Source organism: Variovorax sp. OK605 (assembly GCF_900115445.1).
GTDB lineage: Bacteria > Pseudomonadota > Gammaproteobacteria > Burkholderiales > Burkholderiaceae_C > Variovorax.
This window is the reverse complement of record NZ_FOWL01000006.1, coordinates 47,930-104,588: the sequence shown is the minus strand read 5'-3', so window position 1 is coordinate 104,588 and position 56,659 is coordinate 47,930. Positions and strand designations below refer to the sequence as shown.

At 69.3% G+C, this 56,659-nt stretch carries 50 protein-coding genes (1 of these 50 only partly in view); 20 read left to right on the top strand and 30 right to left on the bottom strand.

Annotated features, from left to right (window positions below):
* On the bottom strand, positions 1-197 hold the start of the coding sequence (locus tag BM013_RS17095) for a ribonuclease P protein component (RefSeq protein WP_093128831.1). Its footprint begins 232 nt before the window's first position; the window shows 197 of its 429 coding nt (coding positions 1-197); the start codon lies at positions 195-197; the stop codon falls past the left edge of the window.
* 101 nt (positions 198-298) lie between these two features.
* Positions 299-433, bottom strand: coding sequence for a 50S ribosomal protein L34 (gene rpmH / locus BM013_RS17090; protein ID WP_007834827.1), 135 nt, complete (start codon positions 431-433; stop codon positions 299-301).
* Between the two features lie 339 nt (positions 434-772).
* On the opposite strand from rpmH, the gene dnaA reads away from it, so the two are divergent.
* The 6 genes from dnaA to BM013_RS17060 all read left to right on the top strand — a co-directional run bounded on the left by dnaA (position 773) and on the right by BM013_RS17060 (position 15,120).
* Positions 773-2,152, top strand: coding sequence for a chromosomal replication initiator protein DnaA (dnaA, locus tag BM013_RS17085; protein ID WP_093128830.1), 1,380 nt, complete (start codon positions 773-775; stop codon positions 2,150-2,152).
* 96 nt (positions 2,153-2,248) lie between these two features.
* Positions 2,249-3,355, top strand: a complete 1,107-nt coding sequence (gene dnaN / locus BM013_RS17080) for a DNA polymerase III subunit beta (protein ID WP_093128829.1) — start codon at positions 2,249-2,251, stop codon at positions 3,353-3,355.
* Positions 3,356-3,490: 135 nt separating this feature from the next.
* Positions 3,491-6,112: a DNA topoisomerase (ATP-hydrolyzing) subunit B gene (gene gyrB / locus BM013_RS17075; protein ID WP_093128828.1), complete on the top strand. Its 2,622-nt coding sequence runs from the start codon at positions 3,491-3,493 to the stop codon at positions 6,110-6,112.
* Positions 6,113-6,269: 157 nt separating this feature from the next.
* Entirely contained in the window at positions 6,270-9,494 is a 3,225-nt protein-coding gene (locus tag BM013_RS17070) for an AAA family ATPase (protein ID WP_093128827.1), read from the top strand.
* Positions 9,494-12,793 (top strand): AAA family ATPase, encoded by a 3,300-nt coding sequence (locus BM013_RS17065; protein WP_093128826.1) that lies wholly within the window; start codon positions 9,494-9,496, stop codon positions 12,791-12,793. The genes BM013_RS17070 and BM013_RS17065 overlap by 1 nt, the downstream gene beginning before the upstream one ends.
* 17 nt (positions 12,794-12,810) lie before the next feature.
* A complete protein-coding gene (locus BM013_RS17060; RefSeq protein ID WP_093128825.1) occupies positions 12,811-15,120 on the top strand; it encodes an AAA family ATPase in 2,310 nt (769 codons plus the stop codon).
* A gap of 8 nt (positions 15,121-15,128) precedes the next feature.
* Here BM013_RS17060 and BM013_RS17055 read toward each other — a convergent pair whose 3' ends face one another.
* Both BM013_RS17055 and BM013_RS17050 read right to left on the bottom strand, forming a co-directional pair.
* Positions 15,129-15,587: a hypothetical protein gene (locus tag BM013_RS17055; RefSeq protein WP_093128824.1), complete on the bottom strand. Its 459-nt coding sequence runs from the start codon at positions 15,585-15,587 to the stop codon at positions 15,129-15,131.
* Complete coding sequence (locus tag BM013_RS17050) at positions 15,572-15,829, bottom strand: hypothetical protein (protein WP_093128823.1); 258 nt, start codon at positions 15,827-15,829, stop codon at positions 15,572-15,574. The genes BM013_RS17055 and BM013_RS17050 overlap by 16 nt, the downstream gene beginning before the upstream one ends.
* Before the next feature lie 310 nt (positions 15,830-16,139).
* On the opposite strand from BM013_RS17050, the gene BM013_RS17045 reads away from it, so the two are divergent.
* From BM013_RS17045 to BM013_RS17035, 3 genes are all read left to right on the top strand, one after another.
* Positions 16,140-16,658 (top strand): hypothetical protein, encoded by a 519-nt coding sequence (locus BM013_RS17045; RefSeq protein ID WP_093128822.1) that lies wholly within the window; start codon positions 16,140-16,142, stop codon positions 16,656-16,658.
* Between the two features lie 145 nt (positions 16,659-16,803).
* Positions 16,804-17,307 (top strand): hypothetical protein, encoded by a 504-nt coding sequence (locus BM013_RS17040; RefSeq protein WP_093128821.1) that lies wholly within the window; start codon positions 16,804-16,806, stop codon positions 17,305-17,307.
* Between the two features lie 163 nt (positions 17,308-17,470).
* On the top strand, positions 17,471-18,712 hold the full coding sequence (locus BM013_RS17035) for a metallophosphoesterase (RefSeq protein ID WP_093128820.1): 1,242 nt from the start codon (positions 17,471-17,473) through the stop codon (positions 18,710-18,712).
* A gap of 12 nt (positions 18,713-18,724) precedes the next feature.
* Here the strand turns inward: BM013_RS17035 and BM013_RS17030 are convergent, their stop codons facing one another.
* The 4 genes from BM013_RS17030 to BM013_RS17015 form a co-directional block, all read right to left on the bottom strand.
* Entirely contained in the window at positions 18,725-19,222 is a 498-nt protein-coding gene (locus BM013_RS17030) for a polyhydroxyalkanoate granule-associated phasin (protein ID WP_093128819.1), read from the bottom strand.
* Between the two features lie 127 nt (positions 19,223-19,349).
* Positions 19,350-20,321: a lysylphosphatidylglycerol synthase domain-containing protein gene (locus BM013_RS17025; RefSeq protein WP_093128818.1), complete on the bottom strand. Its 972-nt coding sequence runs from the start codon at positions 20,319-20,321 to the stop codon at positions 19,350-19,352.
* Positions 20,322-20,331: 10 nt separating this feature from the next.
* Positions 20,332-21,597, bottom strand: coding sequence for a cardiolipin synthase ClsB (clsB, locus tag BM013_RS17020; RefSeq protein WP_093128817.1), 1,266 nt, complete (start codon positions 21,595-21,597; stop codon positions 20,332-20,334).
* A gap of 9 nt (positions 21,598-21,606) precedes the next feature.
* Positions 21,607-22,404 (bottom strand): endonuclease/exonuclease/phosphatase family protein, encoded by a 798-nt coding sequence (locus BM013_RS17015; RefSeq protein ID WP_093128816.1) that lies wholly within the window; start codon positions 22,402-22,404, stop codon positions 21,607-21,609.
* Between the two features lie 239 nt (positions 22,405-22,643).
* Between BM013_RS17015 and BM013_RS17010 the strand changes: the two genes are divergently transcribed.
* Positions 22,644-23,072, top strand: coding sequence for a serine/threonine protein kinase (locus BM013_RS17010; RefSeq protein WP_093128815.1), 429 nt, complete (start codon positions 22,644-22,646; stop codon positions 23,070-23,072).
* A 120-nt stretch (positions 23,073-23,192) separates the two neighbouring features.
* Here BM013_RS17010 and BM013_RS17005 read toward each other — a convergent pair whose 3' ends face one another.
* The 4 genes from BM013_RS17005 to BM013_RS16990 form a co-directional block, all read right to left on the bottom strand.
* Entirely contained in the window at positions 23,193-23,768 is a 576-nt protein-coding gene (locus BM013_RS17005) for a Spy/CpxP family protein refolding chaperone (protein ID WP_093128814.1), read from the bottom strand.
* 187 nt (positions 23,769-23,955) lie between these two features.
* Positions 23,956-25,029, bottom strand: coding sequence for a flavodoxin family protein (locus tag BM013_RS17000; RefSeq protein WP_093128813.1), 1,074 nt, complete (start codon positions 25,027-25,029; stop codon positions 23,956-23,958).
* A 106-nt stretch (positions 25,030-25,135) separates the two neighbouring features.
* Entirely contained in the window at positions 25,136-26,032 is an 897-nt protein-coding gene (locus tag BM013_RS16995; RefSeq protein ID WP_093128812.1) for a pirin family protein, read from the bottom strand.
* Between the two features lie 89 nt (positions 26,033-26,121).
* Entirely contained in the window at positions 26,122-27,546 is a 1,425-nt protein-coding gene (locus BM013_RS16990; RefSeq protein WP_093128811.1) for a carotenoid oxygenase family protein, read from the bottom strand.
* A 148-nt stretch (positions 27,547-27,694) separates the two neighbouring features.
* On the opposite strand from BM013_RS16990, the gene BM013_RS16985 reads away from it, so the two are divergent.
* Positions 27,695-28,363 carry a TetR/AcrR family transcriptional regulator gene (locus BM013_RS16985; RefSeq protein WP_093128810.1) on the top strand — a complete coding sequence of 223 codons (669 nt, stop codon included), beginning with the start codon at positions 27,695-27,697 and terminating at the stop codon, positions 28,361-28,363.
* 42 nt (positions 28,364-28,405) lie between these two features.
* Here the strand turns inward: BM013_RS16985 and BM013_RS16980 are convergent, their stop codons facing one another.
* The 5 genes from BM013_RS16980 to BM013_RS16960 all read right to left on the bottom strand — a co-directional run bounded on the left by BM013_RS16980 (position 28,406) and on the right by BM013_RS16960 (position 34,071).
* Entirely contained in the window at positions 28,406-29,179 is a 774-nt protein-coding gene (locus BM013_RS16980; RefSeq protein WP_093128809.1) for a GNAT family N-acetyltransferase, read from the bottom strand.
* A 25-nt stretch (positions 29,180-29,204) separates the two neighbouring features.
* Positions 29,205-30,398, bottom strand: a complete 1,194-nt coding sequence (locus BM013_RS16975; protein WP_256219928.1) for a biosynthetic peptidoglycan transglycosylase — start codon at positions 30,396-30,398, stop codon at positions 29,205-29,207.
* A gap of 91 nt (positions 30,399-30,489) precedes the next feature.
* Entirely contained in the window at positions 30,490-31,059 is a 570-nt protein-coding gene (locus BM013_RS16970) for a hypothetical protein (RefSeq protein WP_093128807.1), read from the bottom strand.
* A complete protein-coding gene (xrtQ, locus tag BM013_RS16965; RefSeq protein ID WP_093128806.1) occupies positions 31,040-31,969 on the bottom strand; it encodes an exosortase Q in 930 nt (309 codons plus the stop codon). Before xrtQ ends, BM013_RS16970 begins: the two co-directional genes overlap by 20 nt.
* A 41-nt stretch (positions 31,970-32,010) precedes the next feature.
* Positions 32,011-34,071 (bottom strand): VIT and vWA domain-containing protein, encoded by a 2,061-nt coding sequence (locus BM013_RS16960; RefSeq protein WP_093128805.1) that lies wholly within the window; start codon positions 34,069-34,071, stop codon positions 32,011-32,013.
* Positions 34,072-34,275: 204 nt separating this feature from the next.
* Here BM013_RS16960 and creD point away from each other — a divergent pair, with 204 nt between their 5' ends.
* The 5 genes from creD (at position 34,276) to BM013_RS16935 (ending at position 41,175) form a co-directional block, all read left to right on the top strand.
* A complete protein-coding gene (gene creD, locus BM013_RS16955) occupies positions 34,276-35,784 on the top strand; it encodes a cell envelope integrity protein CreD (protein WP_093128804.1) in 1,509 nt (502 codons plus the stop codon).
* Positions 35,781-37,073 carry a glycoside hydrolase family 3 N-terminal domain-containing protein gene (locus BM013_RS16950; protein WP_093128803.1) on the top strand — a complete coding sequence of 431 codons (1,293 nt, stop codon included), beginning with the start codon at positions 35,781-35,783 and terminating at the stop codon, positions 37,071-37,073. Before creD ends, BM013_RS16950 begins: the two co-directional genes overlap by 4 nt.
* A 46-nt stretch (positions 37,074-37,119) precedes the next feature.
* A complete protein-coding gene (locus BM013_RS16945) occupies positions 37,120-39,528 on the top strand; it encodes a penicillin-binding protein 1A (protein WP_177225491.1) in 2,409 nt (802 codons plus the stop codon).
* Positions 39,529-39,637: 109 nt separating this feature from the next.
* Complete coding sequence (locus BM013_RS16940; RefSeq protein WP_093128802.1) at positions 39,638-40,243, top strand: hypothetical protein; 606 nt, start codon at positions 39,638-39,640, stop codon at positions 40,241-40,243.
* An 8-nt stretch (positions 40,244-40,251) separates the two neighbouring features.
* A complete protein-coding gene (locus BM013_RS16935) occupies positions 40,252-41,175 on the top strand; it encodes an acyl-CoA desaturase (RefSeq protein ID WP_093128801.1) in 924 nt (307 codons plus the stop codon).
* On the opposite strand, the gene creC is transcribed toward BM013_RS16935, so the two are convergent.
* Together creC and creB are read right to left on the bottom strand one after the other, a co-directional pair.
* Positions 41,169-42,623 (bottom strand): two-component system sensor histidine kinase CreC, encoded by a 1,455-nt coding sequence (gene creC, locus BM013_RS16930; RefSeq protein WP_093128800.1) that lies wholly within the window; start codon positions 42,621-42,623, stop codon positions 41,169-41,171. The two genes, BM013_RS16935 and creC, sit on opposite strands and share 7 nt — an antisense overlap.
* Positions 42,620-43,414 carry a two-component system response regulator CreB gene (creB, locus tag BM013_RS16925; protein ID WP_093128799.1) on the bottom strand — a complete coding sequence of 265 codons (795 nt, stop codon included), beginning with the start codon at positions 43,412-43,414 and terminating at the stop codon, positions 42,620-42,622. Before creB ends, creC begins: the two co-directional genes overlap by 4 nt.
* 566 nt (positions 43,415-43,980) lie before the next feature.
* Between creB and BM013_RS16920 the strand changes: the two genes are divergently transcribed.
* On the top strand, positions 43,981-44,946 hold the full coding sequence (locus BM013_RS16920; RefSeq protein WP_093128798.1) for a YcjF family protein: 966 nt from the start codon (positions 43,981-43,983) through the stop codon (positions 44,944-44,946).
* Between the two features lie 4 nt (positions 44,947-44,950).
* Here BM013_RS16920 and cueR read toward each other — a convergent pair whose 3' ends face one another.
* The gene (gene cueR, locus BM013_RS16915; RefSeq protein ID WP_093128797.1) at positions 44,951-45,352 is read right to left on the bottom strand and encodes a Cu(I)-responsive transcriptional regulator; all 402 of its coding nucleotides are present in this window, start codon (positions 45,350-45,352) and stop codon (positions 44,951-44,953) included.
* Entirely contained in the window at positions 45,349-45,543 is a 195-nt protein-coding gene (locus BM013_RS16910; RefSeq protein ID WP_093128796.1) for a heavy-metal-associated domain-containing protein, read from the bottom strand. Before BM013_RS16910 ends, cueR begins: the two co-directional genes overlap by 4 nt.
* Before the next feature lie 151 nt (positions 45,544-45,694).
* On the opposite strand from BM013_RS16910, the gene BM013_RS16905 reads away from it, so the two are divergent.
* On the top strand, positions 45,695-47,971 hold the full coding sequence (locus tag BM013_RS16905; protein WP_093128795.1) for a heavy metal translocating P-type ATPase: 2,277 nt from the start codon (positions 45,695-45,697) through the stop codon (positions 47,969-47,971).
* A 19-nt stretch (positions 47,972-47,990) separates the two neighbouring features.
* Here BM013_RS16905 and BM013_RS16900 read toward each other — a convergent pair whose 3' ends face one another.
* From BM013_RS16900 to BM013_RS16880, 5 genes are read right to left on the bottom strand one after another with little or no spacing between them, the layout of a single operon-like run.
* On the bottom strand, positions 47,991-48,524 hold the full coding sequence (locus tag BM013_RS16900; protein WP_256221535.1) for a GNAT family N-acetyltransferase: 534 nt from the start codon (positions 48,522-48,524) through the stop codon (positions 47,991-47,993).
* Positions 48,525-48,527: 3 nt separating this feature from the next.
* Entirely contained in the window at positions 48,528-49,655 is a 1,128-nt protein-coding gene (locus BM013_RS16895) for a sterol desaturase family protein (protein WP_093128793.1), read from the bottom strand.
* 52 nt (positions 49,656-49,707) lie between these two features.
* Positions 49,708-50,985: a beta-ketoacyl-[acyl-carrier-protein] synthase family protein gene (locus BM013_RS16890; protein WP_093128792.1), complete on the bottom strand. Its 1,278-nt coding sequence runs from the start codon at positions 50,983-50,985 to the stop codon at positions 49,708-49,710.
* Positions 50,982-51,305, bottom strand: a complete 324-nt coding sequence (locus BM013_RS16885) for a phosphopantetheine-binding protein (RefSeq protein WP_093128791.1) — start codon at positions 51,303-51,305, stop codon at positions 50,982-50,984. Before BM013_RS16885 ends, BM013_RS16890 begins: the two co-directional genes overlap by 4 nt.
* A gap of 44 nt (positions 51,306-51,349) precedes the next feature.
* Positions 51,350-52,210 (bottom strand): alpha/beta hydrolase, encoded by an 861-nt coding sequence (locus tag BM013_RS16880; RefSeq protein WP_093128790.1) that lies wholly within the window; start codon positions 52,208-52,210, stop codon positions 51,350-51,352.
* 141 nt (positions 52,211-52,351) lie between these two features.
* Between BM013_RS16880 and BM013_RS16875 the strand changes: the two genes are divergently transcribed.
* Both BM013_RS16875 and BM013_RS16870 read left to right on the top strand, forming a co-directional pair.
* Complete coding sequence (locus BM013_RS16875) at positions 52,352-53,041, top strand: response regulator transcription factor (protein WP_093128789.1); 690 nt, start codon at positions 52,352-52,354, stop codon at positions 53,039-53,041.
* Between the two features lie 130 nt (positions 53,042-53,171).
* Positions 53,172-54,503 (top strand): sensor histidine kinase, encoded by a 1,332-nt coding sequence (locus BM013_RS16870; protein ID WP_093128788.1) that lies wholly within the window; start codon positions 53,172-53,174, stop codon positions 54,501-54,503.
* 143 nt (positions 54,504-54,646) lie between these two features.
* Here the strand turns inward: BM013_RS16870 and BM013_RS16865 are convergent, their stop codons facing one another.
* The 4 genes from BM013_RS16865 to BM013_RS16850 form a co-directional block, all read right to left on the bottom strand.
* Complete coding sequence (locus BM013_RS16865; protein WP_093128787.1) at positions 54,647-55,396, bottom strand: SMU1112c/YaeR family gloxylase I-like metalloprotein; 750 nt, start codon at positions 55,394-55,396, stop codon at positions 54,647-54,649.
* Between the two features lie 11 nt (positions 55,397-55,407).
* On the bottom strand, positions 55,408-55,872 hold the full coding sequence (locus BM013_RS16860; protein ID WP_093128786.1) for a GNAT family N-acetyltransferase: 465 nt from the start codon (positions 55,870-55,872) through the stop codon (positions 55,408-55,410).
* Positions 55,869-56,351 carry a RidA family protein gene (locus tag BM013_RS16855; protein WP_093128785.1) on the bottom strand — a complete coding sequence of 161 codons (483 nt, stop codon included), beginning with the start codon at positions 56,349-56,351 and terminating at the stop codon, positions 55,869-55,871. The genes BM013_RS16860 and BM013_RS16855 overlap by 4 nt, the downstream gene beginning before the upstream one ends.
* A gap of 105 nt (positions 56,352-56,456) precedes the next feature.
* Positions 56,457-56,659 (bottom strand): hypothetical protein (locus tag BM013_RS16850; RefSeq protein WP_218153662.1); only part of this gene is annotated, 203 nt, incomplete at its 5' end.

The window sequence follows — 56,659 nt, the reverse complement described above, 5'->3', positions numbered from 1 at the left end:
GCGTTGCGCGTGACCGCGCGGCGCGCCCAGCGCTTGGGCACCATGGCACCCAGCCAGACGTCGTCGGACGCGAACAACGGCTGTGCGCTCGATGCGAGATCGAGCGCACAGCGGTGCAATGCGAAATGAGCAGTGCGCGCCACAGTGGCACCTGCGAGGACGGCCTGGAACTGCGCGCGGGTCTTGAGCCGCTGCATGGAAGCCGGGCCGTGCACGTCGGGGCCGGTCGAACCGGAAACGCTGGCTGCTGGAGCCTGCGCTGACGTGTCGGCTGCTGGCAACGGCAGGTGGGCTGCCGTCAGACGGCCAGGCGCTTGCGGCCCTTGGCGCGGCGTGCGTTGATGACGGCGCGGCCGCCACGGGTCTTCATGCGGACCAGGAAGCCGTGGGTACGGGCGCGGCGGACTTTGGATGCTTGGTAAGTGCGTTTCATGGTGATTTCCTAATTCCCTGTTCGCGCTGGCCTTCGCGCGGAAAGCGCAAAAAGACCCGCGGGGCGCCGGGGGAGCGTAATGGGATGACCCAGGGAGACCCCTGAACTCCTACTCCGGGCGCTGGTGACAACGCAAAGAGGTTTTCAGGGAAACCCGCAATTATCGCAAACATTGGCCGCCGGAACAATCTTCGACTGGATTTGCGGGCCTTTCGGCGCCGGCCGCAGCGTGTGGATAAGGTTTTGACAAGTTAGAATGCCCGGCGCCTTCCAGCAGAGAATATCCACAATACCTATACCAAAAAATGCCTGAAGGTCTCCTCACTTTTCCAAGCGCCCATGTCCACTGACGGCATCGGCGAAAGCCTCTGGCAGGCCTGCGTCGACCAGCTCGCGCAGGAGCTGTCCGAGCAGCAGTTCAACACCTGGATCAAGCCCCTGACCGCACAGGTCGCCGACGACCTGTCGCGCATGACCGTGTTCGTCGCCAACCGCTTCAAGCTCGACTGGATCCGGGCCCAGTACGCCGGCAAGATTGCCGCCATGGCCGAGAAGATGTACGGCCAGCCGGTCGCCATCGAGTTAGCGCTTGCTCCTCGCGAAACGCCCGTGCGCTCTGCGCCCGTGGCCGTCATGACCGAAACCGATGTGCCGCGCGACGTGGCCGGCCCGGGCGAGGAGCCCGCCGCCGCCGGCTTCAAGAACCGGCTGAATTCCGGCCTCACTTTCGACACCCTGGTCGAGGGCACGGCCAACCGCATGGCGCGCGCCGCGGCCATGCACGTGGCCGGCATGCCGGGGCATCTTTACAACCCGCTTTTCATCTACGGCGGCGTCGGCCTGGGCAAGACCCACCTGATGCACGCCGTGGGCAATCGGCTGCTCGCCGACAAGCCGGATTCCAAAGTTCTCTACATCCACGCCGAGCAGTTCGTCTCGGATGTGGTCAAGGCGTATCAGCGCAAGACTTTCGACGAGTTCAAGGAGCGTTACCACTCGCTCGATCTGTTGCTGATCGACGATGTGCAGTTCTTTGCCAACAAGGACCGCACGCAGGAAGAATTCTTCAACGCGTTCGAGGCCCTGCTCGCCAAGAAGTCGCACATCGTGATGACCAGCGACACCTACCCCAAGGGCCTGGCGGACATCCACGAGCGCCTGGTCTCGCGCTTCGACTCGGGCCTGACGGTGGCCATCGAGCCGCCCGAGCTCGAGATGCGCGTGGCCATCCTGATCAACAAGGCGCGCGCCGAATCGGCCGAAATGCCGGAGGAAGTGGCCTTTTTCGTCGCCAAGAACGTGCGCTCCAACGTGCGCGAGCTCGAAGGCGCGCTGCGCAAGATCCTGGCGTACTCGCGCTTCAACCAGAAGGAGATCTCGATCGCCCTGGCGCGCGAGGCGCTGCGCGACCTGCTGTCGATCCAGAATCGCCAGATCTCGGTCGAGAATATCCAGAAGACGGTGGCCGACTACTACAAGATCAAGGTCGCCGACATGTACAGCAAGAAACGCCCGGCCAGCATTGCGCGGCCGCGGCAGATCGCGATGTACCTGGCCAAGGAGCTCACGCAGAAGAGCCTGCCGGAAATCGGCGAGCTGTTCGGCGGGCGCGATCACACGACGGTGCTGCACGCGGTGCGCAAGATTTCGGGCGAGCGCCAGCAGCTCACCGAACTCAACCAGCAGCTCCACGTGCTCGAACAGACGCTCAAGGGCTGAAGAAGAAGCCGGATGTCATCGAAGGCGCCCCTCGCGACAGCGGAGAATGGCGCCCTTACAAGCTGATTCAAAGAGATAAGAGAAGAGGAAGAAGACATGATCGTTTTGAAGGCAAACCAAGACAAAGTCCTCGCCGCGCTGCAGTCGGTGGCGGGCATCGTGGAACGGCGTCACACCCTGCCCATCCTGGCGAACGTGCTGATCCGCAAGACCGGCGGCCAGCTGCAGCTGACCACCAGCGACCTCGAAATCCAGATCCGCACCACCGCCGAACTGGGCGGTGACGAAGGCAACTTCACCACCACCATCGGCGCGCGCAAGCTCATCGACATCCTGCGCACCATGCCGGCCGACCAGACCGTGAGCCTCGAGTCCAGCGCCAGCAAGCTCGTGCTCAAGGGCGGCAAGAGCCGCTTCACGCTGCAGTCGCTGCCCGCCGAAGACTTTCCGCTGGTGCAGGAAGCCGCCAATTTCGGCCCCGTGTTCAGCGTGCCGCAGAAGACGCTGAAGGACCTGCTCTCCCAAGTGTCGTTCGCCATGGCCGTGCACGACATTCGCTACTACCTGAACGGCATCCTGTTCGTGGCCGAAGGCAAGCAGCTGAGCCTGGTGGCCACCGACGGCCACCGCCTGGCGTTCTCGTCGGCCACGCTCGACGTCGAAGTGCCGCGCCAGGAAGTGATCCTGCCGCGCAAGACCGTGCTCGAAATGCAGCGCCTGCTGTCCGACGCCGAAGGCGCCATCGAGATGCAGTTCGCCAACAACCAGGCCAAGTTCAGCTTCGGCGGCATGGAATTCGTGACCAAGCTGGTCGAGGGCAAGTTCCCCGACTACAACCGCGTCATCCCGAAGAACCACAAGAATACCGTCACGCTCGGCCGCGCGCCGCTGCTGGCCAGCCTGCAGCGCACCGCCATCCTGACCAGCGAGAAGTTCAAGGGCGTGCGCCTGAACATCGAGCCGGGCACGCTGCGCATCGCGTCGAACAACGCCGAGCAGGAAGAAGCCCAGGACGAGCTCGACATCGACTACGGTGGCGACAGCATCGAGATCGGCTTCAACGTCACCTACCTGATCGACGCGCTGTCGAACATGGACCAGGACATGGTCAAGCTCGACCTGGCCGACTCCAACAGTTCGGCCTTGCTGACCATCCCCGAGAACGCATCCTTCAAGTACGTCGTGATGCCGATGCGTATCTAGCAGACAGACCCCGAAGCGCCTTGCGCACGCAGCCCGCGGCCCTCCGCGGGTTTGCGCTTTCAAGAGGCGGCGAATTGAGCTTTTGAGAGCCCGAAAAATCACGGTGAATGCCGTGAGAGACAGAGGAATACCCGAATGAGTGCTGAAGAAAACAAGCCCGAAGTGCCGCACACCGAGCCGGTCTACACGCCTGAAGTGCAGGTCGTGCCGCCCGAAGTCATTGCCGCCGACACCAGCTACGGCGAAGGCTCGATCACGATCCTCGAAGGGCTTGAAGCCGTGCGCAAGCGCCCCGGCATGTACATCGGCGACACCTCCGACGGCACCGGCCTGCACCACCTGGTGTTCGAGGTGGTGGACAACTCCATCGACGAGGCGCTGGCGGGCCACTGCGACGACATCGTCGTGACCATCCACACCGACAACTCCATCAGCGTCACCGACAACGGCCGCGGCATTCCCACCGGCGTGAAGATGGACGACAAGCACGAGCCCAAGCGCTCGGCCGCTGAAATCGCGCTCACCGAACTGCACGCCGGCGGCAAGTTCAACCAGAACAGCTACAAGGTGTCGGGCGGCCTGCACGGCGTGGGCGTGTCCTGCGTGAACGCGCTGAGCGTCATGCTGCGCCTGGTGGTGCGCCGCGAAGGCAAGATCCACGAGCTGCAGTTCAGCCGCGGCTTCGTGCAGGACCGCCTGCTGGAGACGGTGCAGGGTGTCGAAGTCTCGCCCATGAAGATCATCGGCGACACCGACAAGCGCGGCACCGAGGTGCACTTCCTGCCGGACACCGAGATCTTCAAGGAGAACAACGATTTCCACTACGAAATCCTGAGCAAGCGCCTGCGCGAGCTGAGCTTCCTGAACAACGGCGTGCGCATCCGCCTGAAGGACGAGCGCAGCGGCAAGGAAGACGACTTCTCGGGCGCCGGCGGCGTGCGCGGCTTCGTGGAGTTCATCAACAAGGGCAAGACCGTCCTGCACCCGAACTCGTTCTACGCAGAGGGCGAGAAGCCGGCCGAAACCTACGGCGGCATTCCCGGCACGCACATCGGCGTGGAAGTGGCGATGCAGTGGAACAGCGGCTACAACGAGCAGGTGCTGTGTTTCACCAACAACATCCCCCAGCGTGACGGCGGCACCCACCTGACCGGCCTGCGCGCCGCGATGACCCGCGTCATCAACAAGTACATCGAAGAGCACGAGTTCGCCAAGAAGGCGAAGGTCGAAGTCACCGGCGACGACATGCGCGAAGGCCTGTGCTGCGTGCTGAGCGTGAAGGTGCCCGAGCCCAAGTTCTCCAGCCAGACCAAGGACAAGCTGGTGTCCAGCGAAGTGCGCGCGCCGGTGGAAGACATCGTCGGACGCCTGCTGACCGACTACCTGCAGGAGCGCCCGAACGACGCCAAGATCATCTGCGGCAAGATCGTCGAGGCCGCCCGCGCCCGCGAAGCGGCCCGCAAGGCCCGCGAAATGACGCGCCGCAAGGGCGTGCTCGACGGCATGGGCCTGCCCGGCAAGCTGGCCGACTGCCAAGAGAAAGATCCGGCGCTGTGCGAGGTCTACCTGGTGGAGGGTGACTCCGCCGGCGGTTCCGCCAAGCAGGGCCGCGACCGGAAGTTCCAGGCCATCCTGCCGCTGCGCGGCAAGATCCTGAACGTGGAGAAGGCGCGCTACGAGAAGCTGCTCACCAGCAACGAAATTCTCACGATGATCACCGCGCTGGGCACCGGCATCGGCCGCGCCGGCGCCACCACCGCGGGCGGCGGCGCGGACGACTTCAACGTCGCCAAGCTGCGCTACCACCGCATCATCATCATGACCGACGCCGACGTCGACGGCGCCCACATCCGCACGCTGCTGCTGACGTTCTTCTACCGCCAGATGCCCGAGCTGGTCGAGCGCGGCCACATCTACATCGCACAGCCGCCGCTGTACAAGGTGAAGGTCGGCAAGGAAGAGCAGTACCTGAAGGACGGCCCCGCGCTCGACGCCTTCCTGCTCAAGGTGGCCCTGAAGGACGCGAGCCTGCAGACCGGCGGCGCCAACTCCACCACGCTCAGCGGCGACACGCTGGGCGAGCTGGCGCGCAAGCACCAGGTGGCCGAGGCCGTCATTGCGCGCCTGCGCAACTTCATGGACGCCGAGGCGCTGCGCGCCATTGCCGACGGCGTGGCGCTCGACCTCGACACCACACCCGCCGCCGAGGCTTCGGCCATCGCGCTGCAGGCCAAGCTGCGCGAGCTCAACACCACCGGCATTCCGGCCGAGGTGAGCCACGAGTTCGACGCGCGCACCGACAAGCCGCTGCTGCGCATCAGCCGCCGCCACCACGGCAACATCAAGAGCAGCGTGATCACGCAGGACTTCGTGCACGGCGCCGACTACGCAGCCTTGGCCGAAGCCGCCAACACCTTCCGCGGCCTGTTGAGCACCGAAGGCGCGCTGGTGAAGCGCGGCGAAGGCGAGCGCGCCAAGGAAGAAAAGGTCGACGACTTCCGCCAGGCCATGAAGTGGCTGATCGGCGAAGCCGAACGCGCCACTTCGCGCCAGCGCTACAAGGGTCTGGGCGAGATGAACCCCGCCCAGCTGTGGGAAACCACGATGGACCCGACCGTGCGCCGCCTGCTGCGCGTGCAGATCGACGACGCGATCGAAGCCGACCGCGTGTTCACCATGCTGATGGGCGACGAGGTGGAACCACGCCGTGAGTTCATCGAGCAGAACGCGCTGCGCGCGGCGAACATCGACGTGTAATTGCGCGAACCTTCGCATTCATTCAAAACGCCCGGCCCCGCCGGGCGTTTTGCATTGCGGCCATTGCAAAAACCATGAGGCAGAATCTGCGCCAATTTCGTTCGCGCACAGGACCCCTGCCATTCCCTCCAGCCTCGCCTTCTTCGAACTGACCACCGTGGCCGGCGAGAGCGTCGTCACGTCGCTGGCCTTTCCCGGGATGGCGTGGCTCGGCAGCAGCGCGCAGGCGATGGCGCGGCGCATGACGCAGGCGGTGCAGTCGCACCTGATCGACAAGGGCCGCTACCTCGAGGCCGTGCAGATCAACGATCCGCAGGCCTTCGAGCGGCACGAGATCGAGGTCGACATTCCCGGCGGCCGCGACCCGCTGCTGCAACCCGCGCGCCGCTGCCGCCACATTGCCTTCCTTTCCACCGGCCCCGCCAACACGCCCTGCATCGGCTACGTGCCCGCGCTCGGCATCGTCACCCTCGCCGAGGCCGAGCGCCTGCGCGACGCGGTGGTCGAGGCGGTGGTGCTGGAGCATCGCCGCAGCGGCCGGCAGGCCGACGTGCGGCGGCAGGTGGCGGCGCAGTGGTTCGAGCAGGTCGAGCTGGCGCAGCTGCCGCTCGACCTCGTGTTCCACAGCGCCGAGGCGCTGCGCCGCCTGAAGAACGAGCGCGCCGAGCCGTTGCTGCCCGCGGTGGCCAACGAGATGAGCACGGGGACGCGCACGGCCATCGGCCTCGCCGAGCCGCTGAAGGCCATGGGCCGCGCCGCGGAAGGGCGCTTTGCGCGCAGCGTGCTGGTCATCGGCGCCGAGAGCAGCGGCAAGACGGCGCTCATGCACCAGTACGCGCGCGAGCGCCGCGACCGCGCCGCCGGCGTGCCGTGGGAGACCAGCGCGGCGCGGCTCATCCAGGGCCTCACGCGCGACGGCAGCTGGCAGCAGGCGCTGACCGCGCTGTGCCGCGAATTGGCCGAGCGCAACGTGGCGCTGTACGTGGGCCACCTGTCGGAGCTGTTCGAGGTGGGCCAGTACCAGGGCAACAGCGTCAGCCTGGGCGACGCGCTGCGCGAGCCGCTGGCGCGCGGCCAGCTGATGCTGCTGGCCGAGGCCACGCCCGCCGAGCTGTCGACCATCGACCTGCGCAGCCCCGGCTTCTCGGCGCTGTTCCAGGCCGTGCGCCTGCCCGAGCAGCCCGAGGCGGAGCAGGAGCGCACGATGCTCGCCGCCGTGGCCGCGCTGGCGGCCGAGCACCGCGTGGCGGTGTCGCCCGAGGCGGTGTCGGAGCTCATTGCGCTGCAGCGCCGCTTCTCGCCTTACTCGGGCTTTCCGGGCAAGGGCATCCGCTTCTTCGAGGAACTGATCCTGCATGTGCGCGGCCAGCCGGGCGCGGTGATCGGCCGCGACGACGCGATCGCCGCGTTCTGCGCCGAGACCGGCATGCCGCGGCGCATGCTCGACGCGCGCCTGCCGCTGTCGCTCGACGAGGTCGACGGCTTCTTCCGCCGCCGCCTGTTCGGCCAGCCCGACGCGCTCTCGGTGGTCACCAACCTGCTGGTCGCCACCAAGGCCGGCCTGGCGCGCAGCGGCAAGCCGATTGCGTCGATGCTGCTGATCGGCCCCACGGGCGTGGGCAAGACCGAGACGGCCAAGGCGCTGGCCGAGTTCATGTTCGGCGACGCGCGCCGCATGATCCGCATCGACATGAGCGAGTACGCCGACCCGGTGGCGGTGCTGCGCCTGCTCGGCGACCTGGGCGGCGACGAGGGCGTGCTGATCGGCGCGGTGCGGCGCCAGCCGTTCTCGGTGGTGCTGTTCGACGAGCTCGAGAAGGCGCACCCCAGCTTCTTCGACCTGCTGCTGCAGGTGCTGGGCGAGGGCCGGCTGACCGGCGGCGACGGGCTCACGGCCAACTTCTGCGGCAGCTTCGTGGTGATGACCTCGAACCTCGGCGCCGAGGTGATGCAGCGCACGCCGATGGGCCTGGGCGCGCAGCGCGGCGACCCGCGCAGCCATTTCGAGCAGGCGGTGCAGCAGGCCTTCCGGCCCGAGCTTTTCAACCGCATCGACCACATCGTGCCGTTCGCCACGCTGTCGGCCGCCGAGCGCGCGCCGATCTTCGGGCGCGAGATGGCGCTGATGCGCCAGCGCGAAGGCCTGCTCGAGCGCAGCGCCGAGCTGACGCTCGACGCCGGCGTGGCCGCGCACCTGGCCACGCTGCCCGGCGACGTGCGCTACGGCGCGCGCGACGTGCAGCGCGTGCTGCGCCGCGAGCTGCTGCTGCCGCTGGCGCATGCGCTGTCGCCGCATGCGTACGTGACGCCGCTGGCGGTGAAGGTGGGCGCCGGCGCCAGCGCGGGCCAGGCGCTGGACGTGCGCACCGAGCTGCTGCAGCGCGCGGTCGACAACACGCCGCTGCTCACGGCCGACGCGCTGGCCGAGGCGCGCCGCCACTGGCAGCGCGTGACCGAAGGCCCGCTGTACGTGAACCTGGTGAACCAGCTGTTCCGCCTCGACCATGAGCGCCGCCGCCACGAGAAGAAGCGCCAGCGCGCGCCGCAGCTACCGCACTGGGACGGCACGGCGCACGCCGCCCGCGCGCGCGAACTCGCCGCCGTGCAGCAGCAGGCGCAGGGCCTGTTCGCCGAAATCATCGAGCTGGAAGGACAGGCCCTGCTGGCGCTGGTCGGCGAGGCCGACGCGCCGCCCGACCTGGCGGCATGGCGCACGCGCTTCAGCGACTTCAAGCAGCGCGCATTCCACGTGGTGCGGCCCGACAGCAGCGTGTGCACCGTCGGGCTGTACGCCGCGCCGGCGCTGGTGGCCACGCTGCATGCCGCGTGGAGCGGGCTGGCCACGCTCGCGGGTTTCGAGCTCCGTTCGCAGGTGGTGCGGCTGGGCGACGAGCCCCACAAGCCGTCGCCGCGCACGGCCGAGGCGGAAGAAGCCGCGGCCGAAAAGAAGCGTGAGGACAAACGCGAAGACAAGCGCGACGAAGAGACAGCGCCCAGCCCGTACCTGAAGTTCCCCTGGCCGCAGACCTCGAGCCGCAAGAGCCTGGTCGTCGGCTTCGAGATCGAGCTGAAAGGCCCGGCGGTGTTCGACTACTTCCGCCGCGAAAGCGGCGTGTGGCGCATCTGGGAAGGCGACCGCAAGTCGGACGCCTGGGTCTCCGTGCGCAACACCCCGCTGTCGGGCTTCGAGACGCCCGCCAACGTGCACCGCCAGCATTTCTTCGACAGCCGGCCGGTGCACCGGCTGCTCAAGCAGGGCGTGCTGAGCGACCCGCACGCCGACTGGCGCAGCCCGTTCCCCGACGAGCCCGCCTGGAAGCGCCTGCTCGACAGCCAGTTCGACGCGCTCATGGACCGCATGCTGCTCGGGGAGGACGACTGATGAGCCGCCAGGGCAGCTTGCGCGTTCCGGTCTTCGTCACGCACCGCAAGGAAGCGGGCTTCCGGCTGCGCTGCCTGTTCCTGCCCAAGATCGAGGCCACGGCCGTGCGCTACGAGGCGGCATTGAACAAGCTGCGCCAGGCCGTGGTGCGCCACTTCCAGGGCACGCGCAGTTCGCGCACCACGCTCGACGAGCGCCTGTGGCTGGGCTTTGCGCCCGAGCTGCGCTTCGAGCTCGTGCCGCTGGGCTTCGACAGCGGCCGCCGCTGGGTCGAGGGCGCGTTCGCGGCCGCGCATTTCAGCGTGGCCGGGCGGCGCTATGCCTGCCTGCCGCAGCTCGACGGCATGGTGGCCGACTTGGGCGAATCGCAGCTCGACAAGGTCCAGCGCACCGAGCGCCTGGTGGCCGCCCTGCAAGCCTGGTTCCGCGACAAGCGCAAGGACCTGGGCGATGCGTTCGACCCGCAGCGCTACCTCGCCGCGCCGAACGACGAGCTCGGCGAGCTCGAGCTCTCGCTGCACCTGGCGCACGGCCCCTTTCCGTTCGAGAGCGACCACGACCGGCGCAGCGCGCTGCGCGACGACGGCATCGGCGACGGCCCGAGCGAGATGGCGCGCGCCGCGCTCGACCTGAACGACCTGTACCCCGACGCGCTCACGCGGGCGATCCTGCGCGACGACATGGTCGAGGAACTGGGCCGCGCCATCTACCGCACCGGCAGCGGCAGCAGCGGTGACGGTGGTGCCGGGGCGATCGTGCTCGTGGGCCCGCGCGGCGCCGGCAAGACGGCGTTGGTGCACGGCGCACTGCGCCGCTACATCGACAGCGAAACCGGCCGCGACCGCGAGCGCCTGCAGAAGACCTGGCACCTCGACCCGATGCGCGTGATCTCGGGCATGAGCGTCATCGGCCAGTGGCAGCGCCGCATGGCCGTGCTGCTGCAGCACCTGCAGTTCCGCCTGCGCGACGAGTTCCGCATCGCCAAGCCCGACCACCTGTACTGCGACAACCTGGTCGCGCTGCTGTCGATCGGCAAGAGCGCGCAGAACACGCTGACGCTGGCCGACGTGCTGCGCCCGCTGCTCGAGAAGCGCGCCTTCACCATGATCGGCGAGGCCACGCCCGAGGCATGGCAGAAGGTGCAGCAGCGCGACCGCCGCTTCGCCGATCTGTTCCGCGTGATCCGGGTGGAACCGCCGCCGCGCGCCACGGCCATCCGCATCGTCAACTGGCACCGCGCCGAGCTCGAGCAGCAGCACGCGTGCCGCATCGGCGCCGGCGCCGTGGCCGAGCTGCTGAAGATGGAGCGCCGCTTCGCCGCCGACGAGGTGCTGCCCGGCTCGGCGATCCGCCTGCTCGACCGGCTGGCCGTGCGCCATGCGCGCGGCGAGGTCGGCCGCGCGGAGGTGCTGGCCGCGTACACGGCCACGTACCACTTCCGCGAGAAGCTGTTCTCGCGCCAGGTCGGCCTGGCGCCGGCCGAGGCCGCGGCGCATTTCGCGGCGCGGCTCATCGGCCAACCCGAGGCGCGCGCGCAGCTGGTCGACGTGGTGGCGCTCGTGAAGTCGGGGCTGGCGGCGCCGGGCAAGCCGCTGTCGTCGCTGCTGTTCATCGGCCCGACCGGCGTCGGCAAGAGCGAGGCCGCCAAGCTGCTGGCCGACTTCCTGTTCGAGGACGAAGGCGGGCTGGTGCGCTTCGACATGAACGAGTACGTCGACGGCGACGCCGCCGGCCGGCTCATCGGCGATGCGCACCGGCCCGACGGCCAGCTCACCGCGGCCGTGCGCCAGCGCCGCGCCTGCGTGCTGCTGCTCGACGAGATCGAGAAGGCGCACCCCTCGGTGCACGACCTGCTGCTGCAGGTGCTCGGCGAAGGCCGGCTGACCGACGCGCTGGGCCGCACCACCGACTTCTCGCAGTGCGTGGTGGTGCTCACCTCGAACCTGGGCGCCGGTGCGGCGAGCCGCCACACCGGCTTCGTGCGGCAGGCGGCCGACGTGGCGCACACCTACCGCGAGGCGGTGGAGCGCTTCTTCCGGCCCGAATTCCTGAACCGCATCGACCAGGTGGTCGGCTTCACGCCGCTGTCGGCGCAAGACATCGCGGCCATCGCGCGGCTGCAGCTGGAGCGCGTGCTCGCGCGCGACGGCTTCGTGCGGCGGCTGACCTTCCTGAACGTGTCGGCCGAAGCGCTCGACCATCTCGCGCGCCTCGGCCACGACGAGGCGCTGGGCGCGCGCGCACTGAAGCGCGGCATCGAGCGCGCGCTGACGCGGCCGATCGCGCAGCGGCTGGCCGCGTCGCACAGCGGCCAGCCGATGCTGCTCGACGTGGCCTTCGACACGGCGCTCGGCGACGGCGGCCTTGCCACGCGCGCCACGCTGCTCGACTATGCCCGCCAGCGCACGGTCTTGCTGCCCGAGGACACGGGCGCGGCGGGCTACCGGCAGCTCGCGGCCACGGCCGACGCGCTGCACGAGCGGCTGCGCGCGCAGATCGACATCGGCCCGCCCGAGGCCGATGCGCTGGCGCTGCGCGCGCTGCAGGTGCGGCTCGACCCGCTGCGCGAAGTGCTCGCGCGGCGCAGCTGGGACCTGTCGGAGCGCCGCGCCGCGCCGGTGCGCGCGGTGAAGCAGCTGCCGCCGCGTGCGCGCGACTGGCGCTTCATGGGTCGCCCGATGACCGACATGCTGGCGGCGCAGCACGACATCCACGAACTCTTCGAGCAGCTGCTGGCGGGCTCGCAGCCGCTGCGCGGCGCCGACGCCGAACTGGTGCGCTGGCAGCTGGAAATCGACCAGCTCGCGCGCCGCGCCGACAGCCTCGCGCGGCACGGCATCGAGCGTGTGGGCCTGGAGATCGTGCCGCTGCAGACGGGCGCGGGCGAGCTCGCGGTGAAAGCCGCCTGGGCCGACTACGCCGCGCTGATCGCGCAGCTGGACGTGCACGAGCTGGCGTCGCCGCGCGCCGGCATGCGCTGCTTCGAAGGCGTCGGCCTGCGCGATGCCTTCGGCGGCGAGTGCGGCATCCACCTCTGGTACGTGGGCGACGACCGGCCGCTGCCGCTCGCCGTGCGGCTGCTGCCGATGGACGGTGAAGACAGCGAAGACAACGACGACAGCGGCACGGCGCCCGTGCTGCCCACCGAGATCGTGCGCCTGCGCCTGGAGCCCGCGCGCCCCGGCGACCACCGCCGCCTGACCGACCTGCGCTCCGGCCGGGTGCGCAAGTTCAACGGCCCGCTCAGCGAGGACGACTGGCGCCTGCTGCTGTGGGACGGCCGCGCCGCGCAAGACTGAGATATCGACACCCACGCATGGCCACGCTTTCGTACCCCCTCGTGTGCTGGCAGCTCGACGACACGTCCGTCTGCGGCATCCTGCTCGGCACCGACTACCAGGTGATCGAGCGCAGCGCGCGCCGCGTGAAGGCCGCGCTGGCCGAGACGCTGCAGCGTGAACGCGAGCGCGACGGCTACGTGCCCGAGCCCGACATCGACGACGCGCGGCTCAAGCTGGTGCACGTGTCGGTGAGCCTGGCGCACCGCACGGACAAGGGCAACTTCCCCGAGCCCCGCGCCACCGACTTCCACGTGGCCGCCGTGTTCGGCCAGAACGAGGAAGACGGCTACGCCAAGTGCTACCTGCCCTGGCTGGACCAGAGCTTCTACTACTACGACGACGCGCAGCTGCAGGTGCTGATCGAGCACTACACGCGCGAATGCCTGGACGGCGTCTCGCCCGAGGCGGCGCAGCGCTACCTGATGCCCTCGGCGCCGTGGCTCGACCAGATCGACGTGCGGCGCGACGACCGCGCGAGCAGCAGGCAGCAGGTGCCGCGCCACCTGCGCGAAACCTGCGAGCAGCTCCAGGCCGTGGCCGACCGCCTGCCCGAGACCGGCGCGCGCCGCGGCCTGCACGTGTTCCCCGAGGTGGCGTGGGAGCAGGGCGCGCTGGTCGACGAGATCGCCGCGCGGCTGGCGCGCCGCGGCAACCTGCTGCTGGTGGGCGAGCCGGGCGTGGGCAAGAGCGTGGTGATCCTGGAGGCGATCCGCAAGGCGCACCGGCTCACCACCGGGCACGACGCGCCGCCCACCTTCTGGCGCAGCCACGCCGAGCGCCTGATCGGCCGCGCCAAGTACCTGGGCGAATGGCAGGCGCTGTGCGACCAGACCGTGCAATGGCTGGACCTGGCCGACGGCCTGCTGTGGGTGACCGACTTCGTCAACCTGCTGCAGATCGGCGGCCAGAGCGCCGAGGACTCGATGGCCGCCTACCTGCTGCCCGCGCTGCGCCGCGGCACGCTGCGCCTGGTGGGCGAGGCCAACCCGAGCGAGCTGGAAACCGCGCGCCAGCGGCTGCCCGGCTTCATCGACTGCTTCGAGACGCTGCGCCTGCCCGAGATGGACAACCTGCGCGCGCGCCGCGTGCTCGAGCTGTTCGCGGGCCATGCGAAGGGTGCGCTGTCGGTCGACATCGAGCGCCAGGCGCTGGACACCGGCTACCGCCTGCTGCAGCGCTACGTGCGCTACGAGCGCTTCCCGGGCAAGGCGGTGCGCTTCTTCGGCGACTGCGTGCGCGAGGCGCTGGCGGCGCAGTCGGGCGTGGTGACGGAAACCGCGGCCATCGCGCATTTCGCGAAGAGCACCGGCCTGCCCGAAACCTTCCTGCGCGACGACCAGCCGCTGGACGAGGCGCAGGTGCATGCCTTCTTCGCGCAGAAGCTGTTCGGCCAGGACACGGCGGTCGGGCACCTGAAGGACGTGGTGTACCTGTTCAAGGCCGGCCTGAACGACCCGGCCAAGCCGATTGCCACGCTGCTGTTCGCGGGGCCGACCGGCGTCGGCAAGACGGCCGCGGCGAAGGCGCTGGCGCGCTACTTCTTCGGCGCCGGCGATACCCACGGGGCCGGCGGCCCGGGCGCCGCGGCCGACCCGCTGTTCCGCATCGACATGAGCGAGTTCCAGCACGCGTTCCAGATCGCGCGGCTCATCGGCACCGGCGCGCGGCCCGGCAAGCTGGTGGAGCATGTGCGGCAGCAGCCGTTCTCGGTGGTGCTGCTCGACGAGATCGAAAAGGCCGACCCGTCGGTGTTCGACCTGCTGCTCACGGTGCTCGACGAAGGCCGCCTGCGCGACAGCCGCGGGCGCATGACCGACTTCCGCAGCACGGTGATCGTGATGACCACCAACCTGGGCGTGCGCCACGGGGCGTCGCTGGGGTTCGCGCAGGAGACGCCGGAAGGCGGCGGCGACAGCACCATTCACGACATCCGGCAGTTCTTCCGGCCGGAGTTCTTCAACCGCATCGACCGGGTGGTGCCTTTTGCGCCGCTCACGCGCACGGCCATCGAGGCGATCGCGGTGCAGGAACTGCAGGCGATCGCGCAGCGCGAAGGGCTGGTTCGGCGCGGCGTGCGGCTGGCGTTCTCGCCGGCGCTGGTCGCGTTCGTCGCGGACAAGGGCTTCAGCCCGGCGTACGGGGCGCGGCCGCTGCAGCGCGCGGTCGAGCAGCTGGTGGTGGCCGCGGTGGCGCGAACGATGTTCGGGCCGGTGGCCGACGGCGCGCTGCTGGAGGTCGACATGCAGGACGGGGCCGTGGTGGTGCGGCCCGAGCCTGCAGGCTGACAGGCCAGTTACATGCTGGTCGCGACGTTCAGGTCGCGCGGCAGGCGCAGCGTGGTCGCGCGCGAACCTTCGGGGCAGGGGCCGTCGGAATAGGCGGCTTCGCCGGTCGGCGTGGCGCACTTGGTCACCTCGACGACGGCGGGCACGGCCTTGGCGTGCACGACGGCGGGCGGCGTGCCCAGCACGGCCGGCGCCGCAGCGCGCACAGCCGTGGCCTGCACCGGCGGCAGGGGCTCGAAGCGCTCCATCGGCGCCATCGGCGCGGCCGGCGCCTCGGCGACCGGCGGCGGGGCGAGCAGGGCCGCCGCGCGCGCGGCGCTCTCGCGCACCAGGCCCTGGAGCGTCACGTAGAACAGGAACATCGCCAGCAGCGCCACCGCCAGGCACAGCGGCCAGTAGCGCTCGGGCCCGGCGGCGGGTGCGGGTGCGGGGGCGGCAGCGACCCGGGTGTTCAGCGGCGCGGCCATGCCCAGCCTCCCGCCTGCAGTGCGCCCGCCAGCTTGGCGAGACCGCCGGTGCCGCTTGCCGCGCGGCCGATCAGCGCGCCGCCGGCCGCGCCGACCACGATGCGCGCCAGGAACGAGCGGCTGCGGCCCGCCGCCAGCAGCAGCAACACGCCCGCGCCCAGCACGGCGAGGTGCTCGCCGGGGTAGTCGGCGCGCGCCGCATCGACTTTCTTGAACTCGTTGATCGTCGTTTCGAGGGTCATGGCTGAAGCTCCTTGTGTGCGTTCGACCGTTCATATCCGCCGGCGCGATGCACAGATGTAGGCGTGCGCCATGCACGCCGGCGGAATCCGTCCCGAAAACACCGCAGACCAGGGCGCATCAGGGTTTGCCTGAGGGTTGTGAACAAAAGTAGCCAACACCCACGTCACATGGACGTCATGCGCTATGAAAACAATAGCATTCAACTTGAATCCGAAGATCGTTCCTCGTAAACGCTATATCTAGCCCGACTCTTGCTAAGCAAAATCCTCGTCGGATTTCACGTCACGCAAGATCGAGGACCACACAGCAATGAACCCTTCACGTCTCCGCCGGCCGCTGGCCGCGCTGGTTTTGGGCGGCACAGCAGCATTCCTCGGGGCCTTCACGTCGGCCCATGCGTTCTCCAACCCGCCCATCCAGGTGGCGCAGGGCATCGAATACATGTGCGGCGGCGCCGCGCGCGACGAGGCCGCCTTCATGGAAATGGTCTCGCCGCGCTGGGCCGCCACCATCGCCCTCGGCGTGAGCGACGGCAAGGGCGCGCAGCAGGGCGGCTTTCCGGCCCAGGCCGCGGTCGAGGTCCGCCAGAAATACACCGGCCAGGTGGTGATGGACGTGCAGACCAGATCGCCCTACATGCTCGCGCGCCTCAACCCGGGCGCCTACGACGTGAACGTGACGCTCGGCGGCCTCACGCTGACGCAGTCGCTGGTGGTGATCGCCGGCATGCCGGCACGGGCCTCTTTCGTCTGGCCGTCGAACTTCGACATGGCCTCGGTCACGCCGCCGCTGGCGCAGACGCTGGCGCAGACCTCGCCGCTGCGCTGAGCACGGGGGGCCTTCCGGCCCTCCCTGCGCTCCCGGCCCTCCGGGTACTCCGGTTCTTCGCGCAGCAGGTCAGCCTTTCCTAAGCCACGCGCCGCACAGTGGCACCGTGGCTTCTCGCCACGACGACCAGGAAAGGACCCAGACCATGACTTCCCCGCTCCCCCGTTCCCCATCGCGCATGCGCCCGCTGGCGGCCGCGGCCTTCTGCGGCGCCGTGCTGCTCGGCGCGCTGTCGGCGGTTGCTTCGGCGCAGGCCGCGGTGAACCCGCCGATCTTCATGTCGCACGGCATCGAGTACATGAGCGGCGGCATCGGCAGCGATGAAGCCCAGCTGATGGAAACGGTGTCGCCGCGCTGGCCCGCCACGCTCGAGTTCGCGGTCAAGGACAGCAAGGGCGCCGACTTTGCCGCCAACGTGCACGTGACGGTGCGCGACGGCAGCGGCACCGCGCTGATCGACAACGTGACCTCGGGCGGCCCGTTCATGGTCGCGCGGCTCGACCCGGGCAACTACGAAGTCGAGGCGCGCCTGGGCAACCAGGTGCTCAAGCAGCCGCTGCATGTGCTGCAGGGCGCGCCGTCCAAGGTCAGCTTCGTCTGGCCGGCGGGCACCGACATGGCTTCGGCCGGCACGCGGACGGTGCAGTAAAAGCCGCGCAGGCACGGCGCTGGCGCAAGTGGGCGCCGGCATCGTGTGGCGCAAACGTTTGGCCGGCGTACACTTCGAAGGCTTTTTCGGGTCGAAACGCCCGCTATCCGGGCGCGCTGCGCTATAGAAAAAATAGCGGTGCCGGCGCCTCCGGATGCCTTGAATGCACGGCATGCGCCTTGCAGGTGGTGTATCCCGGGCAGTGCCCGAACCCATTGCCCCCATGCCGATCCGTCCCCTGAGCGCCCTGACCGCGCTGTTGCACGTCTACATCGCGCTGCGCCTGCTGCCCGCGCTGGCCGTGCTCACGCCCGCGTGGCCGCTGGCGCTGCTGGCGCTCGCGGTGTCGGCATTCACCATTCCCTTGCCTTTCCTGGCGCGAAGCGGCGGCAAGTCGCCCGGCACCGCACTGAACTGGATCGGCCTGATCAGCATGGGCTGGTTCTCGTCGATGTTCGTGCTGACGCTGGTGCGCGACGCGGCGCTGGGCCTGACCTGGCTGGCCAGCGCCGCCGGCGGCGTGCAGGTGCAGTGGGCCAGCCTGAAGCCGTGGAGCGCGCTGGCGGTGCTGGCCATTGCCACGGCCACCTCGGCCATCGGCTTCCTCAATGCGCGCCGCACGGCCGGCGTGAAGCGCGTCGACGTGCCCATTCGCGGGCTGCCGCAAGCGCTCGAGGGCTTCACGATCGCGCAGCTCAGCGACATCCACGTGGGCCCGACCATCCGCAACAGCTACATCCAGCGCATCGTCGACGCGGTCAACCGCCTGGGCGCGGACGCGATCGCGATCACCGGCGACCTGGTCGACGGCACCGTGGCCGAGCTGCGCGAGCACATCGCGCCGCTGGCCGGCCTGCGCGCGCGGCACGGCACCTTCGTGGTCACCGGCAACCACGAGTACTACGCGGGCGCGCACGCCTGGATCGACGAGCTGCGCCGGCTCGGCCTGAAGGTGCTGCTCAACGAGCACGTGGTGCTGCAGACGCGCAACGTGCGCGGCGCGCAGACCGACGAGGAGCTGTTCGACAGCGCGCTGGTGCTGGCCGGCGTGACCGACTTCACCGCCGGGCATTTCGACGCCGCGCACGCCAGCGACCCGCACCTGGCGCTGCACGACGCGCCGCCACTGGTGCACACGCGCGTGCTGCTGGCGCACCAGCCGCGCAGCGCGCCGGTGGCCGCGGCGGCCGGCTACCAGCTGCAGCTGTCGGGCCACACGCACGGCGGCCAATTCTTTCCGTGGAACCTGTTCGTGCCGATGCAGCAGCCCTTCACGGCGGGGCTGCACCGCCTGCACGACATGTGGATCTATGTGAGCCGGGGCACCGGCTACTGGGGTCCGCCGAAGCGCTTCGGCGCGCCGTCGGAGATCACGCTGCTGACGCTGGTGCCCGCGAAGGGCTGAGCCAGCCTTCTTTCAGGACGCCAGTTCGGAGAGCCGACGCTCGTTCGACGTGGCCGCGGCGTGAATGGGCTCCAGGCCGTCGTGCGCGATGCGCGCCGCGATGTCCGGAAACCGGCTCGCGGCATCGACGGTGCCGGCGGCCGATTGCACGAAGGCGTCGCTGTTGGCGGCCGCCTGTGCCGGCGTGACGCTGCCCGCGAGCGAGAAGAAGGCCGTGGTGCTCTGCACCCATTGCTGCAGCACGCGGTTGGCCAGCGAAAGGTGGCTGCTGTGCCACTGCCGGGCCATCGCAAGGCCCGATTCGCTCGCGGCCGCGAGCTTTTCCTGGCCCATCAGCTGGAACTCCGCGAGATCGTCCGCGCTGGGCACGAGCCCGGCCTTGGCGATGCGCTCGGTCCGCATGCGGATCACCGAGCCGGAGGACAACAGCATCTCGTGGGTCTTGAGCGCCAGCTCGAACCACTGCGTGAGCGGGTCGGCCGGGCGGGCGGCGGAGGTAAGGGACGACATGTGGGGGGCTTGGTGAGGGGAACGAAGGGGAAGGCGGTCGGCCCACTATAGGCCTCCGAAGCCCAAATTGCTGCGCTGCAACAATTTCGATTCCACAATTTTTGCCAAAGAAGTCATGCGTGCGCCGTCAGCGCGGCGAAGCCACGGCGCGCAGCCGCCTGGCGCGCGCCTCGGCGACGCCGTAGCCGACGGTGGCCACCACCAGCGGCAGCAGGTAATACAGCCCGCGATAGGCCAGCAGCGCGGCCAGCAGCTGCGGCTCGGCCACCTGGTGCGCGAGCAGCGCCACGAACACCGCCTCGAGCACGCCGAGCCCCGCCGGCACGTGCGTGACCACGCCGGCCACCGCGGCCACCAGCAGCACCGCGAGCACGTGCACATAGCCGACCTGGCCTTGCAGCAGGAACCAGATGACCCCGCCGATCAGCGACCAGTTGGCGCACGACATCGCCAGCTGCAGCAGCGCCATCGGCAGGGTGGGTGTCTTGAACGCATGCCCGCGCACGCGCCACACGCGACCGCGCGCCGACGCGCACAGCACCACGTAGGCCAGCGCCACCGCGAGCAGCACCGCGCCGAGGATGCGCAGCCCCTCGTTGCCGATCTTCCAGGTCGGCGGCAGCGCGAGCGGCCAGAAGCAGAAGGCCGCGCCGGCCACCACCAGGTAGCCGAGCCAGTTGGTCAGCATGCTGAAGCCCAGCACGCGCGTGATGGTCTGGTTGCCCAGCCCCAGCCTTGAATAGAGCCGGTAGCGGAAGGCCACGCCGCCCACCAGCGAGCCCAGGTTGAGGTTGAAGGCGTAGCTGATGAAGGTGACGCCCATCACCGTGCCCGTGCCGAGGCGGTGCCGCGTGAGGTGGCGCCCCAGCAGGTCGTAGGTGCTGTACAGCGCGAAGCTGCACGCCACAAGCGCGCCGGCCGCGAGCAGGGTGGCGGCGGGCAGCGCCGCGATGGCGTCCAGCACCTCGTCCCAGTCGATGGTGCGCGCCTGGCGCACCAGCAGCCATGCAATGAGCGCGAAGAAGCCCCACACCAGCACGCGCCGCGCCCAGGGCCACCAGGTGTGGCGCGAGTGGCGGGACAGCGCGCTCACGCTCATGGCAGGCCCCTCAGGCAGCTTCCGTCTGCGTGGCGCCGCCGGTCGGGTTGCTCAGGCCGGTGTCGCGGCGGGTCGCGAGGTCGGTGGCTTCGGCCGGCGTGAGGCGCGGCACGTGGCGCGGCAGGCGCCCCAGCAGCGCCGGGTACCAGCGCATGGCGTGGAACACGAAGAAGCTGCGCACCAGCCGCCAGCCGCTCCATTCGCTCGCGAGGTCGGCCGCCTGCACCTGCTTGCAGCTGTGCTGCATCAGGTGGTCCATGCGCTCCCACAGCACGCTGTTGAAGGCGGCGTCGCGCACGACCACGTTCGACTCGAGGTTCAGCGACAGGCTCAGCGGGTCGAGGTTGCTCGAGCCCACGGTGCTCCACTTGTCGTCCATCAGCGCGACCTTGCCGTGCAGCGGCCGTTCGCAGTACTCGTAGATGCGCACGCCGGCGTGCAGCAGGTGGTGGTACAGCATGCTGGCGGCCGTCTTCACGATCGGCATGTCGGGCTCGCCCTGCAGGATGAGCCGCACGTCCACGCCGCGGCGCGCCGCGCGGCGCAGTTCCTTGATGAGCCGGTAGCCCGGAAAGAAGTACGCGTTGGCGATCACGATGCGCTCCTTGGCCGAGCGGATCGCCGCGCGGTAGTGGCGCTCGATGTCGTTGGTGTGGCGCCGGTTGTCGCGCGTGACGAACATCAGCTCGGCGTCGCCTTCGTGGCTCTGCTTCACCGGGGGCGCCAGCTTCAGCCGCCGCCGGAACCAGCCCGCGCCCTTGCCGCCGAGCGCGATGGCGCGCAGCACGAACTGGTGGATCTCGCCGACGATCGGGCCCGTGAGCTCGACCGCGTAGTCCTGCTTGGCCTTGGGGCCGAAGTCCATCAGGTGGTCGGCCGAGTAGTTGATGCCACCCACGAACGCGCGCTCGCCGTCGATCACCACGATCTTGCGGTGCATGCGGCGGAACACGTTGAGCCGCTGGCCCATGAAGCGCGCGCCGGGGTCGAACACACGCACCTTCACGCCCACCGAGGTCAGCCCTTCGATGAACTCGCGCGAGAGGTCGGGCGAGCCGAAGCCGTCGATCATCAGGTCGACCTTCACGCCGCGCTGCGCGGCCTCGCGCATGGCGGCATGCAGCTGCAGGCCGACCTTGTCCTCGAACAGGATGAAGGTCTCGACGATGGCTTCGCGCCGGGCTTGCCGGATGGCTTCGAACACGCGCGGGAAGAACTGCTCGCCGTTCTCCAGCAGCTCGATGCGGTTGCCACCGATCCAGTGGTTGTTGTTCATGGGATTCGCTCAGAGATCGATGTTGGCCACCAGGGGCGCGTGGTCGGACAGGTGCGACCACGGCCGCCGCGGCAGCACCACCGGCGCATGCACGCCGGCGTTGCGCACGTAGATGCGGTCGAGCGACAGCACCGGAAAGCGCGCGGGAAAAGTCTTGGCGGCGCGCCCGGTGGCATGCACGAACACCTCGCGCAGTGCGGCGCCTTTCTCCAGGATGTCGTGCGCGCGGCCGCGCCAGTCGTTGAAGTCGCCGGCCACGATGAGGGGCGCGTCGCCCGGCACCTCGTCGCGCACGATGTGGCACAGCAGCTCCAGCTGCTGCAGCCGGTGCGCCTCGGCCAGGCCGAGGTGCGCGCAGATCACGTGCACGTCGACCGGGCGGCCCGGCAGGCGCAGCACGCAATGCAGCAGGCCGCGCTTCTCGGGGCCGCTCACCGACACGTCGTGGTTGCGGAAATGCACGATCGGGAATTTCGACAGCACCGCGTTGCCGTGGTGGCCCTTGGGGTACACCGCGTTGCGCCCGTAGGCGAACTGCGGCCACATGGTGTCGGCCAGGAATTCGTAGTGCGGCGCCTCGGGCCAGTTGTCCACGCGGCGCGAGTGGCGCGCATGCGTGCCCAGCACTTCCTGCAGGAACACCACGTCGGCGCCCACGGTGCGCACGGCATCGCGCAGCTCCGGCAGGATGAACTTTCGGTTGAGCGCGGTAAAGCCTTTATGGGTGTTCACCGTCATGACCTTGAGCGAGGTCGTTCCGGGAAGCTCGGCGGCGGCAGACATGGGCGAAGAGGGCGAGGAAGACATCGTTGTTCTCGTTGTACGGCGCCCCGCGCATGCCGACTGTAGGAACGCGCCACCTTCTAGCGCCCCCTTCAGGCTTGGGCGGCGGGCTCCTACAGGCGGGCCTGCCGCACCCCCACAACGCGGCCAAACGGCGGCTCCTACGGTGGTTTCAGGGCCTGGAGAAAGCAGCCCGCGTTTTCATCCCGATTCCATCCATTCGATCCATCGATCTCGAGACAAGGCCACAAGGAGTACCCACCATGAAGCAAGCCACTTTTCACGCAGCCGTTCTCTCTGCACTGCTGGGCGCCGCCAGCCTCGCCACCGCGCAGACCACGTCCATTCCGGCCCAGCCCGATCCCTCGGTGGGCGGCCAGGCCAGCACGATGACGCCGGCCGGCGTGGCCAACCCGCCGCAGCGCCCCGACAACTCGATGCCCAACTCGCGCGAGGCCGTGAAGGCCGAGGCCCGCGCGCACAACCGCAGCAACGCGACCAACATGGTGCCCAAGGGCGAGGCCACCACCACGGTGAACCACCAGCCCAACGCCATGCCGCAGCCGACCGGCGAGATGTCGCGCGCCGAGGTGAGCCAGACCGGCCGCAAGGTGAAGCCGCAGTTCGGCCAGAAGGGCGAGCGCCCGGACATCGTGACGAACCCGACGGACAAGACGGGCACGCCGAAGTAACCCGCACGTTCCGCGCGTCCGGCACGTCCGGCAGCCACCAATGAAAAAACCCCGCCGCGCTTTCGCGCTGCGGGGTTTTTTATCAGCCGATCAGACGATCGACTGTTCGGCAGACCGGGCTCAGCTCTTGGCGGGTGCGGCCGGTGCGCCGCCGTGCTCGCCATGCTCGCCGTGGCCACGGTGGTGACCGCGCGGGCCGCCGAAGTGGGCCGTCTCGGTGTCGAAGGTCTTCTGCTGGTCAGGCGTCAGCGTGGCGTAGAAGGTCTTCGTGGCGTCGGCGCGCTTGGCGAACATGGCGCTGCGCTCGGCCTGGCGGGTCTGCATGCGTTCCAGGCGCTGCGGCGTGGTCAGCTTGGCGTACTCGGCGCGGTCCATGCGGGGACGCGGACCGGCCGGCGGCTGCGTGGCGGTGGTGAAGGTCGACCATGCGCCTTCCTGGCCCGCGTTCAGCTTGAGCTTGTCCTTCAGCGCGGCCATGCGCTTGGCGCGGTGTTCCTGCATGCGCTCCATGCGCTTGGCGGGGTCCATGCGCTTGTGCTGCGCCTTGGGCGCCGCAGCGTTGTCGGCCTGGGCCACCGCGGCGGTGGGAGCGGCTGCGGTGGGAGCGGCCGGCGCTTGAGCGAAAGCGCCCGAAGAGGCGAGGGCGGCCGAACCGAGCAGGCTGGCCCAGACGATGCGTTGGCGAAGAGAGATCATGAGAAGTGCTTCCTTTCGAAGACTGCCGCCGATGGGCAGCAGGTGAGACGAAGTGTGGAAGACCTCTGTATCGCGCCCGTTAGCCCAGCGTGAGCTTGCGTAAAGATTGATGAACCGATTGATGAACTGATTGATGAGCCGCGCGGCGCGGGCATCGGGCACGCAGGGGCTTGCCCATCTCGATCTCCTACTTCGCCCGCGGCCGCTTCAGCCCGCGGTCGGGTGCCTGCAGCGTGCCCGCGCGCAGCTCGCCCACCGCGCGCGCGACGGCACGCGCCACGTTGCGCACTTCTTCCTGCACGTCGGCATCGGCGTCGAGTTCGTCGTGGCTGGTGGCGTAGGGCTCGTAGTAGCCGATGTAGCGGTCCAGCCGCGACTGCATGCCGGCGTCGACCAGGCCCATCCAGTCGAGCCAGTCGCACAGGTTGCGCCGCAGGCTCTCGATGCCGGCCACGTCGCCGTGCACCACCACGCCGTAGGCGCGCCCGTCCAGGTGCTTGGGGTAGCCCCAGCCTTCGAGCTCGAGCGCCTTGGCTTCCTCGGGCTTCTTGCCGTGCGTGCTGCTGGGGTCCGGGTTGCCGCCGTCGGCGCACACCAGGCGGTCGATCATCAGCTTCAGCGGGCTGGTGGCCTGGTACCAGTGCGTGGGCGTGAGCAGGATCACGCCGTGCGCGGCCACCCAGCGCTCGTAGATCTCGTTCATCCAGTCGCCGGTCTGGCGCAGCGAGTGGTTCGGGTAGCAGCTGCACGGCCAGTGGCACAGCGGCATGGCGGTGGAGACGCAGCCCTTGCACGGATGGATCTGCCGCCCGTATTCGGAGGTGACCAGGCTCAGGTCGAGCAGGTCGACCTGGATGCCGCTACCCTCGAGCACCTCGCGCGCCAGCTCGGCCAGGCGCCATGTCTTGGAGATCTCGCCGGGACAGGTGCCGTCGTTGCGCGGCGAGCCGTTCACCAGCAGCACGCGCGAGCGCGTCTGCGGCTGGCCCCAGGCGGCCTGCGCGGCGTCGATGCGCGCCTTGGCCTCGAGCCAGTCGACCGACAGGTCGTAGTCGGGGTCGGCGTAGCCCGGGCCCGCCTTGCGCGTGACCGGCGCCTTGCGGCCTTCCTGGTAGGCCTCCCACGCAATCAGCTCGATGCGATGCAGCGAGCCGGCCTCGGCCTGGAACGCCGGGTCCTGGAAGGGCTGCATGAAGCGTTCATGGAACTCGGCGCGCTGCAGCGTTTCGGGCGCCTGTCCTTTTCGGATCGTGGGGGTCATGCCGCAATCTAGGCAGCCCGCGCGGCGGGCCGCGTGCGGGGCCGATGCCGACTTGCGGTAGGCGGGCAACTACAGCGGCGCCGCCTCGGCTCGCGGACCCGCGGGTTCAGCCCAGCTTGCCGTTCTGGAAGTCGTGCACCGCCTGCTTGACCTGCTCCTGCGTGTTCATCACGAAGGGCCCGTACTGCGCGATGGGCTCGTGCAGCGGCCGGCCCGCGATGAGCAGCGCGCGCGCCGGGCTGTGGTTGGTCGCGCCGGCGCGCAGCACCACGCCGTCGCTTGCCGCGTCGTTGGCCAGGATGGCCATGCGGCGCGTCGGGATCTCGCTGCCCGCGATCCACACCGACTCGCGGAACACGTAGACCAGCACGTTGTGGTCGTCCGGCAGCGGCTGCGCGAACTCCGCACCGGGCGGCAGCGTGATGTCGAGGTACAGCGGCTCGGTGTGCTCGCGCCGCACGGCGCCCTCGATGCCGTGGCTCGCGCCCGCGATCACGCGCACGTGCGCGCCGCCGGTGGTGGTGAACTCGGGAATCTCCTCGCTCTGGATGTCGCGGTACCAGGGCTCGCGCATCTTGTCCTTGGCGGGCAGGTTGAGCCACAGCTGGAAGCCTTCCATCAGCCCTTCTTCCTGCTCGGGCAGCTCGCTGTGCACGAGGCCGCGCCCGGCCGTCATCCATTGCACGCCGCCGTTCTCCAGCAGCCCTTCGTGGCCCGCGCTGTCGCGGTGGCGCATGCGGCCCGCGATCATGTAGGTGACGGTTTCGAAGCCGCGGTGCGGATGGTTGGGAAAGCCGCCGATGTAGTCGCCCGGGTTGTCGCTGCCGAAGGCATCGAGCATCAGGTACGGGTCGAGGCGCTTCTGCAGCGGCTGCTGCAGCACGCGCGTGAGTTTGACGCCGTCACCGTCGCTGGTGGAAACACCGGCCACGATGTGGTCGATGCCGCGCGGCGTGGCGACGGGATCGGTGGGGTGGTTGGCATGGTGATTGGCGTTCGTCATGCGGCCATGGTGGCACTAACGCACGCCCGGCGCCACCCGGGGGGTGCAGCCGCGCAGGCGGCCGCGCGGCGCGAAGGCCGGCCGCAGGCTCACGACGCCGCTGCTTGCGTGCCCGCAGCGAACCAGTTGCCGTGGAAGCCGACCGGCACGCGGTGCGGCAGCGAGGCCACGCACAGCGGGCCGGCGGCCAATGCGCGCGCATCGAACACCACCAGGTCGCTGGTGTCGGTAGCGCCGCGCCACACGGTGGCCAGCAGCCAGCCGTCGCCTTCCTCGGCATCGGCGGCGCGCGGCACGAACACGCCTTCGGACACCACGTCGGGCGCGGGGAACAGGTACATGTCGCGGTGCGGTGTGGTGTGGTCGACGTGCACCAGCCCCGCGTAGAGGCGCGGCGGCTCGTTCGGCTGCGCGATGCCGCGGCACACGTACCAGCCGTGGCGGTAGGGCAGGCCGGCAAAGCGCTCGTCGATGCGCGGGAACTCGCCCGGAATCTCCTCCAGCGGCGTCTGCGTGAACTCGTGCACCGGGCTCGACAGGTCGAACTGCCAGCGCACCAGCCGGCTCACCGGCGGCTTGTCGCTCACGGGCGAGCCGTCGGGCTTCGGGAACAGCGGCGGCGTGGGGAACTGCACCACGTCGGCGAACAGGCTGCCGCCGGCCTCCCACGCGTTCATGACGTGGAACACGTAGCAGGCCGGGCCGCGCCACCAGACGATGTCGGCGGTGCTGCCATTGCGCGGCATCAGGCCCACGCGCGTGCCGTGCTCGGGCTCCCAGGCGTAGGGCGGGCGGCCGCTCTGCGCGCGTTCCATGCTCGCGGTGAGCGGCATGATGGGAAACATCACGTGCCGCTCGGTCACCATGAAGTCGTGGACCATGCTGGCGTAGGGCGCCTCGAAACGCTCGAAGCGCGTGACGCGGCCCTCGCGGGACATCACGCCAAAGCTCATGCCGCTGGACAGCGGCGCCGGCGTGCCGTAGCCGAAGAACAGCAGCTCGCCGGTCTTCGGGTCGGTCTTGGGGTGCGCGGTGAAGCTGCCTTGCAGGCCGCCGCCGAAATCGTTGGCGCCCAGCGTGGCCAGCGTGGGCAGCGCCACCTCGACCGGCAGGTGCGCCTCTTCGAGCGCGAGCACGCGGCCGGCGTGGCCGATGACGTTGGTGTTGGCGGAGCCGTCGTCGTGCGGCGGCTTCTGCCCGCTGTTCAAGAGCGCTTCCTGGAAGCCGCCCGGCAGGTCCTGGCCCTCGGCGGCCGCGTGCCAGCGCTGCGTGCGCACCCAGCGGTTGCGGTAGTGCACCTTGCCGTCGCCGATGCTGAACGCGTGCAGCATGCCGTCGCCCGCGAACCAGTGTTCCTTCGGATCGGGCCGCACCGGGTTCGGCCCGTTGCGCACCAGCGTGCCGCGCAGGCCGGCGGGCAGCGTGCCCTTCAGCGGCAGCGGACCGGCGTCGGTCTCGACATCGATCGGCGCCATGTTGGGAGGCGGGGCGCTGCGGGGAATGGCATCGTTCATCGGGGCTCCTTGAGGGTCGGTGGAAACGTTGGAAGGCGTCGTCGAATATCTTTCCAGTGGAAATATCTCCGGCCTGGCCGTCGAAGTCAAGAAATTTTTCCAGTGGTAAGATTTTTGAGCGCTTCTGCCTTCCCGCTGTTTTTCAAGAATGACCACCGACGCCCCGACCAAGCGCTATCACCACGGCTCGCTGCCCGAAGCCCTGCTGGCCGCCGCCGAAGCCGTGCTGCTGCGCGACGGCATCCCCGGCCTGGGCCTGCGGGCGATCGCACGGGAAGCGGGCGTGTCGCACACCGCGCCCAAGCACCATTTCGGCGACATGACCGGCCTGGTGAGCGAGCTGGCCGCCGTCGGCTACGCGCGCCTGAGCGACGCCATGCGCGACGCCGCGGCCGCACACCCTGAGCCGCCCGACCTGGGCAATCGGCGCCATGCCATCGCCCATGCGTACGTGCACTTCGCCTACGACAACCCGGCCATGTTCGGCCTCATGTTCCGCAACGAGATGATCGACATGCAGCGCCCCGTGCTCAACGCGGCGGCGCGCGAGGCGATGCGCGTGATGGCCGCGATCATCGGCGCGAAGGACGAGCCCCCGGGCGACGCGCCGGTCTCGCTGAACGCCGCCGAGGCCATGCGCATCACCGCGGCCTGGGGCTATGTGCATGGGCTGGCGACCCTGCTGATCGACCAGCGCCTGCGCGGCATCATCAAGGTGGCGCCGGATTTCGACGACCCGGTCGATCTGGTCGACCGGGCGTTGAAGGATGTGCGATTCGGCTTCGAGGCCGGCGAGGCGCCGCCGGCGGCAAGCTAGCCCAGGCCCGATTCAACTCGGCTCACCTCGGCTCGACTCGGATCATCGCGGCCACTGCTGGCGCTGCCAGTAGCTGTACTGCCATCGCGTCTCGAACCCCGCGCGGCGGTACAGCGCCAGCGCCGCCTGGTTCTGCGCGTCGACCTGCAGGAACACGCGCTCGAAGCCGCGTTCCAGCGCCGCCTGCGCGAAGCCGGCCAGCACCCGCCCCGCCAGGCCGCGCCCGCGCTGCGCCTTGTCGGTGCGCATGCCGTGCACGCTGGCCCAGCCATGGCCGAAGGCCATCGCGCCCGCCGCCACCGTGCGGCCGCCCTCGCGCACGCTGGCGTAGAGCGAGCCCTGGGCGCGCGACAGCATGCGCACGCGGTGCGCGCCGTCGACCGGGTCGAAGCCCTCGCCGAGGAACAGCGCCGCCCAGGCGTCGTCGGGCGCGCGGTCGATGTCGGCCAGCGGCGCGCCGGGCGCCACCAGCCGGCGCATGCGCTGGGTCGAGGCGGCCTGCACGCAGGTCGGGCTGTCGTCCACGTAGTGCCGGCGCTCCAGCTCGGCGCGCAAGCCCTCGAAGCAGGGCGCGTCGGCCAGCCGCAGCGCGGGCGCGACCTGGCGGCTGTCGTAGCGGTCCTCGATGCGGTCGAGCGTGGCCGGCTCGACCGCGCTGCGGTGCAGCGGCACGGCCGACCTGGCGCGCTTCACGGTGCCGCCCGAGAAAGGCAGCAGCCAGCCGTCGATTTCCTCGGTGAGGTCGGGCGAGACCGCGCTGACGGTGGCCCGTTCGATGGCTTCGATGTCGGTGACGCTCGGCGCTGCGGTGTTCATTGGGTTTCGATGGTTCTTGCGGTTCTCACGGTGCGGCCTCCGGTGCCGTGAACTTCGCCGCGGCCACGCCCTTGAGCAGCGCTTCGCGCTGGTTCCGGCTGATGCCGCGGATGCCCTCGGCCACCCACTTGATGCGGTCGGCGTCGATGTGGCCGTCGCGCCGCCATTGTTCGAGCACGGCCTGCGGCTTGTGCAGCATGGCGGCCAGCCACACGGCCTGCGCCGGTTCCAGCGTGCGCGCGCTGCGCTTGAAGTAGCGGCGCGCCGCGGCCTCGGCGCCGCAGATGTTGCCGCCCCAGGGCGCGTTGTCCAGGTACAGCTGCAGGATGCGCGCCTTGCCCAGCGTCTGCTCCATTTCCACCGCGTAGAGCAGCTCGCGCAGCTTGCGCTCGGCGGTGCGGTCGCTGCCCGTCACCAGCAGCTTGGCCAGCTGCTGCGTGAGCGTGCTGCCGCCGCGGCGCACCTGGCCGGGCTTCTGGTTGTTGTCGATCGACGCGAGGATCTCGGTGAGGTCGTAGCCGGTGTGGGTGAAGAAGCGCTGGTCTTCCGCCGCGATGACGGCGCGCGCCAGCCAGCTGTCGTTGGTGAGCCTGGCCGACGGGCCGCAGCTGGTGCGCGCGTTCAGCATGGCCTCGGTGCCCAGCCCTTCCACCGTGAACTGGCTGATGTTCGGCTGCACCGCGAAGGTGGCGTCGGGCAGCGCGAGCTGGCCGCGCAGCGCCAGCGTGCCGCCGATGCGCGCGCGCTGCAGCTCGGGCAGCGTGGGCACCAGCACCGCGTACCAGCGCGCGATGGGCGCGTCCTGCACGCTGGCGTTGAGCTGCAGGCTCTTCGGCGCGAGCTTGCCGTCCCAGTGGCCCTGCAGCGGCGTGGTGTCGGTGCTCAGCGGCATGGCCTCGAAGGTGCCGTTGAGCGTGTTGCCGTCGCGCTTCACGGTGGCGACCAGGCGTTCGACCTTGATGGGCTGGGTGCCCAGCGCCTGCACGTCGGCGCTGCACGGCGCGCACTGCATCTCGAGCAGCTCGCCGGCCGGCTTCCAGCCGAAGCGCAGGGTGCCGAAGCGGGTGTCCAGCGAATGGCCGTCCAGGTAGGGCGCGAACCACGGCGAGGTGGCCACGCGCACCGCCGTCGGCACGCCGATCTCGAAATTCAGCGGCCCCGCCTTCACCGTGGTGCTCCACTCGCCAGCCGCCGGCGCGAGCGCCAGCTTGACTATCAAAAAGATAGCTACACACGCAGTAACAACCAAGGCCAGCAGGCCAAAAAGCACAAATCGCAGGGTCTTCTTCACAGGCACGTTTCTCAGATCGTCATAGGGGTTTCGCCACTGTGACCGCTTGCCACGGCCCATGCGACTGGCCGCTGGCCGCTGCCCAGTACCAGGCTGAAGTGTCAGTGAAAGCCGTGCCCTGGGCATCGACGATGCGCTCGCAGACACGGATTTTTTGCGCGCCGTGCCGTTGCGCAACAAAACAGCGCCACATCCGCTCCTGCGCATCGCGCTCCAGCCGGGCCTGCTCGATGCGGTAGCCCAGCGCGCGGTAGCAGTCCACCGCCGGGTGCAGCATGCGCGTGGGCTGCGCCACGGCGCGCATCACCAGCGTCTGCGTGCCGTCGGTCATGCGGCCGATGGCGCCGGGAAAGCGGTCGGCAAAGCGCTGCTCGACCTCGCTCAGCGCCAGCGGGCGCAGCGGAACGCCGTCCCATTCGCGCGGCCATTCCTGCGACGCGACGGCCGCGGCGGTTTCGCCCGGCGTGCGCACCGCCGCGGCGGCCGACCACAGCAGGCACAGCACCATGGCCAGCGCGAAGGCCGTCTTGTGGCCGATGCGGTTGATGAAATGGTTGGCGAACCAGCGTTCAAAGAACGGTGTCGACATGGCGGCTTCCTTGGGTGGTGATCAGGCCCTCGATGGGCATTTCGGCGGGTTCGGGCGCGGGGCGCACCGGCACCATCAGGCGGGCGATGGCGCCGCACACCACCGCCAGCACCAGCAGGCCCAGCGTGTTGTGCGCCCAGGGCGCGAGCGGATGGCCGGCGCCCTCGAAGGCGATCAGCACGCTGTTGCGCACGATGTTGCCGGCCAGCACGAACAGGCCGACCATCGGCAGCCGGCGCATGAAGCCGCGGTCGCTGCGGCCGGCCCACAGCGCCACCGCGCAGGCCGTGAAGTAGCCGAGCCAGACCATCTGCACGCCGGAGCAGGGCGCGTCGACGATCACCAGGCGGCCATCGACCATCAGGCTCGCGCCTTCGCGCGCCACCTCGAAGCCCGGCGACAGCAGCCAGCGGCTGACCTCGGCCGTCACCACCCGCAGCGGGTAGCCGGCATAGAACTGCAGCGACGACAGCAGCGGCAACGCCAGCACCGACAGCCCCGCCACCGGCAGCGCGGCCACGCGCCGCGGCAGGAACGCCAACAGCCCGCACGACAGCGCCAGCACCGCCACCAGGCCGGCCGCGAGCGGCGGCAATGCGGGCAGGCCGCCGACCCCGGTACGCAGCACCGTCGCGAGCACGGTGCCCGCGCCGGCCAGCGCGAGCCAGCCCAGGCGCGGCGAGGCGCGCAGTTCGCGCCGGCGGCTCCACGCCAGCGCGGCGAGCGCAACCAGCGCCAGCAGGCCCATCGGGTCGTCGGAGCCGTCGCGCATGCGCTGGACCATCCAGGTCCAGGTCGGCACCAGCGCGGCGAACTGCAGCGCCAGCCAGCCGGCGGCCGGCGTGCGGTCGATGTGGATGCCCCAGTCCACGATGCGCGGATGGCGGTGGGCGAGCGTTGCCAGAGACATGTGGTTCTTTCTCGAAGGATCGGGCGGTGAACCGGCGGTGATCAGGCGGTGAACCGGCGCGCGTCGTTGCGGCGCGCGCGGCGGCGCAGCATCGCCAGCATCGACAGCACCACGGCGATGGCGCCCAGCGATTCGGGTTCGGGCGTGCTCGGCACCTCGGCGCCCAGCGCGAGGTTGCTCACGCCCTGCGGCAGGGGCAACGGCTGGTTGACCTGCGCGCCGTCCTGCGGCGCCAGGTTGCGCACCACCTTGTCCACGGCGATGAAGCTCGTGTACTGCGTGAGCAGGCTGTACTTCAGGCCCAACTCGGTGATGCGGTCCTTGAAGGCCGTGCCGCCTTCCAGCGTTTCCTGGTCGCTCAGGCTCTGGATGCGGTGGCGCGCCCACAGCGTGCGCAGCGCGGCCGTGTCCTGGCGCGTGCGGCTGTCGATGCGCACTTCCTCGCGGTACGGGCCGCTGGCGCTCTGGCCTTCGATGATCACGCGGCCCTTGGGCTCGCCACGCCACTTGCCGAACACGATCACCGGGCGTTCGCCCAGCACGTCGGGCAGCGCCTGCGGTTCCACGTCGTACACGTCCAGGCCGCCGAAGGTGGCCTTCACGTTCGTGAGCACCGGCGACTCGACCATGCGGCGAAAGCGCGCGGCCTGCTCGGGCGCCTGCACCGGGTCGGTGATGATGAAAGGCTCGCCCATGCCGGCGCGCGCGATGCCTTCCATCAGGCTGCGGTTCACCGACGAGCCGATGCCGAAGGCGAACACGTTGGCCTTGGACAGGTTGTTGCGCACCAGCTCGAAGGCCTCGCGCTCGACCGTCACGTAGCCGTCGGTCACCACCACCACCGTGCGCGACACGTTGTCTTCCTTCGGTTCGGCGTACACGCGCTTCAGTGCCGGAATGAGTTCGGTGCTGCCGCTGCCGCTGTAGTTCTGGATCGTGGCCAGCGCCTGCTCGATGTTGGCGCGCGTGGCCGGCACCGACTTCGGCGACAGCATCTTGTTGCTGCCCGAGAACAGCAGCACGTTGAAGGTGTCGCTCGGGCGCAGGCCGCCGATCAGGCGCTGGAGCACCGTCTTGGCGGTGTCCAGCGGAAAGCCGTGCATCGAGCCCGAGATGTCGACCACGAAGATGTAGTCGCGCGGCGAGATGGCGCTGGCGGCCACGGCCTTGGGCGGCTCCACCATGGCGAGGAAGAAGTTCTCGGCGTTCTCACCCTGGCCCTTGTAGAGCATCAGGCCCGATTCGATCTTCTCGCCCGCCAGCCGGTAGTCGAGCACGAAGTCGCGGTTGTCCGCGGGGCGGCCGTCGGCCGTGAGCACGACGTCGGCGTGCTGGTCTTCGTCGCTCTTCTTCACGTCGATGGTGTGCGTGGCCGAGCGGATTTCCTTCAGGCCCATCGGCGTGTCGATGGTGGCCTTGAGCCTGAAGGCGGTGGCGGGAGCGGTGCCCGCGGGCAGCGTGGGCTGCGCCACCCACTTGGCATCGGCGTTCTCCGACTGCGGCGAGTTGTAGCGCGGCCCGACCACGGTCGGGAACACGAACTGGTAGTTGCCCGACTGCGGCACCAGCAGCTCGGTGTAGCGCAGCTCCACCTTCACGTCGTCGCCCGGCAGGATGTTGGCCACGTTCATCTGGAACACGTTGGGCAGGTGCTGCTCGAGCAGCGCGGCGGTCTTGCCTTCCTTCTTGGCGGTGTCGTACTCGATCTGCGCCTGCTGCTTCTCGCGGATCTGCGCGGTGATGAGCCGGTCGGCCAGCCGCACGTTGAGGCCGCTCACCGCGGCCTTGGTCGAGCCGGGAAACACGTACTTCGCCTCGATGGCGCGCTGGCCTTCGTTGCGGTAGGTCTGCGTGACCGTCACGTCGGCGATCACGCCGGAGATCTTCACCGAGACCTCGGTGCCCTTCAGCGGCAGGCGATCGACCGAGGGGTCGTCGCTCTTCACGAAGAAGTAGGGGCTCTCGGTCTTCAGGAGCGGCCCGGCGGGCGCTTCCTGCGCATGCGCGGGGCGCACGCCCATGGCGACGAAGCCCGCGGCAGCCAGGCTCACGGTGGCGAGCCAGAGCCAGCGGCCGGGGCGTGGGGTGGTGTGGGCTTCCATGGCGGGGGTCCTTGTCCGTGCGAACTTGCACAGCCGCAACTGTCGGCACCGCGCGAGAAGGGAGTTGGAAGGCCGGTTGAAGTCGAAACACAGGCGCAAGCGCCGTGTGAAGCCTGTGTGAAGTCGGGCGGCGCGCCCCCTTCACACGGCCTTCGGATCGCGCGGCGAGCATCGCCCCATTGCTGACACACGAGGAGAAGAAAAATGCTTCAGTTGTTGAGGGCCCTGCAGAGCTCGATGCTGGTCAAGGTGGCCGGCCTGTTCTTCCTGTTGCTGCTGCTGTGCATCCCGCTGGCGGAGATCGACTCGATCAACCGCGCCCGCGGCGAGAGCCAGCGCGAAGCCGCGCGCGAACTTGCCGCCACCTATGCGGGCCGCCAGACCATGGTCGGCCCGCTGCTGCTGGTGCCGTACGTGGAACGCTGGATGGAGCCGCAGCGCAACGCGCAAGGCAAGGTGATCGGCCAGGAGGCGCGCAGCAAGGAAATGGCCCACGTGGTGTTTCCCGACAAGCTGCACATCGAAGGCACGATGGCGCCGCAGGAGCGCTACCGCGGCATCTTCAAGATTCCGTTCTACACCTTGAACGCCACGCTCGGCGGCGGCTTCGCGGCCTTCGACCCGAAGGCCGTGCCGCACAGCGAGAGCGATTCGAAGATCGAGTTCAGGGCGCCGTTCATCGCCTTCAACGTGAGCGACCTGCGCGGCCTCGACGGCTCGCCCGCGATGGTGATGGGCGGAGAAGCGCTGCGCTTCAGGCAGCGCGTGCCGGGCCTGGCCGACGACGCCTGGTTCGCCGACGGCATCCATGCGCCCGTGACCGGTGCCGCGCTCGCCGCATGGCAGGCCGGCACGCCGATCCCGTTCGAGATGAAGCTCGGCCTGGTCGGGCAGGACACGCTGGCCATCGCGCCCATTGCCGAGGAAACCACCGCGCACCTGAGCTCGCCCTGGGCGCACCCGAGCTTCGGCGGGCGCTTTCTCGCCGCCGAGCGCAGCGTGACGCCACAGGGCTTCGACGCGCACTGGCGCGTGTCGTCGCTGGTGACCTCGGCGCGCGAACAGGTGCGCGCGGGCCTGCAGGGCCGCGCCGCGCCCACCGACGGCAACGGCGCCGAAGCGGCCGCCAGCCCTTCGCGCTATGCCGAGGCGGCGAGTGCCGCGCCGCGCCGCAACCTGGGCACGCTGCAGACCTTCGACGTGTCGCTCGCGCAGCCCATCAACGTGTATTCGATGAGCACGCGCGCCGGCAAGTACGGCGCGCTGTTCATTGGCCTGGTGCTGATGGCGGCCTTCATGTTCGAGCTGTTCCGCAAGCTGCGCCTGCATCCGATCCAGTACGGGCTGGTGGGCCTGTCGATCGCGCTGTTCTTCCTGCTGCTGCTCGCGCTGTCCGAGAAGTTCGCCTTCTGGCTGGCCTACGCCGGTGCCGCGAGCGCCAGCGTCCTGCTGCTGGCGGTGTACTTCAGCGCCGTGCTCGAAGGCTGGCGGCGCGGCCTGTCGTTCGGCGCTTTCGTGGCGCTGCTGTACGGCGCGCTCTACGGGCTGCTCGCCTCGGAAAGCAATGCGCTGCTGCTGGGTGCGCTGCTGATCTTCGGCATGCTGGCCGCGCTGATGCTGGTCACGCGCAAGGTCGACTGGTATGCGCTGTCGCGGCGCAACGAACCGGCGGTTGCAACGCCCGCCGTGTCGGCTGAAGCCCGGCCGGCATGAAACTGCTGCGGGTCATCGGCGCCGCGCTGGGCTGGCTCGCCCTGGCCACGCTGTGGTTCTGGGCCTGGCACCTGAAGGACCCGCACCTGCGCTTCATGCGCGAGTGGGAGCTGCCGCTGCTGCTGGCCGCGCTGGTTGCGGGCATCGCCGTTGCATGGCGGTTCGCGCGCAGCGTGCTGCGCCCGGTGGCGCTCGGGCTGGCCTTCGCGGCATTGCTCACGGCGCTGGGCAACGAGGCCGCGTCGCGCCAGCACCGCGCCGAGGTGAATGCCGCGTCGGGCGCTGCGGCGCAGGTGCTGGGCGCGCATTTCATCGTCGGCTACGACGACGCGAACGACCTGCGCGAGCTGGCCCGCAAGGGCCTGATCGGCGGCATCTTCGTGACCGGGCGCAACGTGAAAGGCCGCACGGCCGGCCAGTTGCGCGAAGAAATCCGGGGCCTGCAGGCCGTGCGCCGCAAGGCCGGCCTGCCGCCACTGGTGGTCGCGACCGACCAGGAAGGCGGCGCGGTCTCGCGGCTGTCGCCGCTGGTCGAACGCCAGCCCGCGCTGTCGACCCTGCTCGATGCCGACCTGCCCGAAGACCAGCTTTCCGAAAGCGCCCGCGCCTACGGCGCGCAACAGGGCAGGGCACTGGCCGACCTGGGCGTCACGCTCAATTTCAGCCCCGTGGTCGACCTGCGCCCCGGCCGCGCGCCGGGCCGCTGGGACTTTCACACCCGCATCGACGAACGCGCCATCTCCAGCGACCCGGCGGTCACCACGCAGGTGGCGCTCGCTTACGCGCAAGGCCTTGAATCTGCTGGCGTTCGCGGCACCTTGAAGCACTTTCCCGGCCTGGCCGGCGTGGCCGAAGACACCCACCACTTCGCCGCCGAACTGCGCACGCCGGTCGCCCGTCTGGCAACGCAAGACTGGAAACCATTTCAAGAAGTGTCGAAACAATCTGACGCAGCGATCATGCTGGGCCATGTCATCCTTGCGGAACTCGACGCCGACTACCCGGTCTCTTTCTCGCGCAGAATCGTGCAGCAGGTGATTCGAGGCGAATGGGGCTACCGGGGCCTGCTCGTCACCGACGATCTCACGATGGGCGCGGCCTACAACCGCGGTCTCTGCGATGCCACTGTCCGAGCCCTCGACGCCGGCGTGGACCTCTTGCTGATCGCCTTCGACCACGACAAGTACTTCGACGCCATGCACTGTGCGCTGCAGGCCGCGCAGCGCGGCGCGCTCGATCTCCCGATGCTGGAACGCCGCGGCGCGCAGCGGCTCCAATCCTTTCGCTAGCCAGCCGCTACCGTCTTTTTCCCGTCTTTTCCCCGTCTTCTTTCTTATGTCCAAACGTTCAAGCTCAACTCCTCCCGACGGCACCGACGGCGGCGACCAACCCGCCGATCCGAACCGCCGCTGGAAGCGCGTCGCGGGGTGGGGCGCCATCGCGGTGGGCTCCGGCGCGCTGGTGGCCATCGTCGCGGCCATCGTGGCCGTGGTGGCCATCTACCCGAAGCTGCCCGACGTGTCCGAGCTGGCCGACTACCGCCCCAAGCTGCCGCTGCGCGTGTATTCGAGCGAAGGCCAGATGATCGGCGAGTTCGGTGAAGAGCGCCGCAACCTCACGCCGTTCGCGAACATTCCCAAGGTCATGAAAGACGCGGTGCTGGCCGTGGAAGACGCGCGCTTCTACGACCACGGCGGCGTGGACTACAAGGGCTTCCTGCGCGCGGCCGTGGCCAGCCTGAAGGGCGGGCGCAAGCAGGGCGCCTCGACCATCACGATGCAGGTGGCGCGCAACGTGTACCTGAGCTCGGAGCGCACGCTGAGCCGCAAGTCGTACGAGATCCTGCTGGCGCTGCGGCTCGAGCAGCAGCTCACGAAGGACCAGATCCTGGAGATCTACCTGAACCAGATCTACCTGGGCAACCGCGCCTACGGTTTCGCCGCCGCCGCCGAGACCTACTTCGGCAAGCCGCTGCAGAACGTGACCATCGCCGAGGCCGCCATGCTGGCCGGCCTGCCGAAGGCGCCCGGCGCCAACAACCCGGTGGCCAACCCGCGCCGCGCGCGGGCGCGCCAGCTGTACGTGATCGACCGCATGCAGGAAACCGGCTTCATCACCGCCGAGCAGGCGGCCGCCGCGAAGAAAGAAGAGCTGCACCTGCGCGACGCCGCCGACCCCGGCCGGCTGCATGCCGAGTACGTGGCCGAGACGGTGCGCCAGATGATGTACGCGCAGTACGGCGACAGCATCTACACCAGCGGCATGAAGGTCTACACCTCGCTGGTGGCGGCCGACCAGGCGGCGGCGTACAAGTCGCTGCGCAAGGGCATCATGGACTACGAGCGCCGCCAGCCCTACCGCGGCCCCGAGAAGTTCGTCGACCTGCCGAGCGAGCAGAAGGAAGTCGACGAGGCCGTGGACGACGCACTGGCCGAGCACCCCGACAACGGCGACGTGGTCGCGGCGGTGGTGCTCGATGCCAGCGCCAAGGAAATCAGCGCGGTGCGCGCCAACGGCGAAACCATCCAGATCACCGGCGATGGCCTGAAGCCCGCGCAGTCGGGCCTGGCCGCCAAGGCGCCGCCGAACATCAAGATCCGCCGCGGCGCGGTGATCCGCGCGGCAAGAACGCCGAAGAACACCTGGGAGATCACGCAGCTGCCCGAGGTGGAAGGCGCCTTCATCGGCATGGACCCGCGCAGCGGCGCCATCAAGGCGCTGGTGGGCGGCTTCGACTTCGGCAAGAACAAGTTCAACCACGTGACGCAGGCCTGGCGCCAGCCGGGCTCGAGCTTCAAGCCCTTCATCTATTCGGCCGCGCTCGAAAAGGGCTTCACGCCCGCCACCGTGGTGAACGACGCGCCGCTGTACTTCGATGCCGCCGCCAACGGCGGCCAGCCGTGGGAGCCGAAGAACTTCGAAGGCACCTACGAAGGCCCGATGCCGCTGCGCACCGCGCTCATGAAGTCGAAGAACCTGGTCACGCTGCGCGTGCTGCAGTCGATCGGCGCGCCATACGCGCAGGACTGGGTCACCAAGTTCGGCTTCGACAAGGACAAGCAGCCCGCCAACCTGCCGATGGGCCTGGGCGCCGGCTCGGTCACGCCGATGCAGATGGCCGTGGGCTACTCGGTGTTCGCCAACGGCGGCTACCGCGTGAATCCGTACCTGGTGACGCGCGTGACCGACCTGCGCGACAAGGTCATCATGGAAACCGAGGCGCCGGTGCTCGACGAAACCCGCCGCGCCATTCCGCAGCGCAACGCCTTCATCATGGATTCGCTGCTGCAGAGCGTGGTGAAGAGCGGCACCGGCTTCAAGGCGCACCAGGCGCTCAAGCGCGACGACCTCTACGGCAAGACCGGCACCACCAACGACTCGTTCGACACCTGGTTCGCGGGCTTCCAGCCGAGCATGGTCGGCATCGCGTGGATCGGCTACGACACGCCGCGCCAGCTCGGCGTGCGCGGCGAGACCGGCGGCAGCCTGAGCCTGCCGATCTGGATCGGCTACATGCAGACCGCGCTGCAGGGCGTGCCCGTGACGCAGCCGGCCGAACCGCCGGGCGTGGTGAACGTCGACGGCGAGTGGTACTTCGACGACTTCACGCCGGGCCACAACGTGGCGAGCCTGGGCGTGGAAAGCACCGAGGCGCCGCAGCCGGTGGGAGTGCTCACCGGCGCACCGCTGGGCCCGCCGCCGCAGCCCGAGGAACGCAACAAGATCCTGGACTTCTTCAGGTAGGTTTTCAGGCTCCCTTTTTCCTGCAGGCCAGGCCATCGAAAAGAAGGCGGGTCGCGGTGCCTACACTCGGTGCTGCGACCCGCCTTCTTTTTTTCTTCCCCACGCATTCATGGAAATCCTCACCCTGGTGGCACTCATTGCCGCCGGCTTCTACATCCTCAAGTCCAGGGAACAGCGCCTGCGCATCGCGCTGCTGGGCAGCCACCTCGGCCGCTACCAGATCGAGCGCCTCATGGAAAGCCTGACCTCCGGCTACCTGCGCTGCCTGGGCGAAGACGACGCCGAACGCCGCCAGCAGATCTGGCACCTGCTCGACGCCACCGAGGAAAAGATCTCTTCGCAGCTGGACAGCTTCGCCGCCGAAATGTCGCGCCTGCCCGAGCCGCTCACGCGCATGAGCAAGCTGCCGGTGGCCATTCCGCTGGTCAATGCGACCTTGCCGGCCACCACCCTCGACCTGCGCCAGCTCTTGCTGGTCCATGCGCGCGGCATTGCCGGCGTGACGCGCAACGACGCCAACCGCTCGCCGAAGTCGAAGGCGTACACCATGTCGGCCGAACTGTTCCTGCTGCAGCACACCTGCCACTGGTTCTGCCGTTCGAAGACCGTCGCGTCGGCGCGCATGCTGGCACGCCACCAGACCTCCTACGCGCAGCTGCTCGACGCCGTGAGTCGTGAAACGCGCAGCGCCTACGGCGCATTGACCGGCAGCTGAGGCGCGCGGTGCAGCCGGCCGGCCTCGATCACCACCGTGTTCGTGCAGGGCCAGCCGATCTCGCGGCGCAGGTGCTCGAAGGCGAGGTCAGGTACGCACCGCTCAAGTCGCTCTGGTTCTGCGGCATGGCCGCGGCCGCACTGCTCGGCGGCTGTTTTTTCTTTCGCTGGGACGCCCTGGCGCTGTTCGTTGCCAGCACCGCGTTCGTGCTGTTGTTCGGCCATTCGCTGGGCAGCCATCGGCAGCTGATCCATCACAGCTTTCAATGCCCGCGGTGGTTGCGCTGCGCGTTGGTCTATTGCGGCGTGCTGGTCGGCCTGGCCGGGCCGCTGGGCATTCTTCGCCAGCATGAACTGCGCGACTTCGCGCAGCGCCTGCCCACCTGCCACGACTACCTGCGGCACGGCCGTGGCTTCTGGGCCGACGCATGGTGGCAGCTGCATTGCGAGCTTCATCTTTCGCACCCGCCGCACATCCAGCTCGAACCCCTGATCGCCGACGACCGTTTCCTGCGTGTGCTCGAGCGGACCTGGATGCTGCAGCAACTGCCCGTGGCCGTGCTCTTCCACTTCTGGGGCGGCTGGGCCTTCGTTGTCTGGGGCGTGTGCGCGCGTGTCACCGCGGGCGTGCTGGGCCACTGGCTGATCGGCTGGTTCGCGCACAACCAGGGCGCGATGAACTACGAGGTGCGCGGCGCCGCGGTGCAGGGCCGCAACATCCCGTGGACCTCGCTGCTGACCATGGGCGAGAGCTGGCACAACAACCACCACGCGTTTCCGGGCTCGGCCCGGCTGGGACTCGCGCCCGGCGAATGGGACCCGGGCTGGTGGACGCTCAGGCTGCTCGAGCACTGCGGCCTCGCGTGGGACCTGCGCCTGCCCGAGTCGCTGCCGCCGCGTCCGGAGCTCAGGCCGCTGAACCCTGTTCAGTGATGCGAGGCCGCCAGCAGCGGCAGCGTGAGCGTTGCAACGGCGCCGCCGCGCGATGCATTGCCGAGCTCGATGCGGCCGCGGTGCAGTGCCGCGATTTCTTTCACGAACGCCAGGCCGAGCCCCGTGCTCTTCTTCTGGTTGTGCGGCCTGGCGAGCGAATAGAACTTCTGGAAGACTTTTTCCTGTGCGTATTCCGGAATGCCCGGCCCGTGGTCGCGCACGCTCACGCGCGCAAGCTTCGAGGTGGTTTCCAGCGTGAGCAGCACCTCGCTGTCGCGCGGTGAGAAGTCGATGGCGTTGTCCAACAGGTTGCTGATGGCGCGGCGCAGCAGGAACGGATCGCCTTCGGCGCGCGCCCCGTCGCGAATGTTCACCAGCAGCCGGATGTTGCGCTTGGCCGCCGCGGGCTGCGCGCTGAGCACGATGTCCTCGATCAGCGGGCCGAGCGCCACCGCGTCGGTGCGGTCGAGCGTGCGCCGCGTCTCCAGCGCGGTGAGCTCCATCATGCGGTCGACGATTTCCTGGATGCGCTGCGTCTCGCGTTCGATGTTCTTCAGGAAACGCTCGCGCTCCGCGTGCGGCATCGACGGTTCCTGCAGCAGCTCGGCCGCGCCGCGGATCGCCGACAGTGGGCTCTTCACTTCGTGCGTGAAGGTCTGCACGTAGTCGGCCACGTAGTTGCGCCCGGTGAGCGCGTCGCGCATTTCGTTGAAGCCGGTGCGCACGCCATCGACCGCGCGCCGCGCCATGCGCGACAGGCTCAGGCTGCCCACGCGGTTCTGGGCGTGCACCCATGTCCAGTAGTCGCGGACCAGCCCGAAGGGCCGCACCAGCCAGACCGAAACGATCAAGGTGAGCAGCAGCAGCGCGAGCGCCGAACCCACGCCCACCCAGATCGTGCGTCCGCGCGCGTCTTCCACGAACTGGCCGAAGCTCTGCACCGGCTTGCCGACGCTGACCATGCCGACGATCTCGTTGTTCCAGCGGATCGGCGCGCCGACGTACATCACCGAGGTGCGCGGGTCGCCGTCGACGTCGCGCGAGGTGCGCGCGCCGTACAGCCCGGCGAGCGTGCGGCTCACGTCGCTCCATTGCGAATAGTCGGCGCCCAGGTTCCTGCCGAGCGAGTCGAACATCACGCGCCCGCTGCGGTCGGTGACGTACACGCGCAGCTCGACGCGGCTCTTGTGCAGGTTGTAGATCTGCGCGGAAAACTCACGCGCATAGACCGTGCGGAACAGCGGCTCCAGCCGCGCCGTGTTGATGGCACCGGCAATGACGTCCTGCTCGACCAGGCTGGCCACCAGCTGCGAGGTCTCGACCAGCGATTCCTCGGCCGACTCGCGGTAGCGCGGGTCGATGTCGGAAACGACGCGGTACAGCAGGAAGGCGATGCCCGCCGTGTAGATCAGCAGGATGCCGATGAAGATCCGCGTGCGCCGGGTCACGACGCCTTGGCGGGCAGTTCTTCGTTCAGTGCGTAGCCGGTGCCGCGCAGCGTGCGGATCGGCTCGACCTCGGGCGCGATCGCCTTGAGTTTGGCGCGCAGGGTCTTGATGTGGGCGTCGACCGTGCGGTCGAAGCTGTCGCTCGCGTCGTCCCAGACCAGCTGCAGCAGTTCGTCGCGCGTGAAGACGCGGCCGGGGCGCTGCACCAGCAGTCTCAGCAGGCCGTATTCGTAGCGCGAGAGTTCGAGCAGGCGGCCGTAATACCGGATCTGCATGCGCTCGTTGTCGAGCAGGAACGGCATTGCAGGGGCCTGCGGGCCCGCAGGAGGCGCCGCAGGCGCGATTTGATGGGGCACCCCATGGTTCGCGGGTGCGGCCGCTGGCGGGGCTCCTGGGCCGTTCCTGGCGCTGCGCCGCAGGATCGTGCGGACCCGTGCCACCAGCTCGCGTGGCGAGAACGGCTTGGCAATGTAGTCGTCCGCACCGAGTTCAAGGCCCACCACGCGGTCTATTTCGTCGCTGCGGGCCGTCAAGAACACCATCGGTACCTCCGGGCCGCCCATCGACTGATTGAGCGCCTGGAGGCGTTTGAAGAGCTCGAAGCCGTTCAGGTCGGGCAATCCGATGTCCAGGATGGCCAGCGCCGGCGGCTCCTGCGCGAACTGGGCGATGGCTTCCTCGGCCGTGGCGCACCAGACCGGGATGAATCCGTCGCTTTTCAGGACGTACTGCAGCGTGTCGGCGATGCCCGATTCGTCTTCGGCGATCAGGATCCGGGGTTTGAAGCTCATCCGCGGATGTTAGCGAGGGCAGAGGAGCGGCAGGACCGTGTTCCGCCCAAGGCGCCGTGGACCGGCGCGGCCGTTCGCGGCCTTTTTTTGCGCGCAGCTTTCCCTGTTCCCTATCTTCTTATTCTTCTTATTCAAATTAGTAGTAGTAGATAAGGGTCGCACTCTTCTGTGGACATGCCGCTTTTTTCGTTATGCGACAAGCACTTGTCATACGTCCGTCACTGTGCGCAGCCCTGCTTCGGGTTTGTACCCGCCATATGAACAACATGGGGTAACCGGTCGGGCCTGTGGATAACCGATGGCTTGTCCAAAAAGTGTCCCCAGAGTTGTCCTTTGACTCCCCTCCGGAAATCTGCGAAAGACGGTTTCGGCGCAGAGAAATTCATTGCTCAATTTTTGAGCAGAATGTAGATTTCCCTTGTAGATCAACCACTTGCAGAACCCCTACACGGTAGTACGAAGGTTATCCACAGAGTTGCCCAAGGTTTGTGGGGAGAACGGGCGGCGGAACCTTCGCTCCGTCCGGCGACCGAACCCAGTCCTTCATATTGCGAAATTTCGTACAAATGACACCTTCGGAAACAAAGTCGATAGTTACCCTGTCCCTGCTGGCTGCCTTTGTCGATGGCGAGAAGCACGAGCGCGAACGCGAGGAGATCAGGCGCATCGCCGAGGGCCTGTCGCAGGCCGATGGCGTGAACCTGCCGACGCTCTACCAGGACGTGCTGATGAAGCGGGTGTCGCTGGCCTCGGTGGCCGGCGAGCTCAAGAGCACCGAGGCGCGGCAGCTGGCCTATGAGATGGCGGTGTGCGTCTGCGACGCCGACGGCACGCAGTCGCAGGCCGAGCGCATGTTCCTGGCCGACGTGCGCACGTCGCTTGGGCTGGACGCGTCGGCGGCCGGGTTTTCGCAGCAGGCGGAGGAGATTGCCGCGGTGCCAGTGGCAGCTGCGGCCGCGGCTGCGGGCGCCGCAACGGTGGCGGTGGCCACGGCGGCCGGCGCGCCGAACCTCCCCGACAGCGCCGAGCTCGACAAGTCGATCCTGAACGCCGCCATCCTGAACGGCGCGCTCGAGCTGCTGCCCGAGACCCTGTCGACCATGGCGATCATTCCGTTGCAGATGAAACTGGTCTATCGCATCGGCCAGTCCCATGGGTACCAGCTCGACAGCGGCCACATCAAGGACTTCCTGGCGACGGTCGGCGTGGGCCTGACCTCGCAGTACCTGGAGCAGGCCGGGCGCAAGCTGCTCGGCGGCCTGCTCGGCAAGGTCGGCGGCGGCCTGTTGCGCGGGCTGGGCAACCAGGCCGTGAGTTCGGGGATGAGCTTTGCCGCGACCTATGCGCTGGGCCACGTGGCCAGGCGCTACTACGCCGGCGGCCGCACGCTTTCCACGCAGATGCTGAAGGACGCGTTTTCGGGCGTGGTCAAGGAAGGGCAGGGCCTGCAGGCGCAGTACCTGCCGGCGATCCAGGAAAAGGCCCGCACCTTGGACGCGGGCAAGGTGCTGTCGCTGGTGCGCGGCGCCTGAGCGCCTAGACCTTGCTCAGGTCGTCCAGGATCGGGCACTCCGGCCTGGCGTCGCCGTGGCAGCAGTGAACCAGGTGGGACAGCGTGTTGCGCATGGACTGCATGTCCGCGATGCGCTGTTCCAGTTCACCCAGGTGCTTTTCGGCGATGCGCTTCACGCTGGCGCTGGCGCGGCGGCGGTTGTTCCACAGGCCGACCAGCTCGGCGATTTCCTCCATCGAGAAACCCAGGTCGCGCGAGCGCTTGATGAAGCGCAGCGTGTGGATGTCGGCGTCGCCGTACTGGCGGTAGCCGCTCTCGGTGCGCGCCACCGCCGGCAGCAGGCCCAGCCCTTCGTAGTGCCGGACCATGCGGGCCGACACGCCGGAGCGTTGCGCCGCATCGCCGATGGTGACGGGGCCGCTCATTGGACGGCGTAGCCCGCGTTTTCGATTGCCACCACGATGTCCTTGCGCGGCTGTTCGCTCAGCACGTCGACGTGGCCGGTCTCGAGATCGACCGTGACCTGCGCCTCGGGGTCCACCGTCTGCACCGCGTTCTGCACCGCGCTCACGCAGTGGCCGCAGCTCATGCCTGTGACCTGGAATTTCTGGCTCATCGTTCTGGCTCCTTCGAAGTGGATGAATGAATGAATGGTTGACTGGGAAAGAGACCGCAGTCTGAACCCTCTCACGATGTCAATGTCCAGCGCAGGGACACTGCAATTTTCCGCTTGACCTTGCCATCGTGTGAAGCCTTAGTCTTCACCCATGGAAAACCTGCAGTCATCCCCTGTGTCCGCCGCCGCCACGCTCGACCTCTCGGTCGGCGGCATGACCTGCGCCTCGTGCGTCATGCGCGTCGAGCGTGCCCTGAAGAACGTGCCCGGCGTGCAGGACGTGAGCGTGAACCTGGCGACGGAATCGGCCCGCGTGGTCACTACTCCAGGCAGCGGCGACAAAGGCGGCATCGACGACATGGACGTGCGCCTGCGCCGCGCCGTGCGCGCCGCCGGCTACGAGCCGCGCGCGGCGGCCACCGCGGCCGACGAAGCCGCGGCGCTCTCGCCATGGCACGGCTTCGGACCGGTCGCGGTCGGCCTGGCGCTGTCGATCCCGCTGCTGGCGCCGATGCTCGGCGACCCTTTCGGGCAGGACTGGATGCTGCCGCCCTGGGTGCAGCTGCTGCTGGCCACGCCGGTGCAGTTCTGGCTGGGCGCGCGCTTCTACCGCGCCGGCTGGCATGCGGCCCGGGCGCGCACCGGCAACATGGACCTGCTGGTGGCGCTGGGCACCAGCGCGGCCTTCGGCCTGTCGCTGTGGCTCTGGTGGCGCTCCGCCACCGGCGAGCATGCCGGGCACGGTGCCATGCCGCACCTGTACTTCGAGGCCTCGTCGGTGGTGATCACGCTGGTGATGCTCGGCAAGTGGCTCGAGGCGCGCGCCAAGCGCCAGGCCACGTCGGCCATTCGCGCGCTGCAGCAACTGCGCCCCGAGATCGCCCACCTGGTCGGTGCGCGCGGCAAGGAAAGCGACGTGCCGCTGGCCGAGGTGATGGTGGGCGACCGCCTCGCGGTGCGGCCCGGCGAACGCGTGCCGGCCGATGCGCTGGTGGTCGAAGGGCAATCCGAAGTCGATGAATCGATGCTCACCGGCGAGCCGCTGCCCGTGGCCAAGGGCCCGGGCGACGCGCTGACGGGCGGCGCCGTGAACGGCGACGGCCGCATGGTGGTGGAGGTGCGCGCGGTCGGCGCCGAGAGCGTGCTGGCGCGCATCATCCGGCTGGTCGAGGACGCACAGGCCGCGAAGGCGCCGATCCAGCGGCTGGTCGACAAGGTGGCGGCCGTGTTCGTGCCGGTGGTGCTGGTGATTGCGCTGGCCACGCTGGCGGGCTGGCTGGTGGCGGGCGCCGGCATCGAGACGGCGTTGATCCACGCCGTGGCGGTGCTCGTCATTGCCTGCCCCTGTGCCCTGGGCCTGGCCACGCCGGTCGCGGTGATGGCGGGCACGGGCGTGGCGGCGCGCCACGGCATCCTGATCAAGGACGCGCGCGCCCTGGAGATCGCGCACCGCGTGGACACGGTCGCGTTCGACAAGACCGGCACCTTGACGGTGGGCCGCCCGGTGCTCACGGCGCTGGTGCCGGCGGTGTTACTGAGGGGTGCTTCGATCGGCGAAGACGAATTGCTGGCCACTGCCGCCAGCCTGCAGAGCGGCAGCGAACACCCGCTCGCCAAGGCGGTGCTGTCGGCCGCGGCGCAGCGCCACGTGCAGGTGCCCGCGCTGGGCGCGATGCAGGCATGGCCGGGCCGCGGCGTGCGCGGCGATGTGGCCGGCACCCACTGGGCGATTGCCAGCCTGCGCTGGTGCCGCGAGCTCGACGCCATGCCCGACGAGGCCGAGGTCGACCGCCTGCAGTCGCAGGGCGCGACGGTCTCCGCGCTGCTGCGTTTCGACGAGGCGGGCGCCGCGCATGTGCAAGCCTTGCTGGCATTCGCCGACGAGCCGAAGCCGCAGGCCGCGCAAGCCGTTCGCGCGCTGCGTGCGCGCGGCTTGCGCGTGGTGATGATCTCGGGCGACAACCTGCGCGCGGCGCAGGCGATGGCGGCGCGCCTGGGCATCGATGCCGGCGACGTGCGCGCCGACGTGCTGCCGGCCGACAAGGCCGCGCAGGTCAGCGCCTTGAGGAAGAACGGGCACGTCGTCGCGATGGTCGGCGACGGCGCCAACGACGCGCCGGCCCTGGCCGCGGCCGACGTCGGCATGGCGATGGCGCCTTCGGGCGGCGGCACCGACGTGGCGATGGAAGCGGCCGGCATCACGCTGATGCGCGGCGACCTTGCGCTGGTGGCGCAGGCCTTCGAGCTGTCGGCGCGCACGGTGGCGAAGATCCGCCAGAACCTGTTCTGGGCCTTTGCCTACAACGTGGCCGGCATCCCGCTCGCGGCCTTCGGCCTGCTGAGCCCGGTGGTGGCCGGTGCGGCGATGGCGTTGTCGAGCGTGAGCGTGATGGCCAATGCGCTGCTGCTGCGGCGCTGGAAGCCCTGATGTTGTCGCGGCCGGCTGTTCAGTCGAACAGGCGTGCCATCACGTACTCGTCGACATAGTCCGCGTCGCCGGCGCGCTTGTAGAACTTGCGCAGCGTGCCTTCGCGCTCGAAGCCCAGCTTGTCGTAGAAGCGCAGCGCGGTCGCGTTGTCGCTTTCGGCGAAGAGCTCGATGCGCTTGACGCCGGCCGCCTTCAGCGTGTCGATGGCCTCGGTGACCATGGCCCGCGCGATGCCCTGGCCATGGAAGGCCGGGTCGACCGCCAGCGTGCCCAGGCAGGCCACATGCTGCACGCGGCCGGGGTAGCGAACGGCGCGGTAGAAGCCGGCGATCCTGCCTTCGTGTTCGTAGACGTAGAAGGAGCCGCCGCCGAGCAGCTCCCGGTAGATGGCGCGGAAGTCTTCCAGCGGCATCGGGTCGTAGCCCAGGAAGGGAACGACCTTCTCGTGCATGTAGAGGGCGAAGACGCTGTCGATGTCCTGCGGTGTGGCCAGCCTGCGCATGGTGGGAGCTTCCGGGGGAGGGAGGCGCCGAGCATAGCGAGGCTCAGGCAAGGATCAAGTCAGCAGCCACGCGGAAAGCGCGAGCAGCGCGAGCTGCGCGCCCCACGCCCATCGCAGCCGCAGCTTCGCGTCGAGCACCGCGCCGAGGGTCCAGAAACCGCCGACCGCCAGTGCGAGCAGCGCCAGGCCGGTGTGGAACGCCAGGTCGTCGGCGCGCCACAGGAAGGCCAGCGTCACGCCGACCCAGCTCGCGAAATGCACCGAGGCCGATGCCGCTTGCACGCGTGTCAACGCCGGGCCGTGGAGCTGCCTGGCTTCTTCCATCGAGAACGGCGCATCGGGGAAGCGCGCCGCCACGTCGGCCGGGCGCCAGCCGGGCGGCTTGAACCACACGGCGGCCTTGTCCCGCCAGCGCCGCGTGTGCCATGCGTCGCGCAGCAGCGGCAGGTACGGCCCGAGGATGGCGCGCACCGGGTCGAAGCTGGCCAGTGCCTTGCGCGTGCCGTAGACGCAGGGCTCCTTCTCTTCGGCGAAGGTGCCGAACAGGCGGTCCCACACCACCAGCATGCCGCCGTAGTTGCGGTCGAGGTAGCCGTCGTTCACCGCGTGGTGCACGCGGTGGTTCGAGGGCGAGGAGAACACGCGGTCGAACCAGCCGAGCTTGCCGATGTGCTCGGTATGGATCCAGAACTGGTAGACCAGCACGATCAGCCCCGCCAGGCCGAACTGCTCGGGCGGCACGCCCACCACCGCCATCGGCAGGTAGAAGGCCCAGCCCAGGAAGGCCACGGTGCTCTCCTGCCGCAGCGCGGTGGAGAAGTTGAAGTGCTGGCTCTGGTGATGCACCGAGTGCGCGGCCCAGAACACGGCCGACTCGTGGCCCGCGCGGTGCAGCCAGTAGTCGAAGAAGTCGAACAGCAGCACGGCCACGATCCAGCCGATGGCGCCGTCCCAGAAGTCGGGCCGGGTCCAGACCGCGACCAGCGGATAGACCATCGCGTACAGGCCGATCTGGAACAGCTGCGTGCACACCGCGAGCGCCTGGCTCAGCAGGCCCTGGCTCAGGCTGCCGAGCGTGTCGCCGAAGCGGTAGCTGTTGCGCCGCCGCAGCCACCCCCAGGCGAATTCGCACGCCATGAGCAGCGCGAACACGGGCACCACGAGAACGACCAGCCGATGCACCGTGTTCGTTTTTTCAGGAAGCGTTCAGCGAATCTTCAGTCTTGCCGCGTCGTCAGTCCTGGCGGCCGGCCACGATCACCGCGTTGGTGCCGCCGAAAGCGAAGGAGTTGGACAGCGCATAGCGGATGCCCTTGGCCTCGCGCGCCTCGCCCTGGACGAAGTCGAGATCGAAGGCGGCGTCGGGCGTCTGCAGGTTCGCGATGGGCGGCAGCGTTTCGCGGGCCAGCGCGCGCAGCGTGGCGATGAGTTCGATCGCGCCGCCGCCGCCGAGCACGTGGCCGTGGATGGCCTTGGTGGCGCTGACTGGCACGGACTTGCCGAACACCTCGCGGATCGAGGCGGCTTCCGCGGCGTCGCCGGCCGAGGTGGCCGTGCCGTGCGCGTTGATGTGGCCGATGTCCGAGGCCTCCAGGCCCGCGTCGCGCAGCGCGGCACGCATGGCGCGCACCTGGCCCGCGGTGTCGGGGTTGGTGATGTGCGTGCCGTCGCAATTGGTGGCGTAGCCCGCGAGCACGAAGGGCGCCGCTTCGGCGCCGCGTGCAGCGGCATGCGCCTGCGATTCGAGCACCAGCGCGGCCGCGCCTTCGCCGATGGCAAAGCCCGCGCGGTCGCCCGAGAACGGACGGCAGGCCGAAGCCGGCGCGTCGGCCGGCGGCGTGGCCATTACGCGCATGGCGTTCCAGCTGGCCAGTACGCCAGGCGTGAGCATGGCGTCGTGGCCGCCGACGATGGCCACGTCGATCCAGCCGCCGCGGATGGCGCGCATGGCCTCGCCGATGGCCACGGCCGAGGAGGCACAGGCGCAGGCGTAGGCAATGGCCGAGCCGCGCGCGCCGAAGTGCAGCGCGAGCTCCGCCACGGCGGCGTTGGGCATCACGGTGAGCACGGTGGTCGGGCGCATGCGGCGCTGTTCGCCGTAGAGCGCGCTGGTGGTGTTGTCGAAGGTGCCGGCGCCCGCGAGGCCGCTGCCCCAGAAGACGCCGAGGCGGTCGCGGTCGAGGCTGTCGAGGTCGAGCCCGGCTTCGGACGCGGCATCCTGCGCGGCGGCCAGCGCCATGGCGGTGCCGCGGTCCAGCGGCAGGCGCGAGGTGCTGCGCACGCCGTTCGAGTCGAACTCGCAGGCGGCGACGGCGAGCTGCACCGTGTCCATGCCCTTGATCTCGAGCGCCTGCGCGCGCACGGCCGAGCGGCCCGCGAACAGCGCATCGTCGAAGGCCTCGACGGTGCGGCCGATGGGGGTGATGAAACCAATGCCGCTCACGCGCACCGGCGCGGAGGCGGCGCGCGCGGCCGAGGCGGCGAGAACGGCGTGGGCGGCACCGCTGCTCATGCGGTGGCTTCGGCCGGTTGGATGGACTGGGCGGATGCAGCCGCGGGCGCAGCGGCACCGCTGGCGCTTTCGGCGTCGATCACCTCGCACAGGCGCTGCAGCGTGATGCCGGCTTCGCGCGGGTCGAGCCGGTCTTCCGGAATGCGCAGGTGGAAGGCGTCTTCCACGGCGAAGACGAACTCCATCAGCGCGAGGGAGTCGAGGCCGAGGTCCGACAGCGCGGTGGCCGGCGAGATGGCCGAGCGCTCGACGCGGAAGTCGGTTTCCAGGATCGTGGCGATGCTGTTGAAAGTGGGCGAAGAGGAGACGGAAGAAGACATGGAGATGTTTTCCTTTCAGGCGATGTCGAACGTGTGCGGAGGGTTCAGGCGTACAGCGGATGCTCGGGCATCGTGCCATGCGCCACCGCATCGGCGAACGACACTGTTTCGCGCACAACCTGTTGACGGTCGTTGTCGATGGTGATCATGTGGTAGCTGTTGGCGACCACCACCGTTCGGAATGCGCGGCAGCGAAGGCCGCGCGCGAGGATGTCGAGATTGGCCACGCTGGCCACCTCGTCCTGCTGGGCATGCAATGCGAGCACGTTGGCGCATTGCACGTTGTTGAGGTTGCGCCGCACATGGCGAATGAGCCGGTCGTGCTCGCGCAGGTGGCCCACGCCGATCACCGAACTGCCGGCGCGCGAGACCTTGCGGTGGCGCAGCTCGCGCTCGATCCAGGCGCGCACACGTTCGTTCTTCACGCCGTAGGGCGGGCGTTCGCGGTATTGCCACAAGCGCCCCAGCGGCGTGTAGAAAGCCAGCGGCAGCAGGAACTGCGTGCGCGGAATGGCCCAGCCGTCGAAGCGCAGCGTGGTCGACATGAGCACCAGCGCGTCGACCTCGGCACCGCAGCGGATGGCCGCGCCGAGCGCCAGCGACGAGCCGGCCGAGATGCCGACCAGCATCACGCGGTCGTGCTGCGCGCGCAGCGCCTTCACCTGGGCCTGGATCGCGTCGAGCCAGCGCTCGTACGGCGCGGCGCGCTGCAGCGGCGCGTTCGCGTCGAACGAGTAGCCTTCGATCGTCATCGGGTGCACCGCGTAGCCACGGCTGCGCAGCGCCGACTGCACGGTCAGCAACTCGTCAGGCGTGCTGCACAAACCATGCAGCAGGACCACCGCGGTGCGCTGCACCTCGGGCGGGACGATGCTCAACTGATCGGAGGGTTCGCGTGCACTCATCGGGCGGCACGGGCCATGAAAGTGGCCCGTGTTTCGTGTGGCTGTCGTATGCTCATGTGGCGTTTATCGCTTGGAGCGACTGACCGGCCGCTGACCCGTCGATCGCAATGGCAGACCCTCTCCAACCATTCAAAAAATACCATGCGAATCCTGCTTGTCGAAGATGACGCCGTGCTGCGCGACGTGATGCTGCGCAGCCTTGCGGATGCGGGCCATCGCGTCGACGTATCGACCAACGTCGAGGATGCCGACCACCTGTGGCGCGTGCAGCCTTTCGACGCCGTGCTGCTCGACCTCAACCTGCCCGCCACCGCCAGCCCCACCAGCGGCCTTGCGAGCGGCCTCACCGCGCTGCGCCAGGCGCGTGCGCGCGGCGACCGCACGCCCGTGCTGGTGCTCACCGCGCGCGGGCGCACCGAGGAGCGCATCGCCGGCCTCGATGCCGGCGCCGACGACTACCTGGGCAAGCCCTTCGACCTGGCCGAGGTCGAGGCCCGCCTGCGCGCGCTGGTGCGCCGCGCCAAGGGCACCGAGGACATCGTGCTGCTCGGCCAGCTCAAGCTCGACCGCAAGGCGCGGCGCTTCTCCACCACGGGCGGCCCGCTCGACCTGCCGGCGCGCGAGTTCGAGGTGCTGTGGGAACTCATGAGCCCGCCGGGGCGCACGGTGAGCAAGCGGGCGCTGTCCGACAAGCTCTCGAGCTTCGACGAATCGCTGGGCGACAACGCGCTCGAAGCCTTCATCTCGCGCCTGCGCAAGAAGCTGCAGGGCTCGGGCGCGAGCATCCGCACGCTGCGCGGCATCGGCTACCTGCTCGAGGCCGAGGTGTGATCCGCGCGTGACCGAGCCGACGAAGACAGAGCAGCCAGCCACGCCGGCAGCGCGCGCGGGGGGAAGGGCGAAGGGGGCGAAGGGGGCGAGGGGGACGGGCGCGCGCCCGGCACCGTCGCTCACGCGGCGCGTGCTGCGCAACGTGCTGGTGCCGCTGGCGCTCACGTGGATGGTCGGCGCGGTCATCGCGCTGGTCATCGCCAACTACTTTTCCGAACAGGCCTTCGACCGCGGCATGCTCGACGACGCGTACGCGCTCTCGGCCAACGTGCAGGCGGGCGAGCGGGGCATCGAGCTGCTGCTGACGCCGCGCGAGGTGGCGACCGTGCTGTTCGACCAGGTCGACAAGGTGTACTTCGCGGTGCAGCGGCTCGACGGCACGCTGATCTCGGGCCAGGCCGGCCTGCAGGCGCCGCTGCCGGCCGACGGCGCGCGCTATCGCTTCGCCGACATCGACTATGAGGGCAGCACGCTGCGCGCCGTGGTGCTCGAGCACGACGCCGAGCCCGACATCAGCATGCCCTACCGCGTGATCATTGCGCAGACCACGCTGAGCCGGACCGCGCTGGTGCGCCAGCTGCTGGGCTATGCGCTGGCGCCGCAGATCGTGCTGCTGATCCTGCTGGCCGTGTGGCTCTGGTACGGCATTCGCAGCGACCTGCGCCCGCTCGGCGAGCTGCAGCGCGCGCTCGACCGGCGCGACGTGCACGACCTGTCGCCGGTGTCGGTGGCGCAGACTTCGCGCGAACTGCAGCGCCTGGGCAACGCGGTGAACTCGCTGTTCGAGCGCCTCGGCCACAGCGTGCAGGCGCAGCGCGAGTTCGTGGGCAACGTGGCGCACGAGCTGCGCACGCCGCTGGCGGGCATTCGCGCGCTCGCCGAGTACGGGCTGGCGCAGCACGACACCGCCGTGTGGCGCGAGCAGCTCGAGCGCGTGTCGGAGCGCCAAGGCCGCGCCAGCCACCTGATCGACCAGCTGCTGGCGCTGGCGCTGGCCGAAGAGGCGCGCGCGGGGCTGGAGCGCGTGCCGGTGCGGCTCGACGTGCTGGCCGAGCAGACCGTGCTGCGGCACCTCGCCAAGGCCGACGCGCGCGGTGTCGACCTGGGGGCGCGCGGCCTCGACGACGGCGTGGTGGTGCTTGCGAACGAGGCGCTGGTCGAGGGCATCCTCGACAACCTGATCGACAACGCGTTGCGCTACGGCGGGCGCACCATCACGGTGGAGCTGTCGGGCCATACGCTGAGCGTGATCGACGACGGGCCCGGCATTCCCATCGAGGCGCGGCGCGACCTCATGCAGCGCTGGGCGCAAGGGCCGGAAGGTCAGAAGCTGGGCCAGGGCTCGGGCCTGGGGCTGTCGATCGTGTCGCGCTATGCGGAGCTGCTGGGGGCGGAACTGCGGCTGGAAGCGGCGGAGCCGACGGGGCTTCGCGCGAGCGTGGCGTTCGGCGAGGCCGCGTAGCGCTGCTGTCTTGCGCCTTCCCCTCTCGGGGAAGGTTGGGATGGGGGCAGGCCTTTGCTCTGATAAGGCGCCGCGTTGGGTTGGAGGCCGCTGTGCCCCCACCCCGCCCTCCCCCGGAAGGGGAGGGAGAAAGAAAGAAGAAACTACAGGGCCGTGCCCTGGTGAAACACCATGCGCCAGCGGCCGTGCCGGCGCTTCCACAGCGAGCTGCGCAACGAGTCCGCGGCAGGCCTTTCGGGAATGGCTTCGCGGTGTGCGCGGTAGGTGACCAGCGCCACGTCGCTCGCCATGCGCAGCACGCGAAAGTCCGACATCGTGCGCACGGAAAAAGCCTCACCGCGCAAGGCCTCGACGATCGCGGCGCGGGTCCACACGGTGCCCGAGACGCCGAGTTCATGGAAGTCGTCGTCGAGCAGTTCCTCGAGTCGCACGGCGCTCGCGCGCACCTCGCGCAGGTGCAGCGCGCCTTCGAGTTTCAGCAGCAACGCATCGAGGGCTTCGGCCGGTGCGGCTTCGTAGAGCTCCAGCGGAAGGCCGTCGGGATCGGCGAAGAAGGTGAAGCGCCGGCCGGTGAATTCGTCGGTGCGCAAGGGCTCGACGGCAATGCCTTGTGCGGCGAGTTCGTCGGCGGCGGCCTGCACGTCGTGCACTTCGAAGGACAGGTGACGCAGGCCCTGCGCTTCAGGACGCGTGGGCCGCGCGGGCGCCTGAGGGAAGGAGAAGAGCTCGATCTGCGAGCCGTCCGGCAACGCCAGGTCGAGCTTGTGCGAGTCGCGCGCGGCGCGGTAGTTTTCGGCGACCACGCGCAGGCCCAGAACCTCGGTGTAGAAGCGCTTCGACACCGCGTAGTCGGCGCAGATGATCGCGGCATGGTGGATGCGGTCGAGCTGCATCGGAGTGGCTGCTACAGCGGCTTGCGAAGGTAGACACGCGTGCGGCCGTCGAGCGACTCGCGCCTGTATTCGACATAGCCGATGCGCTGGTAGAGCGCGAGGTTCTCGGTCATCTTCTCGTTGGTGAAAAGATAGACCGACGCATGGCCTTGCCGCAGCGCCTCGCGCTCCGCCAGTTCGAGCAACGCGCGTCCGAGGCCCGTGCCCTGGTGCCGCGGCAGCACGGCGATCACGTCGATCAGGAAGCCTTCGCCGGTCACGTCGAGCAGCAACGCGGCCACGGTCTCGCCGTGCAGTGTGGCGACCCACACCTGCGCGTGGGCAATGGCCTCGCCGTAGTCGCGTGTCATCGGCCGCGGCATGACGCCCAGGCGCGGGATGTAGATGCGGAAGGCCTCCGCGGCACAGGCGGCGACGGCGGCCGTGTCGGGCGCCTCGGCGCGCCGCAAGGTCCATGGATGCGCGGGTGTCGTCACTCGAACTCCACCTCGCCTTCGATCTCCACCGGGAGGTTGAACGGCAGCTCCGCCATGCCCACGGCACTGCGCGCGTGCGCGCCGACGTCGGGGCCGAAGAGTTCGAGGATGAGATCGGAGAAACCGTTGATGACGGCGGGCTGCCTGTCGAAGCCCGGTGCGCTGGCGACCATGCCGAACACGCGCGTCCACGCGGTGATGCGGTCGAGATCGCCGAGCGCGCGCTGCAGGCTGCCGAGCATCGCCAGCGCCGTGAGCCGAGCGGCCGCGTAGCCTTGCTCGACGCTCAGCTCGCGGCCCAGCTTGCCGAGCGGCGCGGCGATGGTGCCGTCGGCGTTGAGCGGGCCGTGGCCCGAGACGATCGCGCGGCGGCGGATGACGCGCACGAACTGGAACGGAAGGACGACGCCGGGCGGTGGCGTCACGGGCGGCGGGAGGACGAGGCCCAGGGCGGCGAGGCGTTCGGTGATGCGGGGCATGGTGTCGGTGTTCGTGCGTGCGGGGTGCGAAGTGCGTGCATTCGTTCGAAGGGAACACCGAGGGTAAGCGCGGACTGCCCCCGAGGCAATCCGGCACGCGGCGCTTCAGCGCGCGGAGCGCGGCTGCAGCCGGATGTTCGAACCGTCCATCTGGTCGACACGCCCGAAGGTGCTGCCGGCGCTCATGTCCACCTTCTGCTGCGTGGCCTGCGTACCGTGGAAGTCCAGCTTGCCGGTGATGCGGGTGCCGGAAATCTCGAGATCGGCAACGCGGCTGTTGGACATGTTGGCACGCATGATCTGGTTGT

Bases quoted from the DNA above. Each gene is read 5' to 3' on its own strand.
- BM013_RS17035 (WP_093128820.1), top strand. From the start codon at position 17,471: ATGCACGGCATGCGCCTTGCAGGTGGTGTATCCCGGGCAGTGCCCGAA.
- BM013_RS16950 (WP_093128803.1), top strand. From the start codon at position 35,781: ATGAAACTGCTGCGGGTCATCGGCGCCGCGCTGGGCTGGCTCGCCCTG.
- BM013_RS17065 (WP_093128826.1), top strand. From the start codon at position 9,494: ATGAGCCGCCAGGGCAGCTTGCGCGTTCCGGTCTTCGTCACGCACCGC.
- BM013_RS16855 (WP_093128785.1), bottom strand. From the start codon at position 56,351: ATGCCCCGCATCACCGAACGCCTCGCCGCCCTGGGCCTCGTCCTCCCG.
- BM013_RS16875 (WP_093128789.1), top strand. From the start codon at position 52,352: ATGCGAATCCTGCTTGTCGAAGATGACGCCGTGCTGCGCGACGTGATG.
- BM013_RS16940 (WP_093128802.1), top strand. From the start codon at position 39,638: ATGGAAATCCTCACCCTGGTGGCACTCATTGCCGCCGGCTTCTACATC.
- BM013_RS16970 (WP_093128807.1), bottom strand. From the start codon at position 31,059: ATGTCGACACCGTTCTTTGAACGCTGGTTCGCCAACCATTTCATCAAC.
- BM013_RS17050 (WP_093128823.1), bottom strand. From the start codon at position 15,829: ATGACCCTCGAAACGACGATCAACGAGTTCAAGAAAGTCGATGCGGCG.
- creB (WP_093128799.1), bottom strand. From the start codon at position 43,414: ATGAGCTTCAAACCCCGGATCCTGATCGCCGAAGACGAATCGGGCATC.
- BM013_RS17000 (WP_093128813.1), bottom strand. From the start codon at position 25,029: ATGACCCCCACGATCCGAAAAGGACAGGCGCCCGAAACGCTGCAGCGC.
- BM013_RS17005 (WP_093128814.1), bottom strand. From the start codon at position 23,768: ATGATCTCTCTTCGCCAACGCATCGTCTGGGCCAGCCTGCTCGGTTCG.
- BM013_RS16890 (WP_093128792.1), bottom strand. From the start codon at position 50,985: ATGAGCAGCGGTGCCGCCCACGCCGTTCTCGCCGCCTCGGCCGCGCGC.
- BM013_RS16980 (WP_093128809.1), bottom strand. From the start codon at position 29,179: ATGAACACCGCAGCGCCGAGCGTCACCGACATCGAAGCCATCGAACGG.
- xrtQ (WP_093128806.1), bottom strand. From the start codon at position 31,969: ATGTCTCTGGCAACGCTCGCCCACCGCCATCCGCGCATCGTGGACTGG.
- BM013_RS16990 (WP_093128811.1), bottom strand. From the start codon at position 27,546: ATGAACGATGCCATTCCCCGCAGCGCCCCGCCTCCCAACATGGCGCCG.
- BM013_RS16880 (WP_093128790.1), bottom strand. From the start codon at position 52,210: ATGAGTGCACGCGAACCCTCCGATCAGTTGAGCATCGTCCCGCCCGAG.
- BM013_RS16910 (WP_093128796.1), bottom strand. From the start codon at position 45,543: ATGAGCCAGAAATTCCAGGTCACAGGCATGAGCTGCGGCCACTGCGTG.
- dnaN (WP_093128829.1), top strand. From the start codon at position 2,249: ATGATCGTTTTGAAGGCAAACCAAGACAAAGTCCTCGCCGCGCTGCAG.
- creD (WP_093128804.1), top strand. From the start codon at position 34,276: ATGCTTCAGTTGTTGAGGGCCCTGCAGAGCTCGATGCTGGTCAAGGTG.
- gyrB (WP_093128828.1), top strand. From the start codon at position 3,491: ATGAGTGCTGAAGAAAACAAGCCCGAAGTGCCGCACACCGAGCCGGTC.
- BM013_RS17040 (WP_093128821.1), top strand. From the start codon at position 16,804: ATGACTTCCCCGCTCCCCCGTTCCCCATCGCGCATGCGCCCGCTGGCG.
- BM013_RS16865 (WP_093128787.1), bottom strand. From the start codon at position 55,396: ATGCAGCTCGACCGCATCCACCATGCCGCGATCATCTGCGCCGACTAC.
- BM013_RS17010 (WP_093128815.1), top strand. From the start codon at position 22,644: ATGAAGCAAGCCACTTTTCACGCAGCCGTTCTCTCTGCACTGCTGGGC.
- cueR (WP_093128797.1), bottom strand. From the start codon at position 45,352: ATGAGCGGCCCCGTCACCATCGGCGATGCGGCGCAACGCTCCGGCGTG.
- BM013_RS16960 (WP_093128805.1), bottom strand. From the start codon at position 34,071: ATGGAAGCCCACACCACCCCACGCCCCGGCCGCTGGCTCTGGCTCGCC.
- rpmH (WP_007834827.1), bottom strand. From the start codon at position 433: ATGAAACGCACTTACCAAGCATCCAAAGTCCGCCGCGCCCGTACCCAC.
- BM013_RS17030 (WP_093128819.1), bottom strand. From the start codon at position 19,222: ATGTCGTCCCTTACCTCCGCCGCCCGCCCGGCCGACCCGCTCACGCAG.
- clsB (WP_093128817.1), bottom strand. From the start codon at position 21,597: ATGAACAACAACCACTGGATCGGTGGCAACCGCATCGAGCTGCTGGAG.
- BM013_RS17055 (WP_093128824.1), bottom strand. From the start codon at position 15,587: ATGGCCGCGCCGCTGAACACCCGGGTCGCTGCCGCCCCCGCACCCGCA.
- BM013_RS16995 (WP_093128812.1), bottom strand. From the start codon at position 26,032: ATGACGAACGCCAATCACCATGCCAACCACCCCACCGATCCCGTCGCC.
- BM013_RS16985 (WP_093128810.1), top strand. From the start codon at position 27,695: ATGACCACCGACGCCCCGACCAAGCGCTATCACCACGGCTCGCTGCCC.
- dnaA (WP_093128830.1), top strand. From the start codon at position 773: ATGTCCACTGACGGCATCGGCGAAAGCCTCTGGCAGGCCTGCGTCGAC.
- BM013_RS16945 (WP_177225491.1), top strand. From the start codon at position 37,120: ATGTCCAAACGTTCAAGCTCAACTCCTCCCGACGGCACCGACGGCGGC.
- BM013_RS17060 (WP_093128825.1), top strand. From the start codon at position 12,811: ATGGCCACGCTTTCGTACCCCCTCGTGTGCTGGCAGCTCGACGACACG.
- BM013_RS16885 (WP_093128791.1), bottom strand. From the start codon at position 51,305: ATGTCTTCTTCCGTCTCCTCTTCGCCCACTTTCAACAGCATCGCCACG.
- BM013_RS17015 (WP_093128816.1), bottom strand. From the start codon at position 22,404: ATGTCTTCCTCGCCCTCTTCGCCCATGTCTGCCGCCGCCGAGCTTCCC.
- BM013_RS16920 (WP_093128798.1), top strand. From the start codon at position 43,981: ATGACACCTTCGGAAACAAAGTCGATAGTTACCCTGTCCCTGCTGGCT.
- BM013_RS16905 (WP_093128795.1), top strand. From the start codon at position 45,695: ATGGAAAACCTGCAGTCATCCCCTGTGTCCGCCGCCGCCACGCTCGAC.
- BM013_RS17045 (WP_093128822.1), top strand. From the start codon at position 16,140: ATGAACCCTTCACGTCTCCGCCGGCCGCTGGCCGCGCTGGTTTTGGGC.
- BM013_RS17025 (WP_093128818.1), bottom strand. From the start codon at position 20,321: ATGAGCGTGAGCGCGCTGTCCCGCCACTCGCGCCACACCTGGTGGCCC.